The organism is Pantoea sp. ACRSB, from assembly GCF_022346905.1.
GTDB classification, from domain to species: Bacteria; Pseudomonadota; Gammaproteobacteria; order Enterobacterales; family Enterobacteriaceae; genus Pantoea; species Pantoea piersonii.
On sequence record NZ_JAKRNL010000005.1, the window covers coordinates 54,204 to 110,794 of the forward strand.

53 protein-coding genes, 1 pseudogene and 1 riboswitch (2 of these 55 cut by a window edge) are annotated in these 56,591 nt (G+C 58.5%); of the genes and pseudogenes, 27 read left to right on the forward strand and 27 right to left on the reverse strand.

What is annotated here, in order from left to right; genetic code table 11:
* The 3 genes from MHZ89_RS15530 to MHZ89_RS15540 all read left to right on the forward strand — a co-directional run.
* A protein-coding gene (locus MHZ89_RS15530; protein WP_311783771.1) for a TetR/AcrR family transcriptional regulator crosses the window boundary here: on the forward strand, positions 1–584 show its 3' portion. Its footprint begins 7 nt before the window's first position; only the last 584 of its 591 coding nucleotides appear in the window; its start codon lies off the left edge, out of view; it ends in the stop codon at positions 582–584.
* On the forward strand, positions 581–1,096 hold the full coding sequence (gene mug, locus MHZ89_RS15535; protein WP_311783772.1) for a G/U mismatch-specific DNA glycosylase: 516 nt from the start codon (positions 581–583) through the stop codon (positions 1,094–1,096). Before MHZ89_RS15530 ends, mug begins: the two co-directional genes overlap by 4 nt.
* 95 nt (positions 1,097–1,191) lie before the next feature.
* Complete coding sequence (locus MHZ89_RS15540) at positions 1,192–1,941, forward strand: substrate-binding domain-containing protein (RefSeq protein ID WP_311783773.1); 750 nt, start codon at positions 1,192–1,194, stop codon at positions 1,939–1,941.
* Between the two features lie 47 nt (positions 1,942–1,988).
* Here the strand turns inward: MHZ89_RS15540 and rpoD are convergent, their stop codons facing one another.
* The 3 genes from rpoD to rpsU all read right to left on the reverse strand — a co-directional run bounded on the left by rpoD (position 1,989) and on the right by rpsU (position 6,223).
* Positions 1,989–3,833: an RNA polymerase sigma factor RpoD gene (gene rpoD, locus MHZ89_RS15545; RefSeq protein ID WP_311783774.1), complete on the reverse strand. Its 1,845-nt coding sequence runs from the start codon at positions 3,831–3,833 to the stop codon at positions 1,989–1,991.
* A gap of 310 nt (positions 3,834–4,143) precedes the next feature.
* Positions 4,144–5,889, reverse strand: coding sequence for a DNA primase (gene dnaG, locus MHZ89_RS15550; RefSeq protein WP_311783775.1), 1,746 nt, complete (start codon positions 5,887–5,889; stop codon positions 4,144–4,146).
* Between the two features lie 118 nt (positions 5,890–6,007).
* Complete coding sequence (rpsU, locus tag MHZ89_RS15555) at positions 6,008–6,223, reverse strand: 30S ribosomal protein S21 (RefSeq protein ID WP_001144069.1); 216 nt, start codon at positions 6,221–6,223, stop codon at positions 6,008–6,010.
* A 281-nt stretch (positions 6,224–6,504) separates the two neighbouring features.
* Here rpsU and tsaD point away from each other — a divergent pair, with 281 nt between their 5' ends.
* Positions 6,505–7,518, forward strand: coding sequence for a tRNA (adenosine(37)-N6)-threonylcarbamoyltransferase complex transferase subunit TsaD (gene tsaD, locus MHZ89_RS15560; protein ID WP_311783776.1), 1,014 nt, complete (start codon positions 6,505–6,507; stop codon positions 7,516–7,518).
* 51 nt (positions 7,519–7,569) lie between these two features.
* Here the strand turns inward: tsaD and plsY are convergent, their stop codons facing one another.
* Positions 7,570–8,178, reverse strand: coding sequence for a glycerol-3-phosphate 1-O-acyltransferase PlsY (gene plsY, locus MHZ89_RS15565; protein WP_311783777.1), 609 nt, complete (start codon positions 8,176–8,178; stop codon positions 7,570–7,572).
* 108 nt (positions 8,179–8,286) lie between these two features.
* Here plsY and folB point away from each other — a divergent pair, with 108 nt between their 5' ends.
* Positions 8,287–8,646, forward strand: a complete 360-nt coding sequence (gene folB, locus MHZ89_RS15570) for a bifunctional dihydroneopterin aldolase/7,8-dihydroneopterin epimerase (RefSeq protein WP_120454810.1) — start codon at positions 8,287–8,289, stop codon at positions 8,644–8,646.
* A gap of 194 nt (positions 8,647–8,840) precedes the next feature.
* On the forward strand, positions 8,841–9,659 hold the full coding sequence (gene bacA, locus MHZ89_RS15575; RefSeq protein WP_126690330.1) for an undecaprenyl-diphosphate phosphatase: 819 nt from the start codon (positions 8,841–8,843) through the stop codon (positions 9,657–9,659).
* Positions 9,660–9,677: 18 nt separating this feature from the next.
* Here bacA and MHZ89_RS15580 read toward each other — a convergent pair whose 3' ends face one another.
* On the reverse strand, positions 9,678–10,910 hold the full coding sequence (locus MHZ89_RS15580) for a multifunctional CCA addition/repair protein (protein ID WP_311783778.1): 1,233 nt from the start codon (positions 10,908–10,910) through the stop codon (positions 9,678–9,680).
* Between the two features lie 238 nt (positions 10,911–11,148).
* On the reverse strand, positions 11,149–11,769 hold the full coding sequence (locus MHZ89_RS15585) for a TIGR04211 family SH3 domain-containing protein (protein ID WP_311783779.1): 621 nt from the start codon (positions 11,767–11,769) through the stop codon (positions 11,149–11,151).
* Between the two features lie 207 nt (positions 11,770–11,976).
* Between MHZ89_RS15585 and MHZ89_RS15590 the strand changes: the two genes are divergently transcribed.
* The 3 genes from MHZ89_RS15590 to hldE all read left to right on the forward strand — a co-directional run bounded on the left by MHZ89_RS15590 (position 11,977) and on the right by hldE (position 17,656).
* Positions 11,977–13,287, forward strand: coding sequence for an inorganic triphosphatase (locus MHZ89_RS15590; RefSeq protein WP_311783780.1), 1,311 nt, complete (start codon positions 11,977–11,979; stop codon positions 13,285–13,287).
* A gap of 22 nt (positions 13,288–13,309) precedes the next feature.
* Positions 13,310–16,156, forward strand: a complete 2,847-nt coding sequence (gene glnE, locus MHZ89_RS15595) for a bifunctional [glutamate--ammonia ligase]-adenylyl-L-tyrosine phosphorylase/[glutamate--ammonia-ligase] adenylyltransferase (protein ID WP_311783781.1) — start codon at positions 13,310–13,312, stop codon at positions 16,154–16,156.
* 75 nt (positions 16,157–16,231) lie between these two features.
* On the forward strand, positions 16,232–17,656 hold the full coding sequence (hldE, locus tag MHZ89_RS15600) for a bifunctional D-glycero-beta-D-manno-heptose-7-phosphate kinase/D-glycero-beta-D-manno-heptose 1-phosphate adenylyltransferase HldE (RefSeq protein WP_311783782.1): 1,425 nt from the start codon (positions 16,232–16,234) through the stop codon (positions 17,654–17,656).
* Between the two features lie 36 nt (positions 17,657–17,692).
* Here hldE and ubiK read toward each other — a convergent pair whose 3' ends face one another.
* Positions 17,693–17,998 carry a ubiquinone biosynthesis accessory factor UbiK gene (gene ubiK, locus MHZ89_RS15605; RefSeq protein WP_033752486.1) on the reverse strand — a complete coding sequence of 102 codons (306 nt, stop codon included), beginning with the start codon at positions 17,996–17,998 and terminating at the stop codon, positions 17,693–17,695.
* A 331-nt stretch (positions 17,999–18,329) separates the two neighbouring features.
* Positions 18,330–18,477, forward strand: a riboswitch (FMN riboswitch).
* 108 nt (positions 18,478–18,585) lie between these two features.
* On the opposite strand from ubiK, the gene ribB reads away from it, so the two are divergent.
* Positions 18,586–19,242, forward strand: a complete 657-nt coding sequence (gene ribB / locus MHZ89_RS15610; RefSeq protein ID WP_311783783.1) for a 3,4-dihydroxy-2-butanone-4-phosphate synthase — start codon at positions 18,586–18,588, stop codon at positions 19,240–19,242.
* 64 nt (positions 19,243–19,306) lie between these two features.
* On the opposite strand, the gene zupT is transcribed toward ribB, so the two are convergent.
* Positions 19,307–20,074, reverse strand: coding sequence for a zinc transporter ZupT (zupT, locus tag MHZ89_RS15615; RefSeq protein WP_311783784.1), 768 nt, complete (start codon positions 20,072–20,074; stop codon positions 19,307–19,309).
* A gap of 188 nt (positions 20,075–20,262) precedes the next feature.
* Here zupT and ygiD point away from each other — a divergent pair, with 188 nt between their 5' ends.
* Complete coding sequence (gene ygiD / locus MHZ89_RS15620) at positions 20,263–21,048, forward strand: 4,5-DOPA dioxygenase extradiol (RefSeq protein WP_311783785.1); 786 nt, start codon at positions 20,263–20,265, stop codon at positions 21,046–21,048.
* Between the two features lie 31 nt (positions 21,049–21,079).
* Here ygiD and MHZ89_RS15625 read toward each other — a convergent pair whose 3' ends face one another.
* From MHZ89_RS15625 to tolC, 3 genes are all read right to left on the reverse strand, one after another.
* On the reverse strand, positions 21,080–22,240 hold the full coding sequence (locus tag MHZ89_RS15625; protein WP_311783786.1) for a glutathionylspermidine synthase family protein: 1,161 nt from the start codon (positions 22,238–22,240) through the stop codon (positions 21,080–21,082).
* Between the two features lie 7 nt (positions 22,241–22,247).
* The gene (locus MHZ89_RS15630; RefSeq protein ID WP_311783787.1) at positions 22,248–22,919 is read right to left on the reverse strand and encodes a DUF1190 family protein; all 672 of its coding nucleotides are present in this window, start codon (positions 22,917–22,919) and stop codon (positions 22,248–22,250) included.
* Positions 22,920–23,060: 141 nt separating this feature from the next.
* Positions 23,061–24,527 (reverse strand): outer membrane channel protein TolC, encoded by a 1,467-nt coding sequence (tolC, locus tag MHZ89_RS15635; protein WP_311783788.1) that lies wholly within the window; start codon positions 24,525–24,527, stop codon positions 23,061–23,063.
* Positions 24,528–24,741: 214 nt separating this feature from the next.
* Between tolC and nudF the strand changes: the two genes are divergently transcribed.
* From nudF to MHZ89_RS15665, 6 genes are all read left to right on the forward strand, one after another.
* The gene (nudF, locus tag MHZ89_RS15640) at positions 24,742–25,377 is read left to right on the forward strand and encodes an ADP-ribose diphosphatase (protein ID WP_311783789.1); all 636 of its coding nucleotides are present in this window, start codon (positions 24,742–24,744) and stop codon (positions 25,375–25,377) included.
* The gene (locus MHZ89_RS15645; RefSeq protein WP_311783790.1) at positions 25,374–25,799 is read left to right on the forward strand and encodes a DUF1249 family protein; all 426 of its coding nucleotides are present in this window, start codon (positions 25,374–25,376) and stop codon (positions 25,797–25,799) included. Before nudF ends, MHZ89_RS15645 begins: the two co-directional genes overlap by 4 nt.
* Positions 25,800–25,844: 45 nt before the next feature.
* A complete protein-coding gene (gene cpdA, locus MHZ89_RS15650; RefSeq protein ID WP_311783791.1) occupies positions 25,845–26,672 on the forward strand; it encodes a 3',5'-cyclic-AMP phosphodiesterase in 828 nt (275 codons plus the stop codon).
* 3 nt (positions 26,673–26,675) lie between these two features.
* Positions 26,676–27,257: an esterase YqiA gene (gene yqiA / locus MHZ89_RS15655; RefSeq protein WP_311783792.1), complete on the forward strand. Its 582-nt coding sequence runs from the start codon at positions 26,676–26,678 to the stop codon at positions 27,255–27,257.
* A gap of 47 nt (positions 27,258–27,304) precedes the next feature.
* Positions 27,305–29,200, forward strand: coding sequence for a DNA topoisomerase IV subunit B (parE, locus tag MHZ89_RS15660; protein WP_311783793.1), 1,896 nt, complete (start codon positions 27,305–27,307; stop codon positions 29,198–29,200).
* Between the two features lie 76 nt (positions 29,201–29,276).
* Positions 29,277–30,176, forward strand: coding sequence for a LysR substrate-binding domain-containing protein (locus MHZ89_RS15665; RefSeq protein WP_311783958.1), 900 nt, complete (start codon positions 29,277–29,279; stop codon positions 30,174–30,176).
* A gap of 51 nt (positions 30,177–30,227) precedes the next feature.
* On the opposite strand, the gene MHZ89_RS15670 is transcribed toward MHZ89_RS15665, so the two are convergent.
* Entirely contained in the window at positions 30,228–30,536 is a 309-nt protein-coding gene (locus MHZ89_RS15670) for a putative quinol monooxygenase (protein ID WP_120454774.1), read from the reverse strand.
* Positions 30,537–30,567: 31 nt separating this feature from the next.
* Positions 30,568–31,149 (reverse strand): NAD(P)H-dependent oxidoreductase, encoded by a 582-nt coding sequence (locus MHZ89_RS15675; RefSeq protein WP_120454772.1) that lies wholly within the window; start codon positions 31,147–31,149, stop codon positions 30,568–30,570.
* Positions 31,150–31,308: 159 nt separating this feature from the next.
* Here MHZ89_RS15675 and MHZ89_RS15680 point away from each other — a divergent pair, with 159 nt between their 5' ends.
* Positions 31,309–32,073, forward strand: a complete 765-nt coding sequence (locus tag MHZ89_RS15680; RefSeq protein ID WP_311783794.1) for a transporter substrate-binding domain-containing protein — start codon at positions 31,309–31,311, stop codon at positions 32,071–32,073.
* Positions 32,074–32,192: 119 nt separating this feature from the next.
* On the opposite strand, the gene nadS is transcribed toward MHZ89_RS15680, so the two are convergent.
* From nadS to MHZ89_RS15695, 3 genes are all read right to left on the reverse strand, one after another.
* Positions 32,193–32,483, reverse strand: a complete 291-nt coding sequence (gene nadS, locus MHZ89_RS15685) for a NadS family protein (RefSeq protein ID WP_311783795.1) — start codon at positions 32,481–32,483, stop codon at positions 32,193–32,195.
* A gap of 4 nt (positions 32,484–32,487) precedes the next feature.
* The gene (locus MHZ89_RS15690) at positions 32,488–32,823 is read right to left on the reverse strand and encodes a type II toxin-antitoxin system RelE/ParE family toxin (protein WP_311783796.1); all 336 of its coding nucleotides are present in this window, start codon (positions 32,821–32,823) and stop codon (positions 32,488–32,490) included.
* A gap of 267 nt (positions 32,824–33,090) precedes the next feature.
* Positions 33,091–33,282, reverse strand: coding sequence for a PRD domain-containing protein (locus MHZ89_RS15695; RefSeq protein ID WP_311783959.1), 192 nt, complete (start codon positions 33,280–33,282; stop codon positions 33,091–33,093).
* A gap of 562 nt (positions 33,283–33,844) precedes the next feature.
* Here MHZ89_RS15695 and parC point away from each other — a divergent pair.
* The 3 genes from parC (at position 33,845) to ftsP (ending at position 38,465) form a co-directional block, all read left to right on the forward strand.
* Positions 33,845–36,118 (forward strand): DNA topoisomerase IV subunit A, encoded by a 2,274-nt coding sequence (gene parC, locus MHZ89_RS15700; RefSeq protein ID WP_311783797.1) that lies wholly within the window; start codon positions 33,845–33,847, stop codon positions 36,116–36,118.
* A 46-nt stretch (positions 36,119–36,164) separates the two neighbouring features.
* Entirely contained in the window at positions 36,165–36,902 is a 738-nt protein-coding gene (locus tag MHZ89_RS15705; protein ID WP_120454763.1) for a 1-acylglycerol-3-phosphate O-acyltransferase, read from the forward strand.
* Between the two features lie 132 nt (positions 36,903–37,034).
* Complete coding sequence (ftsP, locus tag MHZ89_RS15710; RefSeq protein WP_311783798.1) at positions 37,035–38,465, forward strand: cell division protein FtsP; 1,431 nt, start codon at positions 37,035–37,037, stop codon at positions 38,463–38,465.
* A gap of 50 nt (positions 38,466–38,515) precedes the next feature.
* On the opposite strand, the gene dkgA is transcribed toward ftsP, so the two are convergent.
* A complete protein-coding gene (gene dkgA / locus MHZ89_RS15715; RefSeq protein WP_311783799.1) occupies positions 38,516–39,343 on the reverse strand; it encodes a 2,5-didehydrogluconate reductase DkgA in 828 nt (275 codons plus the stop codon).
* Positions 39,344–39,537: 194 nt separating this feature from the next.
* On the opposite strand from dkgA, the pseudogene MHZ89_RS15720 reads away from it, so the two are divergent.
* Positions 39,538–40,446, forward strand: a pseudogene (locus MHZ89_RS15720) (AraC family transcriptional regulator N-terminal domain-containing protein).
* A 10-nt stretch (positions 40,447–40,456) separates the two neighbouring features.
* Here the strand turns inward: MHZ89_RS15720 and MHZ89_RS15725 are convergent.
* From MHZ89_RS15725 to MHZ89_RS15745, 5 genes are all read right to left on the reverse strand, one after another.
* Complete coding sequence (locus tag MHZ89_RS15725) at positions 40,457–41,119, reverse strand: DedA family protein (protein WP_311783800.1); 663 nt, start codon at positions 41,117–41,119, stop codon at positions 40,457–40,459.
* A gap of 105 nt (positions 41,120–41,224) precedes the next feature.
* Complete coding sequence (gene metC / locus MHZ89_RS15730) at positions 41,225–42,415, reverse strand: cystathionine beta-lyase (RefSeq protein ID WP_311783801.1); 1,191 nt, start codon at positions 42,413–42,415, stop codon at positions 41,225–41,227.
* Between the two features lie 157 nt (positions 42,416–42,572).
* Entirely contained in the window at positions 42,573–43,865 is a 1,293-nt protein-coding gene (locus tag MHZ89_RS15735; protein WP_311783802.1) for a TRAP transporter large permease, read from the reverse strand.
* A 9-nt stretch (positions 43,866–43,874) separates the two neighbouring features.
* Positions 43,875–44,381: a TRAP transporter small permease gene (locus MHZ89_RS15740; RefSeq protein ID WP_311783803.1), complete on the reverse strand. Its 507-nt coding sequence runs from the start codon at positions 44,379–44,381 to the stop codon at positions 43,875–43,877.
* Between the two features lie 46 nt (positions 44,382–44,427).
* On the reverse strand, positions 44,428–45,405 hold the full coding sequence (locus MHZ89_RS15745; RefSeq protein ID WP_311783804.1) for a TRAP transporter substrate-binding protein: 978 nt from the start codon (positions 45,403–45,405) through the stop codon (positions 44,428–44,430).
* A 349-nt stretch (positions 45,406–45,754) separates the two neighbouring features.
* On the opposite strand from MHZ89_RS15745, the gene exbB reads away from it, so the two are divergent.
* The 3 genes from exbB (at position 45,755) to MHZ89_RS15760 (ending at position 48,475) form a co-directional block, all read left to right on the forward strand.
* Positions 45,755–46,480: a tol-pal system-associated acyl-CoA thioesterase gene (gene exbB / locus MHZ89_RS15750; protein ID WP_311783960.1), complete on the forward strand. Its 726-nt coding sequence runs from the start codon at positions 45,755–45,757 to the stop codon at positions 46,478–46,480.
* Positions 46,481–46,483: 3 nt separating this feature from the next.
* Complete coding sequence (gene exbD, locus MHZ89_RS15755) at positions 46,484–46,906, forward strand: TonB system transport protein ExbD (RefSeq protein WP_311783805.1); 423 nt, start codon at positions 46,484–46,486, stop codon at positions 46,904–46,906.
* 246 nt (positions 46,907–47,152) lie between these two features.
* Positions 47,153–48,475: an MFS transporter gene (locus MHZ89_RS15760; RefSeq protein WP_311783806.1), complete on the forward strand. Its 1,323-nt coding sequence runs from the start codon at positions 47,153–47,155 to the stop codon at positions 48,473–48,475.
* On the opposite strand, the gene MHZ89_RS15765 is transcribed toward MHZ89_RS15760, so the two are convergent.
* Genes MHZ89_RS15765 through MHZ89_RS15785 form a run of 5 tightly spaced genes read right to left on the reverse strand, consistent with a single transcriptional unit; the run spans position 48,472 to position 53,715 of the window.
* The gene (locus MHZ89_RS15765; protein WP_311783807.1) at positions 48,472–49,446 is read right to left on the reverse strand and encodes a spore coat U domain-containing protein; all 975 of its coding nucleotides are present in this window, start codon (positions 49,444–49,446) and stop codon (positions 48,472–48,474) included. The two genes, MHZ89_RS15760 and MHZ89_RS15765, sit on opposite strands and share 4 nt — an antisense overlap.
* Entirely contained in the window at positions 49,443–51,893 is a 2,451-nt protein-coding gene (locus MHZ89_RS15770) for a fimbria/pilus outer membrane usher protein (protein WP_311783808.1), read from the reverse strand. Before MHZ89_RS15770 ends, MHZ89_RS15765 begins: the two co-directional genes overlap by 4 nt.
* Positions 51,894–52,586, reverse strand: coding sequence for a molecular chaperone (locus MHZ89_RS15775; protein ID WP_311783809.1), 693 nt, complete (start codon positions 52,584–52,586; stop codon positions 51,894–51,896). It abuts the gene before it with no gap.
* A gap of 21 nt (positions 52,587–52,607) precedes the next feature.
* Complete coding sequence (locus MHZ89_RS15780) at positions 52,608–53,096, reverse strand: spore coat U domain-containing protein (RefSeq protein ID WP_240629459.1); 489 nt, start codon at positions 53,094–53,096, stop codon at positions 52,608–52,610.
* 49 nt (positions 53,097–53,145) lie between these two features.
* A complete protein-coding gene (locus tag MHZ89_RS15785; RefSeq protein ID WP_120454733.1) occupies positions 53,146–53,715 on the reverse strand; it encodes a spore coat protein U domain-containing protein in 570 nt (189 codons plus the stop codon).
* A gap of 535 nt (positions 53,716–54,250) precedes the next feature.
* Here MHZ89_RS15785 and MHZ89_RS15790 point away from each other — a divergent pair.
* Entirely contained in the window at positions 54,251–56,296 is a 2,046-nt protein-coding gene (locus MHZ89_RS15790) for a bifunctional diguanylate cyclase/phosphodiesterase (RefSeq protein WP_311783810.1), read from the forward strand.
* A 155-nt stretch (positions 56,297–56,451) separates the two neighbouring features.
* Positions 56,452–56,591 carry the 5' end (the start) of an EAL domain-containing protein gene (locus tag MHZ89_RS15795; RefSeq protein WP_311783811.1) on the forward strand. 1,984 nt of this gene lie beyond the right edge of the window, so 140 of the gene's 2,124 nt are visible here — the first part of the coding sequence; it begins with the start codon at positions 56,452–56,454; its stop codon lies off the right edge, out of view.

Genomic DNA, 56,591 nt, shown 5'->3' on the forward strand with positions numbered 1-56,591 from the left:
AACTAAGCCATAAAGCGCGGACGCGGCAGCGTATTCTGGATGAAGCGGCGCGGGTAATGCGAGAGTGCGGTACTGAGAGCATCGGCGTAGCGTCACTGATGAAGCGCGTCGGGCTGACGCACGGCGGCTTCTATGCGCACTTCGACTCGCGTGAGGCGCTGGTGCAGGCGGTAATCGCCGAGATGTTCACTGACTCAACGCAGCGCATGCAGCCGTTGTGGCAACAGTCCGATCCGGCTGAACGGCTGAACACGCTTATCGACTACTACCTGTCAGAAACGCATCGCGACTCACCCGCCGAAGGCTGTCCCATGCCCGCGCTGGTCAGCGAAGTGGGCCATCTGCCGGAGGAGGCGAAAGCCATCTTTACCCAGGGCGTAGCGTCTATGCTGCAGCGGCTGAGTGAACTGCTCGCCGAGCTTGGGCTGCGCGAGGCTGAGGCGCTGGCCAGCAGCCTGCTGGCAGAAATGGTCGGCGCGCTGGCGCTGGCGCGCGCCTGCCCTGATAAGGCCCTCTCCGCAACAATGCTGGCGCGCAGCCGACAGGCGCTGAAACGTCGCACCGGGCTGGAGCGTGTAGCATGAGCGAGCACAACATAACTGATATTATCGCGCCCGGTCTCGACGTGCTGTTCTGCGGCATCAACCCAGGCCATTCGACGGCGCATACCGGCTATCACTTCGCCCATCCCGGCAACCGGTTCTGGAAAGTGATCTTTCTTGCTGGCTTTACTCGCCAGCAGCTTAAGCCCGAAGAAGAGCAGCGACTGCTGGAGACCGGCTGCGGCATCACTATGCTGGTCGAGCGTCCTACTGTGCAGGCGAATCAGCTGGCTGCTGAGGAGCTGCGCAACGGCGGCGCGCGTCTGACCGATAAGGTGCTTAACTACCAGCCGCGTGTGCTGGCTATCCTGGGCAAAGACGCTTTCAGGCGCGCCTTTAACCAGCGCAAGGTAGAGTGGGGCTTACAGGGGATCTTTATGGGCAAGACTCAGGTCTGGGTGCTGCCAAATCCCAGCGGGCTTAACCGCACCTCACTGGATGAGATCGTCGAGGCATACCGGCAACTTCATGATGCGTTACATAAAAGTCTCTAATAAAACGTGAGCAGGCTCGGCTTACCGCCGACTGGCAATTGTTCCCCGGCACCATCTTGGCTAAACCAGGTACTGGCTTATATAAGGGGAGTGGAATGAAAAAGTACCTGGTTATGCTGATGGCGCTGCTGTTTGCCGCGCCGGGCTGGAGCGAAACGCTGCGCGTGTTCTGTTCCGGCGGGATGTATCCCGTGGTGGAGAGCCTGAAAGCCGATTACGAAAAGCGCAGCGGCAATCAGCTGACGCTGGAAGCCGCGCCATCAATGGGCGACACGCCGCAGGCGATCCCGAATCGCCTGAAGCGGCACGACGACGCCGACGTGCTGGTCATGGTTGATTACGCCATCAAACCGCTGGCGCAGCAGGTGAAAAGTGACACGCACCAGGTGCTGGCGCACTCCTGGATTGCGATGGCGGTGAAGCAGGGCAGGCCAGCGCCCGATATCAGCAGCGTCGCGAAGTTCAAACAGGTGCTGACCGAAGCCTCAAGCATCGCTGTCTCAGACAGCGCCAGCGGGCGCTATATCCGCAGCGAAATGCTGAAAAAGCTGAACCTTGGCGAGCAGACGGCGAAAAAGGTGAAGGTGATCCCCGCGACGCCGGTTGGCGAAGCTGTTGCAGAGGGCAAAGCGCCAATCGGTTTTCAGCAGAACAGCGAGCTAAAGGCGGTGAAGGGCATTACCATCGTCGGTCTTATTCCACCTGCGGTGCAGCAGGATACTCTTTACGGGGCGGTTGTAACTGCCTCCAGCAAACAGCCGCAGGCGGCGGACGACTTTGTACACTATCTGCAAAGCGATCGGGCGAAAGCTGTGATGCGTGACAAGGGGCTGACGCCGTTTTAAAGGCAATAAAAAACCCCGGCGAGCCGGGGTTTTTAACGATGGAGCGATTAGTCGTCCAGGAAGCTGCGCAGCACTTCTGAACGGCTCGGGTGGCGCAGCTTACGCAGCGCTTTCGCTTCAATCTGACGAATACGCTCACGCGTTACGTCGAACTGTTTGCCCACCTCTTCCAGCGTATGGTCGGTGTTCATATCGATGCCGAAACGCATGCGCAGCACTTTGGCTTCACGCGCGGTCAGGCCCGCCAGCACGTCGTGGGTGGCTGAACGCAGGCTCTCGGAGGTAGCAGAGTCAAGCGGCAGCTCCAGCGTGGTGTCTTCGATAAAGTCGCCCAGATGCGAATCTTCGTCGTCGCCAATCGGCGTCTCCATAGAGATCGGCTCTTTGGCGATCTTCAACACTTTGCGGATCTTGTCTTCCGGCATCAGCATACGCTCGGCCAGCTCTTCCGGCGTCGGCTCGCGGCCCATCTCCTGCAGCATCTGGCGCGAAATACGGTTGAGCTTGTTGATGGTCTCAATCATATGCACCGGAATACGGATGGTACGCGCCTGGTCGGCGATAGAGCGGGTGATCGCCTGACGGATCCACCATGTGGCATAGGTAGAGAACTTATAACCACGACGGTATTCAAATTTATCAACCGCTTTCATCAGGCCGATGTTGCCTTCCTGAATCAGGTCGAGGAACTGCAGACCGCGGTTGGTGTATTTTTTCGCAATTGAAATCACCAGACGCAGGTTCGCCTCTACCATCTCTTTCTTCGCACGACGCGCTTTCGCTTCGCCGATAGACATGCGACGGTTGATATCTTTAACCTGCTCGATGGTCAGGCCGGTCTCTTCTTCGATCTGATGCAGTTTCTGCAGGCAGCGCATCACATCTTCTTCTACTTCTTTCAGCTTCTCTGACCAGGGTTTATTCATGGCCAGCGCGGCTTTGAACCAGCTCTCGCTGGTCTCGTTGCCGGTAAACAGCGTGATGAAGTTTTTCTTCGGCATTTTGCACAGTTCAACGCACAGCTTCATGATGATGCGCTCTTGCGTACGCACGCGCTCCATCATCTCGCGCATGTTGTTGACCAGGTAGTCGAACTGCTTCGGCACCAGGCGGAACTGCTTAAAGACGTCAGAAAGGTTCTGAATTTCTTTTACTGCGTCAGCATGACTGCGACCTTTGCTCTTGATGACGGTGCGGGTCGTTTCATACTGCGTGCGCAGCTCGACGAATTTCTCGCGCGCCAGCTCCGGATCGATAGAGTTATCGTCATCGGAATTGTCGTCTTCGCTCTCTTCGTCTTCATCTTCGTCGTCGTCGCGGTCTTCTTCAGACAGCTCGGAGCCGACGTGGGTGGCGGTAGGCGCCAGATCTTCTTCAGCGTTTGGATCCACGAAGCCGGTGATCAGGTCGGAGAGGCGAGACTCGCCCGCTTCGACTTTGTCGTACTGCTCCAGCAGATAGGTAATGGCTTCCGGGTATTCCGCAACCGAACATTGTACCTGGTTGATACCGTCTTCGATGCGCTTGGCAATGTCGATTTCGCCTTCGCGCGTCAGCAGCTCAACGGTACCCATTTCACGCATATACATGCGTACAGGGTCGGTGGTGCGGCCAATTTCAGATTCTACGCTGGATAACACCTGAGCGGCGGCTTCCGCGGCATCTTCGTCAGTATCGGCGCTGTTTTCGTTCAGCATCAGATCGTCGGCGTCAGGGGCTTCTTCCACCACCTGAATACCCATATCGTTAATCATCTGGATGATGTCTTCGATCTGATCGGAGTCGACGATATCTTCCGGCAGATGGTCATTGACCTCAGCATAGGTCAGATAGCCTTGCTCCTTACCACGGGTGACAAGCAGCTTAAGCTGTGACTGCGGGTTTTGCTCCATAAGACGGTATCCACACTTCTGTTAATTAGATTGGTGTCGGTCGGCAGCGAGCCAACTATAACAGTGAAGGCGTTGTATTATTGCCGCTGCCTTCGTCGCGGCCAGGGCTTTTGCCCATTGTATATCGGCACTTAAGCCGCTTTGAATATGTTCCGGGCCTGGCGTGTTCGCCCTTTCAGCCCTTACAGGTTAACGTCTCCGGCTTGGCTTATCGCGTCACTAAGCCTCGGCTTGCGGCGCTACGCCCCAGAAACGAATGGGTCAGACATGCGCCTTTGACTACGCGCAACAGTCTGACCCACTGTAAATTCTACTTTTTCGCCAGCGCCTGGCTTAACGTCCAGAATTCGCGGCGTTCTTCCGCGCTTAAACCCTGAGTGCGATCGCGGGCAATTAGCTCTTCCAGACGCTGCTCCAGCGCGGCGTCGTAAATGCTCGCCAGCGAGTCATGGAACACCGCTTCAACTTCCTCATCCACTATCATGTGGTTCCATGTGGCTAAGGTTTCAAGCGTCTGACTAAAATTTGTTCCGCGATATAACTCTAGTAGCTGTCCGGTAGTCAATCCAGGATTCTCATTGCAACGCCTGACTAATTCAGCAAACAGCGGTAAACCCGCCATTTTTACCTGGTCCAGTCCGTCAAGCGCCGGTACCAGCGTCGCCAGCTGCGGATTCTGTACCAGCAGCGCTACCAGCACACGCATCGTGGTGCGCTTCAGCGGCGGTGCCGTCGGCGCAGCGCCGCCAGGTGCCAGCTTCGGCATCAGCTTCTCTAGCTGGTTATCGTCAAGAATGCCGAGTTTATTACCCAGTTCCTGACGCATATAGATGCGCAGGGTCTCGCCTGGAATCTGCGTGATCAACGGCAGCGCCAGCGTACTCAGGCGCGCTTTACCGTCGCGCGTGCTCAGGTCCACCTGCGGCAACAGCGAGTCGAACAGGAAAGAGGAGAGCGGCATCGCCTGCTCCATACGCGCTTCAAACGCGTCTTTACCCTCTTTACGTACCAGCGTGTCCGGATCTTCGCCGTCAGGCAAAAACATAAAGCGTAGCTGACGTCCGTCATTCATGTAAGGCAATGCGGTTTCCAGCGCGCGCCACGCGGCTTCCCGACCCGCGCGATCGCCGTCGTAACAGCAGATCACGGTATCGGTGCTGCGGAACAGCAGCTGGATATGCTCCGCCGTCGTGGAGGTGCCCAGCGAGGCTACCGCGTAATCAATGCCAAACTGCGCCAGCGCCACCACATCCATATAGCCTTCTACTACAAGCAGGCGAGCAGGCTGCGGATGATTCTTCTGCGCTTCATACAGACCGTAAAGCTGACGGCCCTTGTGAAAAATGGGCGTTTCCGGCGAGTTCAGGTACTTCGGCGTATCGTTGCCCAGTACGCGGCCGCCGAAGCCAATCACGCGTCCGCGCTTATCGCGGATGGGAAACATGACGCGCTCGCGGAAGCGGTCGTAGGTGCGGCCCTTGTCGTTGGAGACCAGCATGCCGGCTTCCATCAGGGACTCGCGATCGTCCTTATTGCTGCCGAAACGTTTTAACACGTTGTCCCAGCCCGCCGGCGCGAAGCCGATGGCGAAATGCTCGATGACCTCGGCGCTTAAGCCGCGGTTGCTGAGATAGTCGCGCGCCGCTTGTGCGTGAGACTGCGTCAGGCTTTGCTGATAAAAACCGTTGAGGTTCTCCATCAGCTGATACAGGCTCTGGCGCTGATGGCGTTCCATCTGGCTCGGTCCGCTGCCCGCTTCATAGGGCACTTCCAGACCGTGTTGCGTCGCCAGCTCTTCGATGCTCTCGACAAATTCCAGTCGATCGTAATTCATCAAAAAGTCGATGGCGTTGCCGTGAGCGCCGCAGCCAAAGCAGTGATAAAACTGCTTCTCGCCGTTTACGGTGAAAGAGGGGGTTTTCTCATTGTGGAAAGGACAACACGCGTGGAAGTTCTTACCCTGCTTTTTCAGCTTAACGCGGGCATCGATCAGATCCACGATATCCGTGCGGGCAAGCAGATCATTGATAAAAACGCGTGGGATTCTTCCAGCCATAAGCCCCAGATTTTCAGCTCATAAACGGCAACAAGCCGCGCTTCCTTTCGGAAAGCACGGCCTCTTACGTGACTCTGTCTGCGTTTAACACGCGGTGGAGGCGAACCTCCGGAAGAACTTAGTACAGACGAGTGCGGCGTGCGTTTTCGCGAGCCAGTTTTTTGGCGTGACGCTTAACTGCTGACGCTTTAGCGCGCTTACGTTCTGTGGTCGGTTTTTCATAGAACTCACGACGACGAACTTCAGCCAGAACGCCTGCTTTCTCGCAGGAACGCTTGAAGCGACGCAGTGCTACGTCGAATGGCTCGTTTTCACGTACTTTAATTACCGGCATGTAACTCTCACCTCGATAAAATTCGGTTTTTGCTGCTGACTGCGGCGCCAGCACTTTTCAAAATGGTGCAGCATTTTACTCCAACGTGAGTCGGTTTGTAAAGCACCATGGACAATTAAGAACCAACAGGAGCGTTTGCCGATGCGGCTGCCGGTTTTTTTCAAGGGTGCGGAGTATAGCGCACTCTTTGCGCGCCACGGAATCACTTTTTGCAGCGAAAGCGTCGACGAACGAAGGCGTTGCTATGCTACACTGCGCGCCGCAAGTAAGAGGTAAGCGCTATGCGAATTTTGGGTATTGAAACATCCTGCGATGAAACCGGCATCGCAATCTATGATGACGAAGCGGGTCTGCTCGCCAATCAGCTTTACAGCCAGGTGAAACTGCACGCCGATTATGGCGGCGTGGTGCCGGAACTGGCGTCGCGCGATCACGTGCGCAAAACCGTCCCGCTGATTCAGGCGGCGCTGAAACAGGCGAACCTGCAGCCGCAACAGATCGACGCCGTCGCCTATACGGCGGGGCCGGGTCTGGTCGGCGCGCTGCTGGTCGGCGCCACCATCGGACGCGCGCTGGCCTTTGCGTGGAAGGTGCCTGCGGTGCCGGTACATCATATGGAAGGCCATCTGCTGGCGCCGATGCTGGAAGAGAATCCGCCGCAGTTTCCGTTCGTGGCGCTGCTGGTATCGGGCGGTCACACCCAGCTGATTAGCGTAACCGGCATCGGCGAATATGCGCTGCTGGGCGAATCCATCGACGATGCCGCAGGCGAAGCTTTTGATAAAACCGCCAAGCTGCTGGGGCTGGACTATCCCGGCGGCCCGATGCTGTCGAAAATAGCGCAGCAGGGCGTCGCGGGACGCTTTACCTTTCCGCGCCCGATGACCGATCGGCCCGGACTGGACTTCAGTTTCTCCGGTCTGAAGACCTTTGCCGCCAACACCATTCGCGAAAATGCGGACGATGCGCAAACCCATGCCGACATCGCGCGCGCTTTCGAGGATGCGGTGGTCGATACCCTGATGATCAAATGCAAACGCGCGCTGGAGCAAACCGGCTTTAAGCGGCTGGTGATTGCGGGAGGCGTCAGCGCCAACCGCACGCTGCGCGATCGCATGGCGCAGATGATGCAGGGACGCGGCGGCGAAGTTTTCTATGCGCGTCCGGAGTTCTGCACCGACAACGGCGCGATGATCGCCTATGCGGGCATGGTACGGCTGAAAGGCGGCACGCGCGGCGGGCTGGGAGTCAGCGTACGGCCTCGCTGGCCGCTGGCGGAGCTGCCCGCTATCTGATGTAAAGATGGGGTTTTCTAATCCCTGACAGAGCCGACAGCCTCGGCTCTGTTATTCCTCTTTGCGCGTTTTTTTGCGCTTCCAGATTTTACTCTCCTGACCGCGCCACAAACGCTGAATATTGTCGTGATGACGCAGCAGAATCAGGCATGACAGCATCGACACCGGAAAGGTGAACTGCGGCTTAAACCACCAGACGTAGAAGGGCGCAATCAGCGCGCTGACAATTGCCCCCAGCGACGAGTAGCCGCTCAGCAGCACCGTCAGCAGCCAGGTGCCGGTCATCAGCCCGGTTAAATCCCAGCCGATCGGCGCGATGGCGCCCAGCGCGGTCGCAACGCCTTTGCCGCCGCGAAAGCGGAAAAAGACCGGATAGATATGGCCAAGACAGGCCGCAATAGCGGTAAGGCCAAGATAAAGCGGGGCGAGATGCAGCAGGTACGCCAGCCAGACCGGCACCATGCCTTTGAGGATATCGAAAACCAAAACGCAGGCCGCTGCGGCTTTGCCGCCGATGCGCAACACGTTGGTCGCGCCAGGATTACCTGAACCCTGAGTGCGCGGATCGGGCAGTCCGGCGATTTTGCAGACCAGAATGGCGCTCGAAATCGAACCGCAAAGATACGCGAAAAAAATCATACCAGGCGCGATAGCACTCATATTACCGTACCGTTTCCTTTAGGGTCGTTTTGTCTTCGTTAACCGTGGATAATACGCATTATACGCCGGAAGTGGTATCCGGCTTAGCCAAAAACAGAGAGTGTCATCATGGATATCGTTTTTATCGAACAACTTACGGTGTTCACCACCATTGGCGTTTACGACTGGGAACAGGGCATTCAGCAGAAGCTGGTGCTCGATGTCGAAATGGCGTGGGACAACCGCCAGGCGGCGCGCAGCGACGATGTAAACCACTGTTTAAGCTATGCCGACGTCTCTGAGGCGATCCTGACGCACCTCAGCGGTACGCGCTTCGCGCTGGTTGAGCGCGTAGCGGAGGAAATTGCGGATCTGCTGATGACGCGTTTCGGTACGCCAGGCGTGCGTATCCGGGTCGCCAAACCGGGCGCGGTTGCGCAGGCAAATCAGGTCGGCGTGCGCATCGAGCGCGGGACTATTCCTAAATGAATACGTTGTGATTGCCATCACAGTGAAACCAAACCAAATTATTGTCTGCCATACGCTCTGCCGGTGCGTTGTTAAACGCTAAGGGCGCCGAAAGCCTTAAGGTTTCCCTCAGGCTGACGATGGCAGAATTTCAGGCGGAAGCAAAATCGCGACCGCCTTTTTAATGGGTTTGAAACGGACATAAGGAAAATTTGATGGCAGATATTCATCAGCTTTGGGTAGCTGCAATCCTGGGCGTCGTGGAGGGGCTAACGGAATTCCTGCCTGTCTCTTCCACGGGGCACATGATTATTGTCGGCCACCTGCTGGGCTTTGAGGGCGATAAAGCAGAAACCTTCGAAGTGGTGATCCAGCTTGGATCCATACTCGCCGTGGTGGTGATGTTCTGGCGTCGTCTCTTTGGATTAATCGGCATTCATTTTGGCGAAGTAAAGCATGAAGGCGTGGGCCGCGGGCATCTGACGCTGATCCATATCCTGCTGGGAATGGTTCCGGCGGTCGTCATCGGGCTGGTGCTGCACGACCAGATCAAAACGCTGTTCAACCCGATTAACGTCACCTACGCGCTGGTGGTCGGCGGCCTGCTGCTGCTGGCGGCGGAATACCTGAAGCCGAAACAGCCAAAAGCGGTGGGGATTGACGATATTACCTATCGCCAGGCCTTTATGATCGGCTGCTTCCAGTGCCTTGCGCTCTGGCCGGGCTTCTCTCGCTCCGGCGCTACCATTTCCGGCGGCATGCTGATGGGCGTTAGTCGTTACGCCGCGTCAGAGTTCTCTTTTATTCTCGCTGTGCCGATGATGATGGGTGCTACCGGCCTCGATCTCTATAAAAGCATCGGCTTCCTGACGATGAGCGATTTTCCGATGTTCGCCGTCGGTTTCGTGACCGCGTTTATCGTGGCGCTGATTGCGATTAAAGCCTTCCTTGAGCTGATTAAACGCATTTCGTTCGTCTCTTTCGCCATCTACCGCTTTATCGTAGCGGCAGCCGTCTACGCTATCTTTATGTAATGCCTGCGCGGCCAGCCATCAGGCTGGCCGCATCTCCGCAATTCCTTGCGCCACGGCGGCAATACGACGCCGCGTCAGCTCTTCTCTTACCTTAGCGCCTTTGAAACCCGCCTCGATGACCGCTTTGGTCGGCACCGATTGCGCCAGCGCAAACGCCTGACGCAGATAGTCGCCCTGCGGATAGGCCATGCTTTCGAGTCCGGCGCGGCCGCGCGCGTCCGCTTCGCTGGTCAGCGCTATCTGCTCTACCCGATGGGGTTTGCGCCAGGCGTCGATACGATCGAACAGCGCCACTAGGGCGTCGGCGGACTGGCGTTCAATGGTATGCACCACGTCGTGATATTCCGTAACGATCAGCGCCAGATCGCGAATAGCGTTCGGCACGCGCAGACGCTGACAGAGCGCCTCGACCAGCGGCACACCCGCCGCGCCGTGTCCGTGATGGCTCGGCCACTTCTCTGGCGGCGTCAGCGCTTTGCCGACGTCGTGGAACAGCGTAGCGAAACGCACATCGACTTCATCCGACAGCGATGCCGCCAGCGTCAGCGTCATCAGCGTATGCACGCCGGTGTCGATCTCCGGATGCCACTTCGCCGGCGCGGGAATGCCGAACAGCCTGTCAAGCTCCGGGAACAGCACTTCAAGCGCGCCGCAGTCGCGCAGCACCTGAAAATAGACCTGCGGATTGCGCGAGGTCAGCGCTTTCTCCGTCTCTTTCCAGACGCGCTCGGCGGTAAGATGACTTAGCTCGCCGCTCTCCGCCATCTGGCGCATCAGCGCCTGCGTCTCTTCGGCAATACGGAAATTAAGATGCGCGAAACGCGCGGCGAAGCGCGCCACGCGCAGTACACGCAGCGGATCTTCATTAAAGGCGTCAGAAACGTGGCGCAACAGACGCCTCTGTAGATCGCGTAGTCCATGAAAGGGATCGATCAGATCGCCGCTTTCCGTCTGCGCAATGGCATTGATGGTCAGATCGCGGCGTTGTAGATCCTGTTCCAGCGTTACATCGGGCGCGGACCAGGTGACAAAACCCGTATAGCCATTGCCGCTTTTCCGTTCGGTGCGCGCCAGCGCGTATTCTTCGCGGCTTTTCGGATGGAGAAATACCGGGAAATCGCGGCCGACCTGCTGGAAACCCTGTGCCAGCATCGCTTCAGGCGTCGCGCCGACTACCACCCAGTCCCGGTCCTTGACCGGCAGTTTTAACAGCGCATCGCGAACGGCGCCGCCTACTAAATAGGTCTTCACTCAACAACTCCAGAGATAATAAATAAGGCGCGCCGCAGGGCAAATTCGCCGCTGAACATTCAGCACGCTTGTTGCTCTATTGTTGCACACAATGGCCAGATTGCAGGCATGACAGAAAGGACATCAAAGGATGCCCTTAAAAGGACATCAAAGGATGCCCTTAAAATAGTGACCTTACAGCGGGCCTTGTCACCCGCGCCGACCCGGTCGCGTATGACAAGAAAGCGCGGAAGAAGGCTTAGTTCATCCAGCGATCTTTTTTCTTGCGGCGCGGCACCATATGCGGCAACACCAGCCCCAGCAGCAGGCCGACGCCCAGCACGCCGCCGCCATACATAAACCACTGCATGATGATGGTGCGCTGTTTGTCATCCAGCTGAACGTTGGCGGCGCTGACCTTTTTCTGCGCCACGATCAGCTCATTTTTCAGCTTCTGGTTTTCTTCTTTCAGCCCGTTGATCACGCTGTCGCTGTTGGCGACTTTATTCTGCATTTCCGAGGTGCGCTGGTTCCAGCTGTTATCGATATTGCCCAGCTTAGCGGTAAGATCTTTTACCTGCTGCTCCAGCTGCGGCACGCGCGTGCGCAGGCTGGGTTCGGCGCTGAGCTGCGAAAGCGGGATCCAGACGGTACGGCCTTCCGAGTCGCGGATCTGGCCGTAATTCGTGTCGGTGTTAGTTTGCACCAGCTGCACTTCTTCACCCGCGTTCAGCTTGCCGAGCAGGCGAAACTGGTCGCCCGGTCCGCTGCGAACCCAGGTGGATAATTCGTCGGAGATGTAGCGTTTTTCGTCTGCATGGGCTGGCGTGAGCGTACTAATAGCCAACAAGGTAAGGCCTGCGATTACAATTTTTTTCATTCGATGTCGTTTTAGCTTGGGGGTCTGTAAATTTACCGGCACAGTCTGGAACCGCCTCGCATAAATCTGAATGAGAACTATCCTGGTCTCATTTCCCTGCGAAAAGGGTAGCGAAAGCGCAAAGAAAGCAGAGACAGCACGCCTTCAGTGCATTAATCTTCGCCAGATAACCCTCGTAAGTGCCAGCAGCGTATTGAATAAAAAATTATGACCATCGAAATCGAGCTAAAGTTCATTGCCACCCCTGACGCCGCCAGCAAGCTGGCGCAAACCCTCGCCGGTTTTCCCCACCAGCACCATGCCGCGCGCGCGTTAAGCAACGTCTATTTTGAGACGGATGACAACCAGCTGCGTCGTTGGGATATGGGCCTGCGTATTCGCGGCGTTGACGGTCATCACGAGATGACGCTCAAAACCGCCGGAAAAACCCTCGGCGGCCTGCATCAGCGTGCGGAATACAATATCGACCTGCCCGAAGCGAAACTGGATATCGCGCGACTGCCCGCTGAGGTCTGGCCGCAGGGCACCGACATCGCCGCGCTGCAGCAGCGGCTGCAGCCGCTCTTCAGCACCCATTTCCAGCGTGAAACCTGGCTGGTTCAGGTGGGCGAAAGCGAAGTGGAAGTGGCGTTCGATCGCGGCGCAGTCGCCACAGAGACGCTGAGCGAAGATCTCTTTGAGGTGGAGCTGGAGCTGAAAAGCGGTCAGCGCAACGACATGATGACCTTCGCCCGGCAGCTTATCGCAAACGGCGGCCTGCGTCTGGGGAGCCTGAGCAAAGCGGCGCGGGGCTACCAGCTGGCGCAGGGCAATCCGCCGCGTCCGCTGCGTCCGTTCCCGCTGTTAAAGGCCGCGCCGAAAGCGACGGTAGAAGAGGGGATGGTCACCGCCATGTCCAGCGCCCTCAGCCACTGGCAGTATCATGAAGAGGTCTGGCTGCGCGGCAATCCCGAGGCGCAGCACAGCGTCGTCGAGGCGCTGGAAGCGCTGCGTCAGGCCTTTTCTCTGTTCGGCGCGCTGGTGCCGCGCAAGGCGAGCAGCGAGCTGCGCCAGAAACTCACCACGCTGGAAGAGATCCTCGCCGAACCGGTAAAAGATGCGCAGGCGCTGAGCTTTTCAGCGCTCTCCGTCGAAACCCAGTTAGCGCTTACTCACTGGCTGGTGGAGTCGCAGTGGCAGCCCTGGATCGATGCAAAGAATCAGGCGAAGCTCGACGGCTCCTTTAAGCGCTTCAGCGACATTATGTTGAGCCGTATCGCGGCGGATCTGAAAGAGACCTTCAGCGATGTGCAGCAGGCGAACGAATATCACGACAAAGCGACGCGCCTGTCGCGCCAACTGCTGGCGGTGCATCTGCTGGCGGGCGCCTATGCGCCGGAAGCCGTTGCCGTCTGGCTGTCGCCGTGGGAGCAGCTGCAGCAGTCTATAGCGCAAAATCAGGATCGCTGGCTGAAATCGCTGGCGGCTCAGGCGATTCGCCAGCCCGCCTTCTGGCTGAACAGCAGCGCGCCACGATGATCTAATCCATCAGGGAGAGAAGATGTTGCCGCAGTTACCCGCAGAGTTACAGGCGCAGGCGGCCAGCGTGGCTGAGCGCCTCGGCCTTGCCGCTGATGTCCTGACCGACGCGCAGCGCGCCGCGCTGGCCTTCAGTGATTTCATTGCTGAAAACCTGCAGCGTCAGCCGGAGTGGTGGCTGGCGCTCCAGCAGCAACCGCCGCAGCCGGATGAATGGCAGCACTACGCGCGCTGGCTGGATGACGACATCGCCGCGGTCGACAGCGAGGCAGCGCTGATGCGCGCGCTGCGGCTGTTCCGCCGCCGCATGCTGGTGCGCATCGCCTGGATGCAGTGCCTGCACGACGCGAGCACCGAACAGAGCCTGCAACAGCTTAGCGTACTGGCGGAAGTGCTGATTGGCCGCGCGCGTGACTGGGTGTATCAGGCGTGCTGCCGGGATTTCGGCACGCCCTGCAACAGCGCGGGCGAGCCGCAGCCGATGCTTATCCTCGGCATGGGCAAGCTGGGCGGCGGCGAGCTTAACTTCTCTTCCGATATCGACCTTATCTTTGCCTGGCCGGAAAACGGCGCGACGCGCGGCGGCCGACGCGAGCTGGATAATGCGCAGTTTTTTACGCGCATGGGACAGCGGCTTATTAAGGTACTGGATCAGCCCACCATGGACGGCTTCGTCTACCGCGTCGATATGCGGCTGCGTCCTTTCGGCGACAGCGGCCCGCTGGTGCTGAGCTTCGCCGCGCTGGAGGATTACTATCAGGAGCAGGGCCGCGACTGGGAGCGCTATGCGATGGTTAAGGCGCGCCTGATGGGCGACGATCAGGATCGCTGGAGCCAGGAGCTGCAGCAGATGCTGCGCCCGTTTATCTATCGCCGCTATATCGACTTCAGCGTGATTCAGTCGCTGCGCAATATGAAGAGCATGATCACGCGCGAAGTGCGGCGGCGCGGTCTGACCAACAATATTAAGCTGGGCGCGGGCGGCATCCGCGAAACCGAATTTATCGTGCAGGTGTTTCAGCTGATACGTGGCGGACGTGAGCGCTCGCTACAGCAGCGCTCCCTGCTGCCGACGCTCTCAGCCATTGGCGAGCTGGCGCTGCTGACAGCAGAGCAGGTCGCTACGCTGCGCGAGGCTTACCTTTTCCTGCGTCGTCTGGAGAACCTGCTGCAAAGCATTGCCGACGAACAGACCCAGACGCTGCCGACCGATCCGCTCAATCGCGCGCGGCTCGCCTGGGCGATAGGCGCAGAGAGCTGGCCCGCCCTGACGGCGCAGCTTGAAACGCATATGGCGGCGGTGCGCGCTATCTTCGACGAACTGATCGGCGAAGATATCCCTGAAATCAGCGATCAGCCTGAGCTGCAGGAGTTCAGCAGCATGTGGCAGGATTCGCTGGAGGATGCGGAGCTGGCGCCACTGGTACCGCAGTTAGGCGATGACCAGCGACGTTCGCTGCATCGTGCGCTGGAGGATTTTCGTCAGGACATTAGCCGTCGCACTATCGGTCCACGCGGGCGGCTGGCGATCGATCAGCTTATGCCGCGCCTGTTGAGCGAAGTGTGTCCGCGCGACGACGCCGCCGTGACCTTCAGCCGCCTTGTTCCGCTGCTGCTGGGCGTGCTGACGCGCAGCACCTATCTTGAACTCCTGACCGAATATCACGGCGCCCTGCGGCATTTAATCCGCCTCTGCGCGGCATCGCCGATGATCGCCAGCCAGCTGGCGCGCTATCCGCTGCTGCTGGATGAGCTGCTCGATCCCGCAACGCTCTATCAGCCGACCGCCACCGACGCCTACCGCGACGAGCTGCGCCAGTATCTGATGCGTATTCCCGTTGATGATGAAGAGCAGCAGCTTGAGGCGGTGCGCCAGTTTAAACAGGCGCAGCTGCTGCGCATTGCGGCGGCGGATATCGCAGGAACGCTGCCGGTGATGAAAGTGAGCGATCACTTAACATGGCTGGCGGAAGCGATTATCGAATCGGTGGTGCAACAGGCGTGGCTGATGATGGTGCAGCGCTACGGGCGGCCGGGACATCTGAAAAGCGAGAGCGAGCGCGGCTTCGCGGTGCTGGGCTACGGCAAGCTGGGCGGCTGGGAGCTGGGCTACAGCTCCGATCTCGATCTGGTATTCCTCCATGACTGTCCGGCAGAGACGGTCACGGACGGAGAACGCAGCATTGATGGCCGCCAGTTCTATCTGCGGCTGGCGCAGCGCATTATGCATCTCTTTAGCACTCGCACCGCCTCAGGCATTCTCTACGAGGTGGACGCGCGGCTGCGGCCTTCCGGCGCCGCGGGCATGCTGGTCAGCACCTTTGACGCCTTTGACGACTATCAGCGCCACGAGGCATGGACCTGGGAGCATCAGGCGCTGGTGCGCGCCCGCGTGGTATTTGGCGATGACGCGCTGGCCGGACGCTTTAATGCGATTCGCCGCGCTATTCTCTGCCTGCCGCGCGCGCCTGAAGCGCTGCAAAAAGAGGTACGGGAAATGCGCGAAAAAATGCGCGCGTACCTCAGCAACAAACATAAAGGACGCTGGGAGATTAAAACCGACCAGGGCGGCATTACCGATATTGAATTCATCGCGCAATATCTGGTCTTAGCCTGGGCCGCCGAACAGCCTGAACTGACGCGCTGGTCCGACAATGTGCGTATCTTCGAGCTGGCGGCGCGCTATAACAAAATGCCGGAAGAGGAAGCGCAGGCGCTGACGCATGCCTATGTCACGCTGCGTGACGCGCTGCATCATCTGGCGTTGCAGGAGCTGCCCGCCCATGTCGAGCCGGACGCCTTTGCCGCCGAGCGGCAAACCGTAATGGCAAGCTGGCAGCGCTGGCTGGCGTCGCCGCTAACACCTTAAGCGCCTGTTGATAGCGCGGATCGCATCTGTGCTATCATCCGCGCACTATTTTTACTGCAGTCTGGAGTGTCTGGAATGAAAGTTACTTTGCCCGCGTTCGACCGTGCTTCGGTGCTGGTCGTAGGCGATGTGATGTTGGATCGCTACTGGTATGGCCCAACCAGCCGTATCTCTCCTGAAGCGCCGGTGCCGGTGGTGAAAGTGGACGCTATCGAAGAGCGTCCCGGCGGCGCGGCAAACGTGGCGATGAACATTGCAGCGCTGGGCGCCGCTTCGCAGCTGATCGGCTTAACCGGCGAAGATGATGCGGCGCGCGTGCTGAGCGAAACGCTGAAAAACGTCAACGTGCGCTGTGACTTCGTTGCGGTCAAAACCCATCCTACCATCACCAAACTGCGCGTATTGTCACGCAATCAGCAGCTGCTCCGTCTCGATTTCGAAGAGGGTTTTGAGCAGGTCGACCCGGAACCTATTCATCAGCGGCTGCGTCAGTCGCTGGCGGCCGCCGGCGCGCTGGTGCTCTCCGACTATGCGAAAGGCGCGCTCTCCAGCGTGCAGACCATGATCCAGCTGGCGCGCGAGGCGAATGTGCCGGTGCTGATCGATCCTAAAGGCACCGACTTTGAGCGCTATCGCGGCGCGACGCTGCTTACGCCGAACCTGTCGGAGTTTGAGGCGGTAGTCGGCAAATGCAAAAGCGAAGAAGAGATTGTCAGCCGCGGCATGCAGCTGGTGGCGGATTACGAACTCTCCGCGCTGCTGGTGACGCGCTCTGAAAACGGCATGACGCTGCTCCAGCCTGGCAAAGCGCCGCTGCATCTGCCGACGCAGGCGCAGGAGGTCTTTGACGTAACCGGCGCGGGCGATACCGTTATCGGCGTGCTGGCGGCAACGCTGGCGGCGGGCGATTCCCTTGAAGAGGCGTGCTTTATGGCGAACGCGGCGGCGGGCGTCGTGGTCGGCAAGCTGGGTACCTCTACGGTCAGCCCGGTCGAGCTGGAAAACGCCATTCATGCGCGTCCGGACGAAGGCTTCGGCATCATGAACGAAGCGCAGCTTAAAATCGCGGTAGAGCAGGCACGCAAGCGCGGCGAGAAAGTGGTGATGACTAACGGCGTGTTCGATATTCTGCACGCGGGCCATGTCTCTTACCTGGCCAATGCGCGCAAGCTGGGCGATCGCCTGATCGTGGCGGTCAACAGCGATGCCTCGACGAAACGCCTGAAAGGCGACAGCCGTCCGGTGAACCCGCTGGTCAATCGTATGATTGTGCTCGGCGCGCTGGAAGCGGTGGACTGGGTAGTGGCGTTTGAAGAAGATACGCCGCAGCGTCTGATCGCAGGCGTTTTGCCCGATCTGCTGGTAAAAGGCGGTGATTACAAGCCGGAAGATATCGCGGGCAGCAAAGAGGTGTGGGCAAACGGCGGCGACGTGCGCGTGCTTAACTTTGAGGACGGCATCTCTACCACAAACATCATTAAAACCATTCGCGGCGAGTAATGATGCGGGCGGGCGCGTCGCGCCCGCCATAAATGCTTACTGCGGCGTGTCGATTTTACCTGCCGGATCGGGCGTAACGACTGCCGGAGCTGGCGCGGAAGGCTGATGGCTTTCCAGCTGCGCCAGGCGCTGTTCCAGCGCGGCCAGCTTTTCACGCGTGCGCAGCAGCACCTGCGTCTGCACGTCGAACTCTTCACGATTAACCAAATCCATACGTGTCAGCTGCGCCTGCAGAACCTGGCGGATTTTCTTTTCGACATCGTCGCCAAATTCACGAATCCCTTTGGGCATCGCCTCGTGCACCTGACGCGCAAGTTGTTCAATTTTTTTCGTGTCGATCATGATGATTTCCTGGTTTCGTGTTGCTGGTGACAGCAGGGGTTGGATCCTGATAAGGGTTAAGTGTAATGCCTGAAACGAAAAGGTTAAACCCGAAATCGATACGGCGGGAAGGGCAAAACGCTCCCGGTGATGATTAACCTGTCTGTGCGCCAGAGAGCGTCCGATCGCAAAAGCGTAAAACCCGGCCTCCTTGCCTGCTCGCCCCGCCATTTTCCTGACGCGCGGCTTGCACTCTCTTTGCCGCTGATGAGCACTCTATACAGCCTGAAATGCAAAAGCATTTGCGGTTTTGTCGATTGCCCGGTCTGTGGATTGGCGCTATAGTAATTTTGCTTATTCTCAGGGCGGGGCGAAATTCCCCACCGGCGGTAAATCAGCAGTAGCTGAAAGCCCGCGAGCGCTTCCCGGCAACGGGAAGGTCAGCAGATCCGGTGTAATTCCGGGGCCGACGGTTAAAGTCCGGATGGGAGAGGGTAACGACATCTGCCGGGCTACGCCCGCTTCGCGTTATTGCCATGTCTTAATGACATCACTCCTAAGCTCGCCCTGATTCTGGTAACTCATATATTTTATAAGGCTTTATTACCATGAATCAGACGCTTCTTTCTGAATTTGGCACGCCGGAACAGCGTGTAGAACGTGCAGTGGCTGCGCTCCGTGAAGGACGCGGCGTGATGGTGCTTGACGACGAAGACCGCGAGAACGAAGGCGATATGATCTTCGCAGCGGAAACCATGACCGTTGAGCAGATGGCGCTGACCATCCGCCACGGCAGCGGCATTGTTTGCCTCTGCCTGACCGAAGAGCGTCGTCAGCAGCTTGAGCTGCCGATGATGGTGGAGAACAACACTAGCTCTTACGGCACCGGTTTTACGGTTACCATTGAAGCTGCTGAAGGCGTAACCACCGGCGTTTCAGCTAAAGATCGCATCACGACTATTCGCGCGGCGATTGCTGATAACGCGAAGCCGAGCGATCTCAATCGTCCTGGCCATGTTTTCCCATTGCGCGCGCGCGACGGCGGCGTTCTGGCACGCGGCGGCCATACCGAAGCGACTATCGATCTGGTGACGCTGGCGGGCTTTAAGCCAGCAGGCGTGCTATGTGAACTGACCAACGACGACGGCACTATGGCGCACGCGCCGGAAGCTATTGTCTTCGCTAAAGCGAACAATATGCCGGTGGTCACCATTGAAGATCTGGTCGCTTACCGCCGCGCGCGCGAAACGCGCCAGGCCAGCTAAGCTGAGCCGCTAATGAAGAAGAAACGGGCCCGTTAGCGGCCCGTTTTTTTTTAGCTGCTGGCGCTTAGCTTAAGTCGCTTACCTGCAGCAGCGCGAGACTTGCGCCCATCACCGTCATGCCGCACAGCACGCCATAGCTCGGATTGTTATGGGGATCGATCTCGCGCGCCAGCGGCATAAGCTCATCCACCGACAGTGCCACCATAATTCCCGCGACAGCCGCCATCACCGCAGCGATAACCACTGGCGACAGCACTGGACCGAGTAGCAAAAACGCCAGAAGTCCACCGAGGATCTCCGCCATTCCAGAGACGCACGCCCAGAACAGCGCTTTGCTTTTCGAGCCGGTGGCGGCGTACATAGGCCCGGCTACTGCCAGACCTTCAGGAATATTGTGTATAGCCACCGCCAGCGCGATGCCCAGTCCCAGTTCCATATCGCTGCTGGCGGTGACATAGGTCGCGACGCCTTCGGGAAAATTATGCAGGCTGATGCCCAGCGTCAACAGGATAGCTGTGCGGCGCAGTTTCGCCGGTTGACGCTGCGCCGCCATCAAATCCTGCGGATGCTGATGCGGCAGCAGGCGATCGAGCGCGAAATAACCGAGCAGGCCCAGCATAAACATGCCGTAACCGAGTATGGGCGATATGCCTTCGGTGCGCAGCGCGGTCGGCAGCATCTCCATTAGCGAAATCAGCAGCATAATCCCCGCCGCAAAGCCGAGCGCAAAGGCCAGCATACGGTTGGACGGCTTCTGTCCCAGCACGCCGAATATCGCGCCGATAAAGGTGGCGCCGCCAGCCAGCACGGTAAGCAGCAGAGGTACCGACATCGCATTCTCCTTAATGATAATCATTCGCATAAAATTAGCGATAACCCTACGAAACGTCGAGTTAATTTTGGTAAAGATGTGTCGGCCTTTTTTTATTCAAAATCACTGATGGACTTCATCACGTTTATGCGCGTTTCCGCCGCAGTTAAAGGGCGTATCGTTACCCGACAGAGAATAGGTGAGGATAAATGATGCAAACACGTATGCCCGCGCTGTTTCTGGGACACGGCAGCCCGATGAACGTGCTGGAAGAGAACCGCTATACGCAGGCCTGGCGTCAGGCGGGTGATACGTTGCCGCGTCCGCGCGCGATTGTCGCGGTATCGGCGCACTGGTACACGCGCGGCACGGCGGTCACGGCGATGAAAGATCCGCGCACGATCCATGACTTCGGCGGTTTCCCGCAGGCGCTGTTCGATACGCGCTATCCCGCGCCAGGTTCGCCTGCGCTGGCGCAGGAGATCGCAGATACGCTCGCGCCGGTAGAGGTGCGCCTCGACCATGAGTGGGGATTCGATCACGGCAGCTGGGGTGTGCTGATCAAGATGTATCCTGACGCCGATATTCCAGTAGTTCAGCTCAGCGTGGATGCGACGCAGCCGCCTGCCTGGCACTTTGAGCAGGGCAAAAAGCTGGCAGCGCTGCGCGACAGCGGCGTGATGATCGTCGCCAGCGGCAACGTGGTGCACAACCTGCGCAAGGTGCGCTGGGACGAAACGGCGGAGGCCTGGCCCTGGGCGCAGCGCTTTAATCAATTCGTGCAGGATAATCTGACCTTTCAGGGCAACGCCGCCGCGCATCCGCTGGTGAACTTTATGCAGCATCCGGACGCAGCGCTGTCGAATCCGACGCCGGAGCACTATCTGCCGCTGCTCTATGTACTGGGTACGCGTCAGTCTGACGAGCCGGTAACTGTGCCGGTAAACGGCATTGAGATGGGTGCTATCAGCATGCTGTCGGTACAGGTGGGCTAAAAGAAAAGCGGGCCAGCGCGGCCCGCCTTGTTTACTCGATAAAGGCGTGAGGATAGAAGCGCGACAGATCCTGCGTGATCAGGTCGCGATCCTCGCGCAGACCTATGCCAGCTGGCTGATCGTCAATCAGCCAGCTGCCGATCAGCGTATAGCTGTCGCCGAACTTCGGCAGCGGGTAGAACTGCTGCACAATCATGCCTTCTTCGCCATACGGCCCGTCGACGCGCGCAACCTCCTGACCGTTTTCCACGATGCGAATATTGGCGCCTTCGCGTGAGAACAGCGGCTTAACCACATATTTATCCATGTGCGGCACGCTGTCTTCAGCGAAATAAGCGGGCAGCAGATTGGGGTGGTTGGGAAACATCTGCCACAGCAGGGGCAGCAGCGCCTTGTTGGAGACGATGCTCTTCCAGGCGGGTTCCAGCCAGCGTACGCCCGCATCTGCCAGCTTGGTGGAGAAGATCTCGCGCAGCATAAACTCCCACGGATAGAGCTTGAACAGGTTGCTGATTACCTGATCCTGCACGTCGGTGAACTGTCCTTTATCACCGAGGCCGATGTCGTCAATGTAGAGAAATTCGTTCGGCAATCCAGCTTCGTTAGCGCAGTCCTGCAGATACTGCACCGTACCGCGATCCTCTTCGGTATCGCGGCAGCAGGCGAAGTGCAGCCACTGAAAGCCATGCTGCTGATGCAGCGCAGCGAAACGCTCGATAATCTTCTCCTGCAGACTGTTGAACTGATCGCTGCCCGCGGGCAGTTGCCCGGCGTTAAGCTGATCCTCCAGCCAGATCCACTGAAAAAAAGCTGCTTCATAAAGCGAGGTCGGCGTGTCCGCATTGTTCTCCAGCAGCTTTGCGTCGCCCTTGCCGTCCCAGGCGAGATCCAGACGCGAGTAGAGTGACGGCTGACGCAGCTTCCAGGAATCACGTACGAAATCCCAGGTGTGTTTCGGAATGCGGAATTTCTCCAGCAGCTGTTCGCTGCTGACCACTTTTTCCACCACCTGCAGACACATCTGGTGCAGTTCCGCCGTGGTCGCTTCCAGTTTCTCTATTTGCGCCAGGGTGAACTGGTAGTAGGCATCCTCGCACCAGTACGGCTCGCCGTGCATGGTGTGAAAATTAAAGCCATATTCCGTCGCTTTTGCGCGCCAGTCAGGACGCTCGTTAATCGCAATGCGTTGCATATCGGCCTTAGCCTCCCAGCGAGCGGCTGGAAGTGCCAGTGGCGCTGCTGCGCGCCATGCTGTTCTGCTTCGCGACCGTTTCGCCGAAGCCGCCGCGCGCAGTGGTAGTAGTGGTGGCCGGTTTCGGTGCCAGCGCGGTTTTCGGCACGTTCATGGTGCGGCCGGACGTGGCGGGGCCGTAATTTTTACCCGACGCGTCAACAAACTGACCGTTCGCCGGGCTGTTCGGCGTACGCGGAGAAAAGAGCGGCTGCTGAGCGACGCCTGCGCCGCCGCCCATCAGACGGCCCATCATGTAGCCCGCCATCAGCGGCATCCAGAAACTGCCGCTCTGCTGCGCTTCAGCGTTCTGCGTCGTGCCCGTACCTGCCTGCGCTGGCGCCTGCTGGCACTGATTCTCGCCGAACTCCGCTACGCAGTCTTCGCGCGAGGCGTATTTCGGCGCGGTGCGTTCCGCTTCTTTCCGCGCGTTGTTATAAGCCGCGGTGCACTGCGCGCTCTGGCCTGGATTGGCCTTGCTGCAGTCATCTGCGTTTTGATACATGGAGACCGTTTCATCGCTCTGCTCGCAGCCCGCCAGGGCAAATACCGCGGCAATGGCCAGTGCGACAGGCGTTAAATGTCGAGCCTGCCAGCTTTTACGAAAAGCGGCATGGCGAATATTTTTTGTCCGTTTCATATCTTTCATCCTGTGCCCAAAGGTGATGCTCAGGATAGGGGATCGCTGGTGGAAAATGAAGCTGAGGGCCTGATGAGGAAAGGATCTTTACGTTGTTATACGTTTAACGGCGAGACGGGCCGCAAAGCGGCCCGTAGAGGATTAATTGCGGAACGGATTCGCGCTGCTGCGTCTGGCGGCAGGGCGCGCCGCAGGGGTCGCAGGCTCTGCCGACGGGCCGTTATCGACGCGTGCGGTCTGCTGCGGATTTTCAGGCGCGACGCTTTCCGGCGACGTAGAGATCTCTTTGCCGAGCTGGCTGTTAAGCTGCTGCAGATCCTGCTCGTTCAGCGTACCCAGCGCATATTTGATATTCAGCTGGTTAATCAGATAGCTGTAACGCGCGTCCGAGAGCTGCTGCTTGGCGTTGTAGAGCGTCGTTGTCGCGTCCAGCACGTCAACAATGGTGCGCGTACCAACCTGATAGCCCGCTTCCATCGCATCCAGCGAGCTTTGCGCGGACACTACCGCCTGTTTGTAAGCCTCAATGCTGCTCACAGAAGCGTTCACGTTGTTATAAGAAGAACGCACTGTCTGCACGGCAGAACGATGCGCGCTCTCCAGCTGCTCGCTGGCGCTGACGTAGTTATACTGCGCCTGTTTCACCTGCGAGGTGACCGCGCCGCCGCTGTAGAGCGGCAGAGAGAAGCTCAGGCCCACCTGGTTGGTACCGCTGATAGAGTCGGTGCTGCCTGCGCTCTGGTTAGCGCGGCTGCCGCCATATTTGCTGTTCGACAGGCCGGTTGAAGCCGTCAGATCCAGCGTCGGCATATGGCCGGTTTCAGCGGAGCGGATCTGCTCGCGCGCCAGATCCTGGTTCAGACGCGCCGACAGCAGGTTCAGGTTACGGCTCTCTGCCTGCTTCAGCAGCGCGCTGACCGCATCAGGTTTGGTAGTTTTAAAACGATCGATATTGAGCGACGCCAGCGAAAGGTACTCATTGCCGGTAATCTGACGCAGCGACTCGATCATATTGTCGAGGTTGTTGCGCGCGGTCACTTCGTTCGCCAGTACGCTGTCATACTGCGCGCGGGCGTTCTGGACATCGGTAATCGCCACCAGGCCGACGTTAAAACGCTGGGTGGTTTGATCCAGCTCGCGATAAATCGACTGTTTTTGCGCTTCGGTGTATGAAAGGGTGTCGATCGCCTTTAATACATTGAAGTAGGCGGTAGCGGTATTCAGGATTAAATCCTGCTGCGCGACCTGATAGGTCACGTCCTGAATGCCGGCAGCTTTTTCCTGCAGCGTCAGCGCGCGCCATTTTGACATATCAAAAATGGTCTGGGTTAATTGCAGCGATCCGCTGGTCGTGTTGGAATGAAGACCACTACTGTCGCGATAACCATTGCTGTAGGTGTAATCCGCGCCTAAACCTAACTGAGGCAACAAAGGACTGCGCGCTTCATTGATCTTTTCAAAGGCGGCGTCACGGGTGGCTGCGGAGCTACGTAAATCCGGGTTGCTCAGACGCGCTTGTTGATAGACCTGCAGCAGGTCCTCTGCCTGGCTGGCAAGGCTGAAACCGGCCAGGCTCAGCCCAATGAGAAGTGGGAGCAGTTTTTTCATTTGCATTCCTTTTGTTGCAGCAAATAACAGGGGTAGCGCTGCCGGATAAGCCAAAAAATAATCGCAGATTCTAGCAGAGTGCGACTGTGAGATAAGTTGGCTGAACGTGCCTTCTCTCCCTAATTTACGTAAATAATTCAGAAAGAACCACTCGGATGGAGCCTGTGGGTTGGCTTTTTGCCGCTCCGTCCCAATCTGCATAAGGAGTCCGACGATGAGCGGCGAAAAAAAATCCCCAGTGACTTTTACAAAAAACGATGTAGAAATTATTGCACGCGAAACCGCCTGGAAAGGTTTTTTTTCCATTGTTCGTTACCGGTTTCGCCATCGCCGTTTTAATGGCGAAATGAGCAACGAAGTGGTGCGCGAAGTTTTCGAGCGTGGACACGCCGCCGTACTGCTACCCTATGATCCCTTACGTGACGAAGTGGTGCTGATCGAACAGATCCGCATTCCCGCCTTTGACGTCAGCAAAACGCCCTGGCTGCTGGAAATGGTGGCGGGCATTATCGAGCCCAACGAAAGCGCCAAAGATGTGGTGCGACGTGAAGCCGTAGAAGAAGCGGGGCTGACCGTCGGTCGCGTTAAACCCGTGTTAAACTATCTCGCCAGCCCTGGCGGCACCAGTGAACGTTTATCGATCCTGGTGGGAGAAGTGGATGCCAGCCTGGCAAAAGGATGCCACGGCCTGGAGGAAGAGAATGAGGATATTCTTGTGCATGTGGTGAGCCGCGAACAGGCTTACCGCTGGGTGGAAGAGGGGATTATCGATAACGCGGCGTCCGTCATCGCCCTGCAATGGCTGGCGTTGCACTATGAAAAACTACGAGAAGAGTGGAAGCTAAAATGAAACAGCGCTATATCCCTGATTTCCCCGAAATGATGCGGCTCTGCGAAACCAATTTCGCCCAGCTGCGTCGTTTACTGCCGCGCAGCGACGAGGCTGGCGCGTCGGTGGTCTATCAGGTAAACGGCGCCCGCTATCAGTTGACCATAGAAGAGTCCACGCGCTATACCACGCTGGTGGAGATCCGCCAGGTGGCGCCTACCGTCAGCTACTGGAGTCTGCCGTCGATGTCGGTGCGGCTCTATCACGATGCGCTGGTCGCCGAAGTGTGTTCAACACAGCAGATCTATCGCTTTAAAGCGCGCTATGATTATCCCAATAAAAAATTGCATCAGCGCGACGAAAAACATCAGATTAACCAGTTTCTGGCAGACTGGTTGCGCTACTGCCTGGCGCAGGGCGCGATGGCGACGCCGGTCTGCTGATCGCACAGATAATGCATTATGCGGCGTGGAGACGAAGGAAACGCTTTGGATAGCCTGCTAACACTTCCTGCGGCGAATGGGGCCGGGATCAGGATTTTGCAAATCACGGACACCCACCTTTTCGCTGGAAAAAATGAATCGCTGTTGGGGGTTAATACCTGGGCGAGTTATGACGCGGTGCTGGACGCCATAGCGGCGCAGCAGCGCGACTATGATCTGATTATCGCCACCGGCGATCTCGCTCAGGATCACTCCGTCGAAGCCTATCAGCACTTCGCTGAGGGCATCACACGTCTGCCAAAACCCTGCGTCTGGCTGCCAGGCAATCACGATTTCCAGCCGGCCATGGTCGATACCCTGGCCGAGGCGAAGATCGCTGCGTATAAGCACGTGCTGCTCGGCGAACACTGGCAGCTGGTAATGCTCGACAGTCAGGTATTCGGCGTGCCACACGGCATGCTGAGCGACTACCAGCTGGAGTGGCTGGAGAAGACGCTGGCAGCCAGGCCGCAGCGTCACACGCTGGTGGTGCTGCACCATCATCCGCAGGCCAGCGGCTGCACCTGGCTCGATCAGCACAGCCTGCGCAACTCCCATCAGCTGGACGCGGTGCTGCAAAACTATCCTTTAGCTCGCACCCTGGTGTGCGGCCATATCCATCAGGAGATGGATCTTGTCTGGCGTGACCGCCGCGTGCTGGCGACGCCTTCTACCTGCGTGCAGTTCAAACCGCACTGCACCAGCTTCACCATTGATACCGTCGCGCCCGGCTGGCGCTGGTTTACGCTCTACCCCGATGGCTCTTTCGATACCGAAGTGGAGCGGCTGCAAACCGACGCTTTTCGGCCGGATCTAGATTCGGACGGATACTGACGCATGGCGGCGCTGCTCTATCTGCATGGTTTTAACAGCTCGCCGCGCTCCGCCAAGGCGACGCAGCTGCAGCAGTGGCTGGCGGCGACGCATCCGCATATTGACGTTATTGTGCCGCAGCTGCCCGCTTTTCCCGCTGACGCCGCCGCGCTGCTGGAAGAGAAAGTGATGGCGCTGAGCGGCCAGCCGCTCGGATTAATCGGCTCTTCGCTGGGCGGCTATTTCGCCACCTGGCTATCTCAATGCTTTATGCTGCCCGCCGTGGTGGTCAATCCCGCGGTGCGCCCCTTTGAGCTGCTGACGGATTATCTGGGAGTGAACCGGAATCCCTACACGGGCCAGCAATATGTGTTAGAGTCACGCCACATTTACGATCTGAAAGTCATGCAGATTGACCCGCTGGAAGCGCCCGATTTACTCTGGCTGCTGCAGCAAACGGGCGACGAAGTGCTGGATTACCGCCAGGCGCTTGACTACTACAGCGCGTGCCGACAAACGGTGGAGCAGGGCGGTAATCATGCGTTTATCGGATTCGAGCGCTATTTCCCGCAGATTCTGGACTTTCTGGGTCTGAATCACGACTAACTCGCGGAAATTGCACATAATTTCACGCTTCTGATTAGAAATTTATCATGAGTCAATCAAGCTATAACGCGGATGCTATTGAGGTTCTGACCGGCCTTGAGCCTGTTCGCCGTCGTCCCGGCATGTACACCGATACGACGCGTCCTAACCATCTCGGTCAGGAAGTCATTGATAACAGCGTCGATGAGGCGCTGGCGGGCCATGCGAAACGGGTCGAAGTGATTCTGCACGCCGATCAGTCGCTGGAAGTAATCGACGACGGACGCGGCATGCCGGTGGATATCCATCCGGAAGAGGGCGTTCCCGCCGTTGAGCTGATCCTGTGTCGCCTGCATGCGGGCGGCAAGTTCTCCAGCAAAAACTACCAGTTCTCGGGCGGCCTGCACGGCGTCGGCATCTCCGTGGTCAACGCCCTGTCAAAGCGGGTGGAAGTTACGGTGCGCCGCAATGGCGAAGTGTATGACATCGCGTTCGAAAACGGCGAAAAGGTGCAGGAGCTGACCAAAACCGGCACTGTAGCGAAGCGCAACACCGGCACCAGCGTTCACTTCTGGCCTGACGAAAGCTTCTTTGATAGCCCGCGCTTCTCTGTGTCTCGCCTGACCCATCTGCTGAAGGCAAAAGCGGTGCTCTGTCCCGGCGTTGAGATTGTCTTTAAAGACAAGGTAAACAATACCGAACAGCGCTGGTGCTATGAAGATGGCCTGACCGACTACCTGTGCGAAGCGGTTAACGGTTTGCCGACGCTGCCGGAAAAACCCTTCGTCGGCAGCTTCTCCGGCGAGACGGAAGCGGTGGACTGGGCGCTGTTATGGCTGCCGGAAGGCGGCGAGCTGCTGACCGAAAGCTACGTCAACCTGATCCCGACCATGCAGGGCGGCACGCACGTCAACGGCCTGCGTCAGGGCCTGCTCGACGCCATGCGCGAGTTTTGCGAATACCGCAATATTCTGCCGCGCGGCGTGAAGCTGTCGGCGGAAGATATCTGGGATCGCTGCGCTTACGTGCTTTCGGTGAAGATGCAGGATCCGCAGTTCGCCGGACAGACCAAAGAGCGTCTGTCGTCGCGTCAGTGCGCCGCCTTCGTTTCGGCGGTGGTGAAAGATGCCTTCAGCCTGTGGCTCAATCAGAACGTGCAGGCGGCGGAACAGCTGGCGGAGCTGGCGATCTCCAGCGCGCAGCGCCGTATGCGCGCGGCGAAAAAAGTGGTGCGTAAAAAGCTTACCAGCGGACCGGCGCTGCCGGGCAAGCTGGCCGACTGCACCGCGCAGGACCTGAATAAAACCGAACTCTTCCTGGTGGAAGGGGACTCCGCAGGCGGATCCGCCAAGCAGGCGCGCGATCGCGAATATCAGGCGATCATGCCGCTGAAGGGCAAGATCCTAAACACCTGGGAGGTCTCCTCCGACGAAGTGCTGGCGTCGCAGGAGGTACATGACATCTCCGTGGCGATCGGCATCGATCCCGACAGCGAAGATCTCAGCCAGCTGCGCTACGGCAAGATCTGCATCCTCGCCGATGCGGACTCGGACGGCCTGCATATCGCCACGCTGCTGTGCGCGCTGTTTGTAAAACATTTCCGTTCGCTGGTGAAAGGCGGCCACGTTTACGTCGCGATGCCGCCGCTCTACCGTATCGATCTCGGCAAAGAGGTCTATTACGCTCTCGACGAAGATGAGAAAGAGGGCGTGCTGGAGCAGCTCAAGCGCAAGAAGGGCAAGCCGAACGTGCAGCGCTTTAAAGGGCTGGGCGAGATGAACCCGCTGCAGCTGCGCGAAACCACGCTCGACCCCAACACGCGCCGCCTGGTGCAGTTAACGGTGGATGAAAGCGACGTCGAGCAGACGCTGCGGGTAATGGATATGCTGCTGGCCAAGAAGCGCTCGGAAGATCGTCGCAACTGGCTGCAGGAAAAAGGCGATATGGCCGATATCGAAGTGTAATCATCGCGCTGTGGCGTCGCGCATCACTCAGGGCTGCGGCCCTGTTTAGCGCGTCCGCCGCGCAACGGAGTAGATGATGAAAGTCACGCTGGAAGAGCTGCGCGTGCTGGTGGCGGTGGCGGACTGCGGTTCAATCACCTCGGCGGCGGAGCTGCTGGATCAAACCAGTTCAGGCGTGAGCCGCGCCCTGAGCCGCCTCGAAGCTAAACTCAACAGCACCCTGCTGCACCGCACCACGCGGCGGCTGGCCTTAACCGAAGAGGGCCAGCTTTTCCTTACCCACGCGCGTCAGATACTGCTCTCCGTCGAGCAGGCTGAAGAACAGATCGCCCGGCGGCGAGAAACGCCGTCAGGCCGCCTGCGTATCAACGCTGCGGCCCCTTTTATGCAGCACGTTATCGTGCCGCTGATCGGCGCGTTCCGGCAGCGCTATCCGCTGATCCAGCTGGAACTCAATACCGACGATATCGTTATCGATCTGCTGGAGCAGCAGACCGATATCGCCATTCGCATCGGCGAGCTGCGGGATTCGACCATGCGCGCCCGGATGCTCGGCAGCAGTAAGGTGCGGCTGCTGGCCAGCCCAGACTATCTGCAGAAATATGGCGAGCCGCAGAGCGTCGAGGCGCTGGCACAGCATCAGCTTATTGGCTTCAGCCAGCTGGAGATGCACAACGTCTGGCCCGTCTGGCAGCGCGAAGGCGAGCTGCTGCGCATTCAGCCGACTATCGCTGCATCCAGCGGCGAAATCATCCGGCAGCTCACCCTGGCGGGCCAGGGCATTGCGCGCATATCTGACTTCGTCAGCCATCAGGATCTCGCCGAGGGCCGGTTAAAAGAGGTGCTGGTGCAGCATACGCACGACATCAGGCTGCCGGTGCATGCCGTTTACTACCGCAACGCGGAGCTGGCGTCGCGCATCACCTGCTTTCTTGACTTTCTCCATGAGGAGATCGCTTCGCAGGCGCGTTTCTGACAAAAAAAAGCCGCGGGCCCGGAGGCGCGCGGCGCGTGTCAGCGCGTTAAATCAGGCCGTAGGCTCCAGCACCAGAATCTTCACGTCCAGCACGTCATCTTTGATCTTTTCGCGATGCGCTTCCATATGCGGCATCTGCTGATGCTGCTCCAGGTGGCGCAGCGACTCCCACTGCTCCAGCATAAAAATGGAGTCGGGCGAATTATGCTTCCACGGCACCTGCGCCTGGTGATCGACCAGCGCGTCATACTGATGGCAGCCCTCTTCAGCCAGCACCATTGGGATAAGCGAAGAGATCGCCTCCAGCACCTTATTACGATGCCCTGGTTTAATACAAATCTCGGCAACTACCGTTAGCATTTACGTCTCCTGTTTACGGGCCCGCTTTCAGTTAAGCAAAGATCTCGCTGAGATGTGTCCGATAACGTGCGATATCGCGCGGCACGTCCGGCATCTTGATAACGTCGTTACAGATAAAGGTCGGCAGCGCCTCCATTCCCAGGAACTGGTTCGCTTTATGGAAGTGCAGATAGAGACCGTCGACGCCGACGCCTTCAAAGAACTGATCCGGATCGGTAAAGGCTTCCAGCGGCGCGTTCCAGGTGAGCGACAGCATATATTTTTTGCCCTGCAGCAGACCGCCCGAACCATATTTTTTGCTGGCGTCGGCGCGCGAGCGGCCATCGCTGGCGTAGAGCACGCCGTGGCCTTCGGTAAAGATTTCGTCGATATAGCGTTTTACCGTCCAGGGCTCGCCCATCCACCAGCCCGGCATCTGGTAAATAACCACGTCGCTGTCGCGATACTTTTGTACTTCTTCCGCAATCACGTAGTCGCTGTCGGCAACAGTGACGCTGACCTGATGCCCCAGGTCGCGCAGCTGGCTGGCCGCTACCTCGGTCAGGGTGTGGTTCAGCTCGCCTTTGGAGTGAGCGAAGGTTTTACCGCCGTCGATAATAAGAATGTTGCTCATTCGATAATCTCATCTGTGTTGCAATAGACGGCTACTTTACGCGCTCAGCGGCGGCGGAAAAATGGGATTCGGATCACAAGACTTTTGCGCTGGAAGCAATAATCGGGCGGGTTATGACACACTCTGTCCACACTCATCACGCCATACAGAAGAACAACAATGCGTAAATATCTTTTCAGCGCGCTGCTGCTGGCCAGCGGCATTGCGCAGGCGGACTCCCGTCTGGATCAAATCCTCGCCAGCAAAACCCTGAAGGTCTGCACCACCGGCGACTACAAGCCCTACACTTATCTGCGCCCGGATGGCCAGTATGAGGGGCTGGATATCGCCATGGCGCAGTCGCTGGCCGCCAGCCTTGACGCGAAAATCAGCTGGGTGCCGACCACCTGGAAAACCCTGTCGCAGGATTTCAAAGAGAAGCAGTGCGATATCGCGCTGGGTGGCGTGTCGGTGACGCTCAAGCGCCAGCAGACCGCCTGGTTTGCCCAGCCGCTCGGTGTTGATGGCAAAATCCCGCTGGTGCGCTGCGCCGATAAAGCGAAGTATCAGCGGGTTGAGCAAATCAACAAGCCGGAGGTACGGGTGATAGAACCAGCCGGCGGCACCAACGAAGCCTTTGTACACAGGCATCTGCCGCAGGCCAGCCTGCAGCTGGCGGAAAATACCACCATTTTCCAGCAGCTGGTGGATAAGAAAGCTGACGTAATGATCACCGACGCCTCCGAAGCGCTGTTCCAGCAGCAGCACTATCCGTCGCTGTGCGCCATTAATCCGCAGCAGCCGATGCAGTACGGCGAGAAGGCTTACATGATCCCGCGTGATGATATGAGCTGGAAGCTGTATGTCGATCAGTGGCTGCATCTCAGCACCGCCACCGGCGAATATGCGCAGATCGCACAGCAGTGGCTGGGCGTGATGAAGTAACAGCGCGCACGACATATCCCTACCGTAGCGGCGTGGTTTATTGCGACGCCGCTACGGATGGAGCAGCCCCTTACCTGAGCGCACCAATCAGTAAGTCCCGTAAGGGGCTTTTGGAAGGCTTAAGCTTCACGCAGTTCCTGAATGAATTCAGGCTTACGTTCTATCACTCTTAGTATTTTTAGAGCCAAACCTGACGGGCTTCTACGGCCCTGTTCCCACGCCTGAACTAACGCCGAGCTAACACCCATAACCGAAGCAAAATCATCCTGCTTCATGTGAGTGCTCGCACGTATAGCTTTAACATCAGGCAGCTCGAAGCGGGTCACACGCGCTGGCTCACGTTTACCCTGATGTATTTCTACAGCCTCTTTTGCGGAGGCCATCAGATCATCAAAAAGCTCTTTACGCATTGTCTTACTCCTCGTCGCCCTGGAAGCCAGCGATAACGGCTTTAAGCTGTGCTTTCTCAGAAGCGGTTAAACTGTCTTTCTCACTTTTCGGATAGATGAGCAACATGTAGAGCCTTCCAGCCGAATTGTAGAAGTAATATATAGCCCGGACCCCAGAACTCTTACCTGTTCCCTGTCTTGACCATCGAACTTTACGACAGCCGCCAGTGCCTACGATCAGATTCCCGGCTTCCGGGTTTTCGATGAGGAATGCCTGAAACTCTTTGTATTCATCATCTGACAGAAGAGACTTCAGCTCTCTCGTAAAGATCGACGTTTCAACGAACTCATAGTATTCCATGTCTGAACTCATCCCTTTCGCTGATGGTTGGATTTTACTCCTACGGGGTAGGACTTTCAACTACAGCCAGACGATCGGCAATCGAGTAACTCATGGCCGCAACGATCAGCGCAATCATCGGCGAGATCCCGGTATGCAGTTGGCCTTAAATCCGCTGGCCGTACTGATTTTGTGGGCAATTTGCCGCTCCAGCGCCGCCTGGAAATAGACTCACAGATAACCCATTTAATTGTCGGCCTCCGGCGAAAGGGCCAATGTCTGTGCGGTCTACTGCGTCAGAGAAAATATCTTTTCCATCTCCTGCTTAATAGCATCCAGCAGTAGGTTGCGAATATAAATATGGTATTTGATCCGGTTTAATAAAGGCTTTATATGTACGACTAAGACGTCAAATAATAAACGGTCGTGCGCTAATTTTTGCTGAATAGAATCGAAGGAAAGATCGATTAATTTGCAGATGACTTTAACCGGCTCAGCGGTGAAAAATGATTATGTAGCAATATCTGAACGCCACGCTCCTCCACCACAAGGTAGGAGGAAACGATAGCTCGATAAATAAGTAGTGCAACAGCAATTTCATTAACCGGTGTTGTCGCGAAGTCAGTATTTGCATTCGGTCACCCTTTATTTTGGTAAAACGTCTCGGGATTATTCCTCGTTCTGTTTATTCTGGTGCCAGCAAGCCGTCGCTAAAAAAGTCGTCTCTTATGGAGTATCAATTTAGAAAAGGAGGGCGGCAGCAACAATACTAAATGTTGTCTCTGGAGGCGGACAGAATTAATACGCCAGGCGGAAGGGAATTAAATGCGAGTTTGCTCACACAATAATTCAGGAAATAATTGTGATGGCGCTCCCAATCCGTTTTATTTTTCCAGCCAATGTCACGTTATTTATTGCCAGACGATTCTCATCATCCCCAACGGCTTCCCTGTGACTAAATCCTGCGAATAAGGTACTATTCTCGCCAAATGACCGCCGGATGACTCGCCGTTGCGGGCCACGAAGTGAGGATGCCAGCTTAATGAGCGAAATGACACAGGATGGGGCAGAGCGTCTTGCCCTGCACAAATTTACCGAAAACGCGTATCTGAACTACTCGATGTACGTGATTATGGACCGCGCCTTGCCTTATATCGGCGACGGTCTTAAGCCGGTACAGCGCCGTATCGTTTACGCCATGTCGGAACTCGGTCTGAGCGCCAGCGCCAAATTCAAGAAATCAGCGCGTACCGTGGGCGACGTGCTGGGTAAATATCATCCACACGGCGACAGCGCCTGTTATGAAGCGATGGTGCTGATGGCGCAGCCGTTCTCCTATCGCTATCCGCTGGTGGATGGCCAGGGCAACTGGGGCGCGCCTGACGATCCGAAATCCTTCGCGGCGATGCGTTACACCGAGTCACGCCTCTCAAAATATGCGGAAGTACTGCTCGGCGAGCTGGGCCAGGGCACCGTGGATTTCGTGCCCAATTTCGACGGCACGATGCAGGAACCGAAAATGCTGCCCGCGCGGCTGCCGAATATCCTGCTGAACGGCACCACCGGCATCGCCGTCGGCATGGCGACCGACATCCCGCCGCACAACCTGCGCGAAGTGGCGCAGGCGGCGATCGCCCTGATTGATAAGCCGAACACCAGCCTCGACGCGCTGCTGGATATCGTGCAGGGGCCGGATTACCCCACCGAAGCGGAGATCATTACGCCGCGCGACGAAATCCGTAAAATTTACCAGAACGGCCGCGGCTCCATCCGCCAGCGCGCCGTCTGGAAAAAAGAGGACGGCGAAGTCGTGATCACCGCGCTGCCGCATCAGGTTTCCGGCGCGCGCGTGCTGGAGCAGATCGCTGCGCAGATGCGCAATAAAAAGCTGCCGATGGTAGAGGATCTGCGCGATGAATCGGATCACGAAAACCCGACGCGGCTGGTGATTGTGCCGCGTTCAAATCGCGTGGATCTCGATCAGGTTATGCATCACCTGTTCGCCACCACCGATCTTGAAAAGAGCTATCGCGTTAACCTCAATATGATCGGCCTCGACAACCGTCCGGCGGTAAAAAACCTGCTGGAAATCCTGTCGGAATGGCTGGTATTCCGTCGCGATACCGTCAAGCGCCGTCTTAACCACCGCCTTGAGCGCGTGCTGCGTCGTCTGCATATTCTTGAGGGCTTGCTGGTTGCTTTCCTCAATATCGACGAGGTGATCCATATCATCCGCAGCGAGGATGAGCCTAAGCCGGTGCTGATGTCGCGCTTCGGCATCAGCGAAACCCAGGCGGAAGCGATCCTTGAGCTGAAGCTGCGCCACCTGGCGAAGCTGGAAGAGATGAAGATTCGCGGCGAGCAGAGCGAGCTGGAAAAAGAGCGCGATCAGATTCAGGCGATCCTCGCCTCTGAGCGCAAGATGAATACCCTGCTGAAGAAAGAGCTGCAGACCGACGCCGCCGCCTACGGCGACGACCGCCGTTCGCCGCTGAATGAACGCGAAGAGGCCAAAGCGCTGAGCGAGAACGAGCTGGTGCCGTCCGAGCCGGTCACCATCGTGCTCTCACAGATGGGCTGGGTGCGCAGCGCCAAAGGCCATGATATCGACCCGTCAGGCCTGAGCTATAAAGCGGGTGACAGCTATCTGGCTTCGGCGCGCGGCAAGAGCAACCAGCCGGTCGCCTTTATCGACTCCACCGGACGCAGCTATACGCTCGATCCTACCTCGCTGCCGTCGGCGCGCGGGCAGGGCGAGCCGCTGACCGGCAAGCTGACGCCGCCGCCGGGCGCGGTGGTAGAGCAGGTGTTGATGGAAGCGGAAGAGCAGAAGCTGCTGATGGCGTCTGATGCGGGCTACGGCTTTATCTGCACCTTCGCCGATCTGGTCTCGCGCAATCGCGCCGGTAAAGCGCTGCTGACGCTGCCGGACAACGCGCGCGTGATGACGCCGATGGCGGTGCATCATGAAGATGACATGCTGCTGGCGATTACCCAGGCGGGACGTATGCTGATGTTCCCGGTCGGCGAGCTGCCGCAGATGTCGAAAGGCAAGGGCAACAAGATTATCTCTATTCCTGCGGCGGACGCCGCGGCGGGCAACGACAAACTGGCATGGCTGCTGATTCTGCCGCCGGGCAGCGCCGTCACGCTCTATGTCGGCAAGCGTAAGCTGGTGCTGCGCAGCGAGGAGCTGCAAAAATTCCGCGCCGACCGCGGACGCCGCGGCACGCTGCTGCCGCGCGGCCTGCAGCGTATTGACAAGGTAGAGCTGGATACCCCAGCGCGTGCCGTCAGCGAAGACGGCGAAGCCTGAGCAACGCGGCGGACGCTTTGCTCCGCCGCGCCATAATGAGGGATTTATGTTACTCGTACTGCGTACTATTTTTGTGGTGATCTACTCGATTCTGGTCTGTGTTTTCGGCTGCATCTGGTGCCTGTTTTCGCCGCGTAACCCGCGCCACGTCGCTACCTTTGGCCACCTGTTCGGTCGTCTTTCCGGCGTGTTCGGCGTTAAGGTCGAGCTGCGTAAACCCGCCGGCGCGGAAAACTACGGCAATGCCATCTATATTGCCAACCACCAGAACAACTTTGACATGATTACGGCGGCGAAGATTGTGCAGCCGACGACGGTTACGGTGGGCAAAAAAAGCCTGCTGTGGGTGCCGTTCTTTGGCCTGCTCTACTGGCTGACCGGCAACCTGCTGATCGACCGGGATAACCGCACTAAGGCGCACAGCACCATCGGCCAGCTGGTCGATCAGTTTAAAAAGAAGCGCATCTCGTTCTGGATGTTCCCGGAGGGCACGCGCAGTCGTGGCCGCGGTCTGCTACCTTTTAAAACCGGCGCGTTCCATGCGGCCGTAGCGGCAGGCGTGCCGGTGATCCCGGTGGTGGTTTCCAACACCCACGGCAAGATCAAGCTTAACCGCCTGAATAACGGCCTGGTGATCGTCGAGATGCTGCCGCCTATCGATACCAGCGGCTACACCACGCAGTCAGTGCGCAAGCTGGCCACCCATTGTCGAGAAGTGATGATGGAAAAACTGGAAGCGCTTAACGCCGAAGTCGAGGCGCGCGAAAAAAGCGGTAAACTCTGACCGGCCTGCGTCTCGCCGGCACCTGCATGGATGCACGCGGCGCGCTCTGCCCGCCGCGACGCAACACAGCAATAAATCAAGAATAACAATCGACTGGCGCGCAGGCGCCACGCGTAAAGGGTTTGACGTTCTATGTCTTTCAGCAGACGACAGTTTATCCAGCTTTCTGCTGGCGCGGCGCTTAGCGCAGGTCTCTTGCCTTCAGCGGCGCGCGCCGCCTCCGCGCCCGGCGGCGATACGCCGCTGCCGGTTCCTCCGCTTATCGAATCGCGCCGCGGTCAGCCGCTCTTTCTGACGCTGATGCGCAGCCACTGGTCCTTCCGCGGCGATAATAACAAAGTGCCGGTATGGGGCGTAAACGGCCTCTACCTCGGCCCGACGGTGCGCGTTTACAACGGCGACGACGTCAAGCTGATTTACAGCAACCGTCTTAACGAGCCGGTGGCGATGACCGTCAGCGGCCTGCAGGTGCCGGGCGCGCTAATGGGCGGCGCGCCGCGCATGATGTCCGCTGGCGTTGACTGGGCGCCGGTGCTGCCGATCCGCCAGAACGCCGCTACCTGCTGGTACCACGCCAGCACGCCGAACCGCATGGCGCCGCACATCTATAACGGGCTGGCGGGCATGTGGCTGATTGAGGATGAGGTGAGCAAGCAGCTGCCGCTGCCGCGTCACTACGGCGTGGATGACTTCCCGCTGATTATTCAGGACAAGCGTCTCGATAACTTCGGCACGCCTACCTACGATCCGCCGCATGACGGCGGCTTTCTTGGCGACGTCCTGCTGGTCAACGGCGTGCAGAACCCCTTCGTCGAGGTATCGCGCGGCTGGGTGCGCCTGCGTCTGCTTAACGCCTCCAACTCGCGCCGCTATCAGATGGCGCTAAGCGATAACCGGCCCTTTACCGTTATTGCCAGCGATCAGGGCTTTCTGCCCGCGCCGGTGGCGGTGCAGCAGCTTTCGCTGGCGCCGGGCGAGCGTCGTGAAGTGCTGGTGGATATGTCGCAGGGCGATGAGGTATCAATTACCGCAGGCACCGCTGCAGGCATTATGGACCGGCTGCGCGGGCTGTTCGAACCCTCTTCCATTCTGACCAATACGCTGGTGCTGACGCTGCGTCCGACCGGCCTGCTGCCGCTGGTGACCGATAACCTGCCGATGCGCCTGCTGGCGGATCAGATCCTCGACGGCATGGCGACGCGCACGCGCGAATTCCGCATCGGCGACGATATACCGGGCATCAACGGCGCGCGATGGGATATGAACCGCATCGATACCACTGTGCAGCAGGGAACCTTTGAGCGCTGGATCCTGCGCGCCGATCGGCCGCAGGCGATACATATTCAGGGCGCGATGTTCCTGATTAAGAGCGTTAACGGCGCGCAGCCGATGGGCGAAGATCGCGGCTGGAAAGATACCGTCTGGGTAGATGGCGAGGTTGAGCTGCTGGTGAGTTTCCCGCAAAGCTCGTCCGATCATTTCCCCTTTGTCTACTACAGCCAGACGCTGGAGCTGGCCGATCTCGGCACCGCGGGGCAGCTGCTGGTGCAGCCAACGGCGTAAAGCGGTAACAGGGAAGGGCGCGCTGCCCGTCAGGACAGCGCGCGTAGTGGTTAGCCGTTGAAGGTTTCTGGATCTGGCCCCAGACGTTTGCCGCTGTCCAGCTTCGTGATTTCGCTCAGTTCGGTTTTCTCCAGGCGGAAATCAAATACCGCGAAGTTTTCGGCGATACGCTCAGGCGTTACCGATTTCGGGATCACTACCAGCCCGCTGTCGAGATGCCAGCGGATCACGATCTGCGCCGGGGTTTTGCCATATTTCTTCGCCAGCTGACGAATAATGTCCTGATCGAAAACGCCTTCACCACCCTGCGCCAGCGGGCTCCATGACTCGGTCTGGATTTGATGCATGGCGTTCCAGGCGTGCAGCGTGCGCTGCTGCAGCATCGGGTGCAGCTCGATCTGGTTCACTACCGGCGAAACGCCAGTCTCGTCCAGCAGGCGTTTCAGGTGCGCTTCATGGAAGTTACAGACGCCGATGCTTTTGGTCAGCCCCTGCTGCTGCAGTTCAATCATCGCTTTCCAGGCGTCAACGTAGTGATCTTTCTCCGGGCACGGCCAGTGCATCAGATAGAGATCAACCTGCTCCAGCTGCAGTTTTTTCAGGCTGGTTTCCATCGCCTGCTGCACATTCTGCTGATCGTCGTTCCACAGCTTGGTGGTAACGAAAATATCCTCGCGCGGCACATCGGTATCCTGTAACGCCCGGCCGATCGCCTCTTCGTTTTTGTAGGCGGCGGCGGTGTCGATCGAGCGGTAGCCGACCTCCAGCGCCTTAAGCACAGCGCGGTGGGCGTCTTCATTGCTCGCCTGCCACACGCCAAGCCCCAGCTGCGGCATCATATTGCCGTCGTGCAGTTTGATAATCGGTTGATCTGCCATAAGTGCTCCTTTCTGTTGCAGTGAACCTGTGAGGCTTAAGTCTAGTCAACAAACCTGACCCTGTTTTTATTGTGGTCGGCAATTCCGTTTCCCGCCCTGCCTGATCCTGCGGAAGTCTTGCCTGTTTCTCCATTTCAGTGGCGAATTTCGCAGCAGCCTGGCAGACTGGTTTCTTTACCCTGCGAGAGAAATGCATGGCGCACGAAGCTCTGTGTCAGCACCTGGCAAACCAGGTTGTGACCCTAATGACCCATGGACGCAACCGCCTTTGCCCGGTGGAAAACGTTAACCTGATTTACCTAAATCATTATCAGCCGCGCACGCCGGTGATGTATCAGCCCGGTATCGTTATTCTGTTTCAGGGCAGCAAAACCGGTTATCTCGGCAGCACCGTTTTTACCTACGACGCCACCAAATATCTGATGCTGACGGTACCGCTGCCGGTGGAATGCGAAACCTGGGCGTCGCCGGAGGAGCCGGTCGCGGGGATGTGCCTGACGGTCGATACCGCCAGCCTGCAGGATCTGCTGATTGAGATAGGCGACGATGAAGATTTTCAGCCACAGCCGCAGACCTCGGGCATTCACTCAGCCTCGCTGACCGAACCGATGCTCTGTGCGGCGGAGCGCCTGCTGGACGTGATGGCAAATCCGCGCGACGCGCGCGTGCTGGGGCCGCAAATCGTGCGCGAGATTATCTATTACGTCCTGACCGGGCCGACGGGCGGTGCGCTGCTGTCGCTGGTGAGCCGTCACACCCAGTTCAGCTAGATCGCCCGCGCGCTGCGCCGTATTGAAAACCACTATGCGGATAACCTCAGCGTCGATGCGCTGGCGGCGGAAGTGAATATGAGCGTCTCGGCGTTTCACCATAATTTCAAAGCGGTAACGCAAACCTCGCCGCTGCAGTATCTGAAGCGCTACCGGCTGCATCAGGCGCGGCTGCTGATGTTGCATGACGGGTTAAAAGCGAGCGCGGCGGCAGTACGCGTGGGCTACGAAAGCCCATCGCAATTTTCACGGGAGTTTAAGCGCTATTTCGGCGTGACGCCGGGCGAGGAAGTGAGCCGCGTGCGTCAGACAGTGGCGGAGCCGCAGGCCTGACGCAGCGCGATCACGCCTGTTTCTGTCGACGTTTTTTCCAGATCACCACAATGCTGCCTGCCAGGCCAACAAACAGCAGAACCACCGGCAGCACCATCAGGATCGCCATTACCTGATCTTCATGGCGTTTGATAAAGGGCACCTGGCTGATGCCGTAGCCAAACGTCACGACAATCGCCACCCACAGCAGCCCGCTGAGCCAGTTAAAGAGCTGAAACCGGCCGTTCTGCAGGCCGGAGATGCCCGCCATGGTAGGCAGAATGGTGCGGACGAACGCCAGAAAGCGTCCTACCAGCAGCGCCATCAGGCCGTGTCGGTTAAACAGCTGCCACGCGCGCTGATGATATTGCGCCGGCAGATGCATCAGCCAGCTTTTCACCAGGCGCGTATTGCCGAGCCAGCGTCCCTGTAAATAGCTGAGCCAGCAGCCGAGGCTGGCGGCGGTGGTCAGGATCACCATGGTCGGGAAAAAATCCATTACCCCTTTGGCAACCATCGCGCCCGCCAGCAGCAGCAAACTGTCACCCGGCAAAAAAGAGGCGGGAAGCAGGCCATTTTCCAGAAACAGCGTCAGAAACATGACGCCATAAACTACCCAAACCACATTTGGATCGGCCAGCGCGGCAAAATCCTGATGCCAGAGCGCGTGAACAATCTCGTGTAAAACACTCATCTGCTATCCCATCGAGTCACAAGGAATCTATTTTAGCGGCAATCCGGTAAAGAGATTTGATCTGCGGCCGGTCGCCATTCTGTGGTTGAGGTTATGTTTAAGTTATTACTGCGTCAGGCGATTAAAGCCTGCCGTTAAATCATCAATCAGGTCTTCAACGTGTTCCAGACCAATATGCAGACGCACCAGGGTTCCGTCAAAGTCGACGCCGCCCGCCGGTCGGATTGCCGCCAGCTCTTCCGGCTGGTTCGCCAGAATAAGCGACTCGTAACCGCCCCATGAATAGGCCATGCTGAAATGGTGGAAGCGATCGAGGTATTGCGCCAGTTTTTCGTCGCTGAGTTTTTCATGCAGCACGAACGAAAACAGGCCGCTGCTGCCGCTGAAATCGCGTTTCCAGAAGGCGTGGCCTTTGCTCTGCGGCAGCGCCGGATGGTTGACGCGCGCCACTTCCGGACGCGTCGTCAGCCACTCAGCCACCTGCAGCGCGCTCGCCTCATGCTGACGCAGGCGCGTAGCGAGGGTGCGCAGGCCGCGGCTCGCCATATAGGCGCTGTCGGCGTCCACCGTCTGGCCCATCAGGTAGGAGTTCTCGCGCAGCTGTTCCCAGCAGCGCGCGTTCGCCACCGCGGTACCGATCATCGCGTCGCTGTGGCCAATCAGATATTTGGTACCCGCCTGAATTGAAATATCCACGCCATGCGCCAGCGCGTTAAAGAAAAAGCCCGCCGCCCAGGTATTATCCATCATGATCACCGCGTCAGGCGCCTTTGCGCGCACCGCTGCGACAATCGCCGGAATATCCTGTATTTCCATGGTGACAGAGGCGGGTGACTCCAGGAACACCACGCGCGTTTCCGCACGCACCAGCGCGCCGATTTCGCTGCCGATAGTGTGGTCGTAGAAGGTAGTTGTAACGCCGAGTTTGCTGAGGATTTTGGTGCAGAAGTCCTGCGTCGGCTCATAGACCGCGCCGCACATCAGAACGTGATCGCCTGCGTCAACAAAAGAGAGAATGGCGTTCGCCACCGCTGCCGCGCCGCAGGGGTAGAGCACGCAGCCCGCGCCGCCTTCCAGCTCGGTCATCGCTTCCTGCAGCGAGAAGTGAGTCAGGGTGCCGCGACGGCCATAAAAGAGTTCCCCGGTAGCGCGTCCCGCCGTGGCGCGTTTTTTATCGGCGACGGTGTCAAAAACCAGGGAAGAGGCGCGCTGGATTACGCTGTTGACCGCGCCCTGAGTGTAACGTTTGCTGCGTCCCGCGCTGACTAAGGTGGTATCTATTTTTTTGGTCGTCATTCGTGTCTGCTCTGCCGCCTGCTACAAAGCCTTCACGTTACCACGAATTGCCGTTCAGGGTTGACCCCAAATCCTGATATTCAGAACCTGTCCGACAGCGGACAGGGCGCGGCAGCGCGGCGCGTGAGAAGGCCGGGCCGCCGCGCCTTTCAGCGCGTTACATCACTCCCATCAAATGTGGCAGCCACAGCGAGAGGGCGGGAATATAGGTGATCAGCATCAGCATCAGCACCAGAAACAACATGGCGTAGAAAGGCAGCATCGCGCCTACCACCTGTTCAATCTTCTGCTTGCTTACCGCGCTGGCGACAAACAGCACCGTCCCCACCGGCGGAGTAATCAGCCCAATGCCGAGGTTGGTCATCATGATCATGCCGAAGTGCACCGGATCGATGCCCAGCGTGGTCGCCACTGGCAGCAGCACTGGCGTCAGGATAAGGATAATCGGCGCCATATCCATCAGCGTGCCGATAACCAGCAGCAGCAGGTTGATGCACATCAGAATGACGTATTTGTTATCCGACAGGCTGGTAAAGGCGTCGGTGATAATGGTCGGCAGCTGCATAAAGGTCATCACCGCGCCGAAGCCCGCCGCAAAAGCGATCAGCACCATCACGATAGTCACCGTCTTGATGGTGCGGAACAGCAGGATATGCAGCTGGGTCCACTTAAAGTCGCGGTAAATAAACATGGTGACGAAAAAGGCCCAGAGACAGGCGATGGCGGCCGATTCCGACGCGGTAAAGATGCCGGAAAGGATGCCGCCCAGGATGATCACGATGGTAAAGAGGCCCCAGAAGGCGTCAAAGAAAATCTTCACCGCCTGGCGAAACGGAATGTGTTCCCCTTTGGGATAACCCCGCTTGCGCGCGAAAGCGAGGCACATCACCATCAGGCAGAAACCCAGCAGCAGACCGGGAAAGATGCCGGCGACGAACAGCGAGGAGATGGTCACCACGCCGCCAGTCGCCAGCGAATAGATCACCGAGTTATGACTGGGCGGCGTCAGCACCGCCTGCACCGAGCCGCTGGCGGTAACCGCCGCGGCAAAGTCGCGCGGATACCCCTTCTGCTCCATTTGCGGAATCATCACCGAGCCAATCGAGGCGGTATCCGCTACCGACGAGCCGGAAATCGCACCGAAAAAGGTTGAGGCGACAATATTCACCAGCGACAGCCCGCCGCGAATAAAGCCGACAAAGATATAGGCGAAATTAACCAGCCGTCGTGCAATGCCGCCTTCCGCCATAATCGCGCCCGCCAGAATAAAGAAGGGAATGGTAAGCAGCGAAAACTTATTAACGCCGTTGGTGATCTGAATCACCACCGCCTCCAGCGGCAGATCGATCCACCATGCGCCGATAAAGGCGCTGAGGCCCACAGCGAAGGCGACGGGAAAGCCCAACAGCAGCAGCACAACCAGGCTGCCGATCAACATCAATGCGTCCATGGTCGCTCCTTAATGGGTGCCGCCTAAAACCACCACTGGCCGCTGGCTTTGATCGCCGTTCAGCAGCCGCTCAATCACGAACAACAGGGTAAACAGCGCGCCGATGGGGATCGGCAAATACATCTCGCCGTAGGTCACCGCTGGCAGCGAGGCGAGCGGCTGGATCCACATCGCCAGGCAGAGGTTATAGCTCGCCTGAAAGATCACCAGGCAGGTCGCGACCATCAGCAGATCGCACAGGCGCAGCATCAGCCGCTGCGCGGCGGGCGGCAGGCGATCCGTTACCATCGAGACGCAGATATGCGTACCGGCGCGGAAACCCACCGGCGCGCCGATAAAGGTAAAAATAATCATGCAGACAATGGCGACCGGCTCGGGCCACGCCAGCGCGCCGTTTAATACATAGCGGGCGAAAATGCCGATGGGGATCACCGTCACCATCACCAGCAGCGCGACGGCGGCGATGCCCATGCACAGCAGATAGAGCCCATCCATCAGACGAGAGTATCGGGTCATATGCGTTACCTGAATAACGCCGCGTCGAATGCGCGGCGGTGAGGGGTTATTTAACGTCGGCTATTTGCTTCATCAGCTCGCTGTATGCGCCGCCAAACCGATCGCGAACCGGCTGCGTGGCTTTCATAAAGTAGTCCCGGTCGGTCTCCTGAAAGGTGACGCCGCCCGCTTTCATCTTCTCGATCGACTGTTGGGTGTAGGTTGCCCACAGCTGGCGCTCCTCATCCTGCGCCTCTTTGCCGAGCTTCTTCAGCAGCGTCTGATCCTCCGGCGACAGGCGCGCCCATGAGGTTTTTGAGAAGAGGATCATCTCCGGCTGGATAAAGTGGCCGGTCAGGGTGTAGAACTTCGCTACCGGCAGGTAGTTATGCGCGACGAAGGTGGGCGGATTGTTCTCCGTACCGTCCACTACGCCGGTCTGCATGGCGCTAAATACTTCGCTGACCCCCATCGCCACCGGGTTCGCACCCATCGCCTTCAGCGTCGCCAGCGAAATGGCGCTGTTCTGCACGCGGATCTTCATCCCTTTGAGATCCTCTGGTTTGCTGAGCGGCTTTTTGGTGATCATGTTGCGCTCGCCCGCGTCGGTCCAGCCGAGGAACACCATACGCGCGTTGGCATCGGCGTCGAACTTGTCGACGATCTGTTTGCCGACCTCGCCGTCCAGCACCTTATGCATATGCTCGACGTCGCGAAAGACGTAGGGCAGCGTCAGCACGCTGGTTTCGGGCGCGATGGTGGTGACCGGCGCCAGCGAGACGCGGATCATATCGATCGCGCCGAGCTGCACCTGCTGCAGCGTTTGATCTTCATCGCCCAGCACCCCGCCCGCATAGACTTTCATCTCCAGGCGTCCGCTGGTGGCCTGTTTTAGCTTGTCGCCCATATGCTGCAGCGCCACGACGGTGGGGTAGCCGGCGGGCTGAACCTCCGCCACTTTTAATACCTTCGCCGACGCCGACGTCGCGCTCAGAGCAAGCGCAGCGGAGACGGAAGCGGCAAGGATCCATTTATTCATTCTCATTATTTTCTCCAGGCAGGTAGAGGAGGGCACAGGTATTGCGCGGCAGAGGAGGCGGCCCGCGTGTTGCCAGAATAGGCAAAAAGAGCTGTCTGAAAATGCGGCAATGTGAATTGAATGAACAAGCTCACATTTTGAAACGATGTTTTAATAAAATTATACAGGAAATCACATTTCTGAAATTGGCCTGAAAAGCGTCATAAAAAAGCAGTAACGATCGGGTAAAACCGGGCTGAGATTTGTAAATAGTAATGAGAACTACTATCAATTCGCTCGTTTTTTGCTATTATTCGCGCTTATCCATTATTCCTGCATATGAAGTTGGAGACGCAGCGTGGTAGCCAGTGACTTGATGCAAACGGATCTCTCTGTTTGGGGCATGTATCAACATGCTGATATCGTGGTAAAAGTGGTAATGATCGGCCTGTTGCTGGCGTCGGTCGTGACCTGGGCGATTTTTTTTGGAAAGTATGCCGAGCTTAGCGCGGCAAAACGCCGATTAAAAAGCGAGCAGCTGGCGCTGGGCGAAGCCCGTAACTTAGGCGACGCCGCCCGTGTCGCCGCGCAGTTCAAAAGCCACAGCCACAGCGCCGTCCTGCTTAATGACGCGCAAAACGAGATTGAACTCTCTGCGGGCGCTGAGGATACCGACGGTATCAAAGAGCGCACCAGCTTCCGCCTTGAGCGCCGCGTCGCCGCCTTCAGCCGCCACGCCGGACGCGGTAACGGCTTCCTCGCCACTATCGGTTCCGTCGCACCCTTTATCGGCCTGTTCGGTACGGTGTGGGGCATTATGAACAGCTTTATCGGCATCGCGCAGACGCAGACCACCAACCTGGCGGTCGTCGCTCCCGGCATTGCCGAAGCGCTGCTGGCGACCGCCATCGGTCTGGTCGCGGCGATCCCTGCGGTGGTGATCTACAACGTCTTTGCACGCATGATTGCGGGCTATAAAGCGTCGCTGGGCGACGTGGCTGCGCAGATCCTGCTGTTGCAGAGCCGTGATATCGACCTGGGCAACCTTAACGCGAAAAGCGCTGACGCCCGTCCGACCGCTCAGAAATTACGCGTAGGTTAAGTCATGGCGATGCGATTAAACGACGACCTGGAAAGCGATGGCGAAATGCATGAAATCAACGTAACGCCGTTTATCGACGTTATGCTGGTTCTGCTGATCATCTTTATGGTGGCCGCGCCGCTGGCGACCGTGGATGTTCGCGTTAATTTGCCCGCCTCGACCAGCGCGCCGCAGCCGCGGCCGGAGAAGCCGGTCTACCTGTCGATCAAGGCCGATAAGCAGCTCTTTATCGGCAACGATCAGGTCACGCCGGAAACGCTGGTCAACGCGCTGAACAGCCAGACTGAAGGCAATAAAGAGACCACCATCTTCTTCCAGGCTGACAAGTCAGTGGATTATGAAACCCTGATGAGCGTGATGGATAAGCTGCGCGCCGCGGGGTATCTCAAGATTGGCCTGATGGGCATGGAAACCGCCGCGAAATAAGCGGGCACGCATCTAAAAATGAAAAGGGCAGCCAGACGGCTGCCCTTTTTGTTTGAAGCCGCGAGGGCCAGCCCGGCAGTGAGGAGAAAGGGATACCGCGACGTTTAATGGTGAATTATGCTGCATAATTGCGAGGTTAATTATTTGTTACTTTTGGTTTCATGATTGTAAAGTGCAATGGTGAGGCTGGTCACATTATTCCCGGCTCAGGCAGGCTAAAAGGGGAAAAAAACGCAGGAAGCCACTATGAGCCACACTTCGCCTTTACAAAAGCCTCAGGGCAGCGCCCGAACCATCTTTAACGTTACCAGCGGTAACTTCCTTGAAATGTATGACTTTATGGTGTTTGGCTACTACGCCACCGCCATATCGAAAACCTTCTTCCCCGGCGACGATCCATTCGCCTCCCTGATGTTAACCCTGATGACCTTCGGCGCTGGCTTCTTAATGCGGCCGCTGGGCGCCATCGTACTTGGCGCCTATATCGACCATCACGGGCGGCGTAAAGGGCTGCTGTTGACGCTGGGGCTGATGGCGATAGGCACGCTCACCATCGCAGTGGTGCCGGGCTACGCTACGCTGGGTGCCGCCGCGCCGATCCTCATCCTGCTTGGCCGTCTGCTACAGGGATTCTCTGCCGGGGTAGAGCTGGGCGGCGTCTCTGTCTATCTGGCGGAGGTCGCGCCGAAAGGGCGTAAGGGCTTTTTCGTTAGCTGGCAGTCAGGCAGTCAGCAGATTGCGGTGATTTTCGCCGCGCTGCTCGGCCTGCTGCTTAACCACCTGCTGGCAAAAGAGGCGGTGACGGACTGGGGCTGGCGTATTCCTTTCTTTATCGGCTGTATGATCGTGCCGTTTCTGTTCTGGATCCGCCGTATGCTGGAAGAGACCGAAGCCTTTAGCCAGCGCAAGCATCATCCCAGCATGCGGGAGATTATGCGCTCGCTGGCGAGCAACTGGGCGCTGGTGCTGGCAGGAATGCTGATGGTGGTCACCACCACCGTGATGTTCTATATGATTACCGCCTTTACGCCTACCTTCGGCAAAACCGTACTGATGATGAGCGACAAAGAGAGCTTTCTGGTTACGCTGTGCGTCGGCATCTCTAATCTGTTCTGGCTGCCGGTAATGGGCGCGCTGTCGGACCGTATCGGCCGCCGCCCGCTGTTGATTGCCTTTACGCTGCTGATGATCGTCACTACCTGGCCGGTGCTGCACTGGCTGGTGGGATCGCCGACCTTTGCCCATCTGATGGAAGCTGAGCTGTGGCTCTCGTTCCTCTACGCCAGCTACAACGGTGCGATGGTGGTCTATCTGGCGGAGATTATGCCTGCTGAAGTGCGTGCCTCCGGCTTCTCGCTCGCCTATAGCCTGGCGACCGCGCTGTTCGGCGGCTTTACGCCCGCTATCTCCAGCTATCTGATCCACGCCACCGGCGATAAAGCGATGCCCGGCGTATGGCTCACTTTCGCCGCCGTTTGCGGTCTGATCGGCACGCTGCTGATTGGCCGCATGGTCAAACAGTATCGCGCGCGCCGCAGCACCACTACTGCCGCTGGCGCCTCAATCTAAAACGACACATCCACCACCACGCTGTCCGTGTAGTTTCCTGCGGGCGGCGTGGTCTGCGTGGTAAGTATGCGCGCGGTGTAGTTATAGCCGCGCGTCAGTCCATCCGTACTGACGCTGGTGGCGCTGGCGCTGCTGTAGCGCTCGGTGCCGCTCGGCCCCCAGCGGTTGCTGCTGGTCCCCTTGTAAATCTCATAGCTCAAACGGTTAGCGCCGCTCGCCATCTGGCGCTGCGTACCGTTGACGTAGCTGCCGTTGCTTAATCCCACCGTGTAGGTGCTGCCTTTGCTGCATACCACGTTAATCGTCTGCGAGACGGCGGAAAAACTGCCGACCAGCGGCGCGCTGCCAAAGCTGATGTTGGGCGCGGTAATGGTGGTGCAGTCATTGGTGACGACCATGGTGACGGTAATAGGGATCACGCCGCTGCCGCTCTGCGGCGACAGGCAGATATTGCCGACGCCGATGCTGGTGCAGACGTTATAGGTTACTGCCACGTTAAGCGTAACGGTATAGGTGCCGGCGGCGACTGTCTGACCCGGTACGGTACGCAGATAGACTGGAATAGCGAAGTTAAGGCTGCCCAGCAGCCCGGCGAGATTCGCCAGCACCGACTGGCTGAAAACATGGGCAGCACCGCCGATAGTCAGCTCAGTTGCGCAGGTGCTGTCGACGCAGAGCTGGACGGGAATATTATCCGTACCGGTATCGCCGCTGCGCTTAAGGGTGCCGCGCGTGCCGCTGACGTTGGTGGCGCCGGTAAGCTGAAAGGTGATCTGGTTATTGCCCAGCAGAGAAAGCGACGAGCCGGCTCCGCAGTTAACGTTGGCGTTGGTTGAGGTCGCCTCTGCCGTACTGTTCACCACGAAGGTGGAGACCGAGCCAAAGCTGGCGGTCGAGCTGGGCAGAGTACAGGCGGCGCGCGACAGTATCGGGAAAAGCATCAGCAGCGTCAGCAGCAGCATTTTTTTCATGGGGTAATCCCTGAGGTGGCGTTATCGGGGCTGGGAGTCGGCGCGCCCGCCGGTCGCAGCGGCAGCGGGCAGGTGATCGGGCCATAGGTTTTCAGCGCCTGCGGCTGGCCGCTGGCGATAGTCAGCTCGGCGCTACAGGTGCGGCCGTCCGGCGTGGCGACGCGAAGCGGATTGCTGGCGCGCAGATTTTCCAGCCAGGCGATACCGTCCCAGCCGACATACTCGGTCGCCTGTCCCTCGCGCAGCACCTGGCTGGAGACCGGCAGCGGCTGGCCGTCCGCATCTTGCAGGATCACGCTGGCGGAGCGCAGCTTCTCTACCGGAAAATGCAGCAGGTAGCCGCTCTGTCGTTTTACCGCGAAACGCTGTTCGACCTTCGGCGTCGTCATATCGGCGGGTAGATCGAGCGTATCGATATCGTACTTCGCCGGATAATAGCTGCTGACCGAAGGCACCAGCAGGTAGCCGTTGCGGTCAGTACGCCCCATCGACTGATTTTCATAGCGCACATTGACGTCGGGATAGCTGGTTTTCACCACCACAAAGGCGTCGTTGATACCGTTGGCGGCAAATACCTGGCTGTCCATCACCACCAGCGAGCCGGTGAGATCCGCCCACTGGGTGCTGTAGCCGTCGTCGCCATAGAAGCCTGCGGAGGTGTCGATTTTATTATTACGCCAGCGCAGGCTCGCCTGGCGATAGTCGCCGCTGTCGCCGCCCTGATTGGCCCAGGAGGCGTCCCAGGCGAAGCCGCCGTCGCTTGGCATTGAGCGCGACAGGTAGAGGCGCTGATTGTTTTCGCCCTGCTGGTCGCGCTCCATGCTGACCGAGGCGCTGCCGTGTTCGCCGAACGGGATCACCAGCGACATCGCGCCGCTCCAGGCGCCCTGCTGCTGGTCACGACTGGCGGAGAGATAGAGGCTGGCGTTGCCCCACAGCGTTTTGCTCCACGAAAGGTTGAGCAGCCGCGTGTGCTGGCCGTCACCGCCGCTGATATCGATATAGGCCGCGCCGAGGCTGCCGTACTGGCTCAGCGACACGCTGGCGTTGTACTGGGCGCTGCGACGCGCCAGGCTGTAAGTAGTATTGCTGGTGTTGCCGTTGCCGGTACGGCTGCTGAGCAGCGCCAGATTGCCGAATTCGCGACTGCGCAACGTATGCTGCGTGCCGATGCTGAACCAGCTGTTGTTGTACTGGTAGCCCCAGCTGTACTGTGTTCCGGCCGCGCCGTTCATCTGGCTCTGCGCCAGCGCGCCGTTCAGCACGCCCAGGCTGCCGATGCGAAACATCGCGCCCGCGCCGCCCATCGCCAGAGCGTCGCCGCCTTCAGCATGGGTTTCCAGCGTCAGCCAGTCGGTCGCGCCGTAGCGCAGCGAGCCGCTGGCCGCCGCATTTCCGTAATCGACGTTCTTAATGCCGTAGTTGTTGCGGAACGCGCCGGCGGAAAAAGAGTAGTCGCTCAGGCCCGCTTTCAGCAGCGAGCTGGAAACATAGAACGGCAGCGTCGTCGTTACCCGGCGTCCCACTGCGTCGGTGGTGGTAATAACCGCATCGCCTGCGCCGTTGACAAAGGGCACGTTGGTCAGCGACCAGGGGCCAGGCTGTACGTTCGCCTGGCTGGACTGATAGCCGTTGATAAAGAGATCGACGGTAGAGGGCACCGCCGCCTGGCCGGAAAACGCCGGCAGCGGATAGGTTACGAGATCGGGCCGCACGCTAAAATCGCGGCCGACCTGTATCCCGCCGAGACGCACGCTGTTGCTCCAGCTCAGCGCATCGGTAGTGAGATCGCCGACGCGCCAGCTAATCACATTGTTCTCATCCTCGTTGCTCCACCAGGTGTCGTAGCGGATATAGCCGTCCTCCTGCGCGGGAGCGCGGCCTTCCATCTGCTGCTGCCAGACGCCGTTGCTGGAAAACTGGCCTGCGGAACCGAAGAGGCGCAGTTCGTTCCAGGCTGACAGTCGCGTGCCAGCTTTGGTGGTGCGCGTGGCGTAGAGGTCGTAATTAAACAGCGCCCCGGTGGAGGTGCGGCCAGGGTAGCGCGGCCCGTTTTGCGCTTCGCCGATCACCTGGCCCGGCAGCCACGCGGGCGGCACCGTTAACAGCAGGCGCTGACGCCGATCGTCGTAGTCCGCTTTTACCTCATTCCAGCGGCTGACGTCGACCAGCTGCGGGTCCGGCAGCTTTTCGGCCGGGATGCCGGCGCGCTGCAAATCGCCCGCGCGCACCAGCAAGCGGCCCTCGCGTCGCTCTACCGGCACGATAGCGCCGTTTTCGCGCTGATTGACCACCAGTTCCAGCATATAGCGCTGCTGTTCGCCGCTGCTCTCCAGCGACGGCGGCGGCGGCAGAGACGAAAAAGTCTCTGCCAGCGCGGCGGCAGGCGTCAGGCAGGCGCAGACGCTAACCACCGCCAGCGCGCAGGGGTGAAGAGTCCTCTGCATTTAGCGGCTGGACGCGCTGCGCCATTCACCGGCATTGGTATCCGCCGTCAGCTGGCCGCTGACGGCATTTTTCAGCGGCCAGCGGTTTTCGCTGTGCGCCAGCACGTAGCCGAACAGGCCGTCGCCCAGTTTGCGTCCGCCGAGGGTGACGTTGCTAAGGCGCGCGTGGCCGCTGCCCCGGTTGGTGAGCAGCAGCCAGGACTTTCCGCCCTCGCTGACCTGCCGCCAGCTCAGCACCGGCTTCGCCGCGTCGCGCGTCAGCCCGTCGCCATACACAAACAGCGGTACCGAGTAGCGCATCTGAAAATTAAGGCCCGCCTGGTTTTCGCCCGGCGTGCGCGGCGTCGGGATCTCGTCGAGCACTACGCGGTACGCCAGCTCCTGGCCCGCGCCAGGCGGCGTCTGTTTAATCAGGCGCACCAGCTGCTTTTGCCCAGGCTCAATGCGCACCAGCGGCGGGCTGGCAACGACGCTCTGCTGCGTGGCGTACTGCTCTTTGCCGCCGACCTGCTGCCAGCTAAAGATGCGTATCTGCATCAGCGTGGTGGTGTTGCCGCGATTCTCCAGCCACAGCTCGCTGGCTTTTTCATCCGGGTTGATGCTGGGATCGATAGGCCAAATCATCAGCGAATTCGCTGCCTGGGCGCTGGTCGCCAGCAGGGAAACAAGGAACAACAGGGCGCGCATCATCATCTTTCTCCTTTAAGCATGCGGCTACCAGCTCAGCGTCACGGTCAGCGTGTCGGTATAGACGCCAGCGCGCGTCGGGCCGGGCAGCCGCAGCAGGCCATAAATCGGCAACGTAATGTTGCTGGCGTTGCTGTAGCTCAGCGCGACGGCGCTGTTTACCGGAATGGCGGTGGTATGGCTGGCGTTGGTATAGAGGGCATAGGCCACGGTATTGGTATTGCTGGTGTGTTTCAGGTTGCGCGTCGTGGTGTAGTTGCTGCCGCCGTTAATGCTCATGCTCAGCGTCGTGCCGGGGGTACAGGCGAGCGTAATGGCAGTGCTCTGCACGAAGCTGGCGCTGACGCTGCTGCTGGCGACGCCTGACTGCGAGCCGAAATCAAGCGTGCCGAAAACGCCGGTATTCGTACCGGAGACGACGCAGCCCGCCACAATGGAAGCAGAGACTTGAAACGTGCTGGTAGGCAGGCTCCAGGCGCTAAGACTTCCTGTCAGCAGGGGCAGCGTGCAGATCAGCCTGCGCAAAGCGCGCGTCGCAGCCACCCGAATGCTCCTGAAAGCGCGATCAGTAGTTCACGGCGACGTTAATGGTATCGGTATAGGTACCTGCCGGAATAAGCGGGTTGAAGCCGCCGCCCACGACGCGACCGTAGATGGCGTAGTTGGTGCCAAGCGTAGGATCGGTGGTATCAGTGGCGGGGATATTGGTGTTGTTGGCAATAGCGGTGGTAAAGGCCGCGTCGCTGTAGAGCGTGTAGGCGATCCCTTGCGTATTGTTGGAGCCGAGGATCAGGTAGCGCGGCTGGCCGGAAACCGTCCCGAAGACAGTAGCGGGCGCGGCGTTGCTGCTGGTCACCTGCACGTTGTAGGTCTGGCCGGTGGTGCAGCGCACGTAAATACCGTTGCCGGCCGCGCCGACCAGCGTGGCGTTCAGGGTATCGAAGGTCGCCGCGCTGCTGCCGAAGTTCAGGGTACCGAAGTTAACGCCGCTGGTGGCGGACTGGCCGTTCACCAGGCAGCCCGTGGTCAGCGTCAGGGTAGCGTTAATGGTCCCTGTCGTGGTGGCGGCAAAAGTAACAGAGGATAATGCCGAGGTCAGGCCCGCAGCGGCAAACAGAAAAAGCTTGAATTTCATAATTAATCCTTACCGATTATGTAGAGTCAGTGCTTTTTCGCCCGGTGATTAATTAGTAAAACAAGCAAGATCTGGCGATGGCGGCCCCGGCCAGGCCAGAAATCGCGCCTCATCCTGAGGAAAATCTTAGCTTTAAGCTAAGTGTTTTTTATAAATTTTACTTAATATAGAACACTGCACAAGCTCCGGTGAAGCGATACCGCAAATTTTCATTAATCAATTAATTTATCCGGTCGATAAACCTGTAATACCAAGGCGTTGGGCGACCCCTAAAAAAAGCAAAGCGGGGAACATTTTGCCCTCTACCGTCGCTTCGCTAACAGTGATATGTTCATACATTAATCAGAACCAGTTACGCTTTAACAGGCTATGCCAGGAAAAACCTTAATCGCATGTCGACCTGACCGGTACAGCGTTATACGGCCCTGAAAATAATAAAACTGCACGGCTGACCGCTATTTATCCGTCTGTTTTTTGAAATCTTTGTTGATTACAACACAGCGCCTGCTTATGGGCGGGTTGTGAGGAGTTGCACATGCTGCTGGTCACCTGGGATAGCGTTCTGGTTGGCGTATCGCTGATCGTCGCTTTTATTGCCGCGTTTACCGCGCTGGATACGGCAGGGCGCGTCGCGGTGTCCCACGGCTGGATGGCGCGCGTGTGGCTGATGGCCGGCGGCATGGCGATGGGCATCGGCATCTGGGCAATGCACTTTATCGGCATGCTGGCGATGATGATGCCGATGCGCTACGACACCGGCCTGACGGTGTTCTCCCTGCTGGCGGCCTGCGTCGCCTGTATGCTGGCGTTCGCGCAGACGCAGGGCGGGCAGTTTAGCCGTCGCCGCTGGCTGATCGGCAGCGCCATGCTCGGCAGCGGCGTGGTGGCGATGCACTATACCGGGATGCTTGCGCTGCTTATCACCCCTGCGCCGCACTGGCGTCTTTCGCTGGTTGTGCTCTCCGTCGCTATCGCTTACTGCGCCTCCGCCGCCGCGCTCTGGCTGGCTTTTCATCTGCGTCAGGGCGAAAAAAATCTGCTGACGATGCGCGCGCTCGGCGCGCTGGTAATGGGCGTTGCCATCGCCGGTATGCACTACACCGGCATGGCGGCGGCGCAGTTCGATAGCCACAGTATGATGCTGGCGCAGGGCGTCAGCGGGCAGGGGCTGGCGGTATGGGTCGCGCTGGTGACGCTCTCTATCCTCGGCTTTACGCTGCTCGCCTCTATGCTGGACGCCCAGCTGCGCGCCGCGCGTCTGGCGCAGCGCCTGAAGCAGGCGAATCAGGAGCTGCATCAGCTGGCGATGCACGACAATCTCACCGCGCTGCCCAATCGCGTGATGCTGGAACAGCGGCTGGAAGCGGCGCTTGGCCAGGCGACGGGCGGCGATAGCGGATTTACCCTGATGTATATGGATCTCGACGGCTTTAAGGCGGTCAACGACACCTGGGGTCACTACGTCGGCGATCGATTGCTGATTGCCGTCGCCGAGCGCCTGCGCAGCCAGCTCAGCGAAGACGGGATGCTGCTGGCGCGGCTCGGCGGCGATGAGTTCGTGCTGCTGAGCCAGGGCAACGACATTCGTCACGCCGTGGCGCTGGCGCAGCGGCTGGTCAGGGCGATTGATGCGTCGTTTGAGCTGGATCGCTATCTGCTGCGCGTCTCGCTCAGCGTGGGCATCGCCCTTTATCCGCAGCATGGGCGCAGCAAGCAGGAGCTGATGTTCAACGCCGACTCGGCGATGTACCACACCAAACACAGCGGGCGTAACGGCTACTGTCTGTTTGAACCGGCGATGAGCGCCAGCGCGCAGCATCAGCTGGCGCTGGCCAACGATCTGTGGCTGGCGCTGGAGCGTCAGGAGATGCGGCTGTTCTATCAGCCGAAGTTTCGCTCCAGCAGCAGCGAGCTGATCGGCTTTGAAGCCCTGCTGCGCTGGCAGCATCCGACGCGCGGCCTGCTGATGCCCGATATTTTTCTGCCGCGCGCGGAGAAAACCGGGCAGATCGTCGCGCTTGGCAACTGGGTGATCAACGAAGCCTGCCGCCAGCTTAAACAGTGGCACAGCGACGGGCATACGCGCTGGACGGTTTCCGTTAACCTGTCGGCGCTGCAGTTTCACCAGCGCGATCTGCTGGAGACGGTGCGTCAGGCGCTGCTGCGCCATCAGCTGCCGGGCGGGTCGCTGACGCTGGAGATCACAGAGAGTATCGCCATGCGCGATCCGCAATTCAGCCAGCAGCGCATCAGCGAGCTGCAAAAAATTCAGGTCAGGGTGGCGATCGATAAGTTCGGTATCGGCTACGCTAACCTGCTGCATCTGAAAAACCTGGACGCCAGCGAGCTGAAGATTGACCGCAGCTTTATCAACAGCCTGCGCGCCGACAGCCAGGACGCCACCGTGGTAAGCGCAATGCTGGCGCTGGCGCAGACGCTCAACCTGCAAATGGTGGCGGAAGGGGTCGAAACCGAAGAGCAGCAGACGCTGCTGACCCGGCTCGGCTTTGACGCGCTGCAGGGCTATTTGCTGGGTAAACCGACGCCCGCCGATCGCATTGCCGACTTCGCCGCCGTTTGACGATAGATTTTAACGCTCACAGGCATCGGAAGCTTTCATCGACGTGGGCTAATTACCCTTTGCCTTTTGCCGATAACCTGAGCAAATAATTCATCCTCGTGACTTTTTCATTACAACTCCATGGCTGCGTTTTTGCGCTTTAACGGGACTTCACTATGTTAGTGACCTCATACGATTCGTTTACCGTCATCGTTTCCATACTTGTTGCGATGCTGGCGTCCTTTACCGCGCTGGATATGGCGGGCCGCGTGGCCACCTCGACAGGAAAAGTCGCGTTGATATGGCTGTTTGGCGG

Bases quoted from the DNA above. Each gene is read 5' to 3' on its own strand.
- mug (WP_311783772.1), top strand. From the start codon at position 581: ATGAGCGAGCACAACATAACTGATATTATCGCGCCCGGTCTCGACGTG.
- MHZ89_RS15540 (WP_311783773.1), top strand. From the start codon at position 1,192: ATGAAAAAGTACCTGGTTATGCTGATGGCGCTGCTGTTTGCCGCGCCG.
- rpoD (WP_311783774.1), bottom strand. From the start codon at position 3,833: ATGGAGCAAAACCCGCAGTCACAGCTTAAGCTGCTTGTCACCCGTGGT.
- dnaG (WP_311783775.1), bottom strand. From the start codon at position 5,889: ATGGCTGGAAGAATCCCACGCGTTTTTATCAATGATCTGCTTGCCCGC.
- rpsU (WP_001144069.1), bottom strand. From the start codon at position 6,223: ATGCCGGTAATTAAAGTACGTGAAAACGAGCCATTCGACGTAGCACTG.
- tsaD (WP_311783776.1), top strand. From the start codon at position 6,505: ATGCGAATTTTGGGTATTGAAACATCCTGCGATGAAACCGGCATCGCA.
- plsY (WP_311783777.1), bottom strand. From the start codon at position 8,178: ATGAGTGCTATCGCGCCTGGTATGATTTTTTTCGCGTATCTTTGCGGT.
- folB (WP_120454810.1), top strand. From the start codon at position 8,287: ATGGATATCGTTTTTATCGAACAACTTACGGTGTTCACCACCATTGGC.
- bacA (WP_126690330.1), top strand. From the start codon at position 8,841: ATGGCAGATATTCATCAGCTTTGGGTAGCTGCAATCCTGGGCGTCGTG.
- MHZ89_RS15585 (WP_311783779.1), bottom strand. From the start codon at position 11,769: ATGAAAAAAATTGTAATCGCAGGCCTTACCTTGTTGGCTATTAGTACG.
- MHZ89_RS15590 (WP_311783780.1), top strand. From the start codon at position 11,977: ATGACCATCGAAATCGAGCTAAAGTTCATTGCCACCCCTGACGCCGCC.
- glnE (WP_311783781.1), top strand. From the start codon at position 13,310: ATGTTGCCGCAGTTACCCGCAGAGTTACAGGCGCAGGCGGCCAGCGTG.
- hldE (WP_311783782.1), top strand. From the start codon at position 16,232: ATGAAAGTTACTTTGCCCGCGTTCGACCGTGCTTCGGTGCTGGTCGTA.
- ubiK (WP_033752486.1), bottom strand. From the start codon at position 17,998: ATGATCGACACGAAAAAAATTGAACAACTTGCGCGTCAGGTGCACGAG.
- ribB (WP_311783783.1), top strand. From the start codon at position 18,586: ATGAATCAGACGCTTCTTTCTGAATTTGGCACGCCGGAACAGCGTGTA.
- zupT (WP_311783784.1), bottom strand. From the start codon at position 20,074: ATGTCGGTACCTCTGCTGCTTACCGTGCTGGCTGGCGGCGCCACCTTT.
- ygiD (WP_311783785.1), top strand. From the start codon at position 20,263: ATGATGCAAACACGTATGCCCGCGCTGTTTCTGGGACACGGCAGCCCG.
- MHZ89_RS15625 (WP_311783786.1), bottom strand. From the start codon at position 22,240: ATGCAACGCATTGCGATTAACGAGCGTCCTGACTGGCGCGCAAAAGCG.
- MHZ89_RS15630 (WP_311783787.1), bottom strand. From the start codon at position 22,919: ATGAAACGGACAAAAAATATTCGCCATGCCGCTTTTCGTAAAAGCTGG.
- tolC (WP_311783788.1), bottom strand. From the start codon at position 24,527: ATGAAAAAACTGCTCCCACTTCTCATTGGGCTGAGCCTGGCCGGTTTC.
- nudF (WP_311783789.1), top strand. From the start codon at position 24,742: ATGAGCGGCGAAAAAAAATCCCCAGTGACTTTTACAAAAAACGATGTA.
- MHZ89_RS15645 (WP_311783790.1), top strand. From the start codon at position 25,374: ATGAAACAGCGCTATATCCCTGATTTCCCCGAAATGATGCGGCTCTGC.
- yqiA (WP_311783792.1), top strand. From the start codon at position 26,676: ATGGCGGCGCTGCTCTATCTGCATGGTTTTAACAGCTCGCCGCGCTCC.
- parE (WP_311783793.1), top strand. From the start codon at position 27,305: ATGAGTCAATCAAGCTATAACGCGGATGCTATTGAGGTTCTGACCGGC.
- MHZ89_RS15665 (WP_311783958.1), top strand. From the start codon at position 29,277: ATGAAAGTCACGCTGGAAGAGCTGCGCGTGCTGGTGGCGGTGGCGGAC.
- MHZ89_RS15670 (WP_120454774.1), bottom strand. From the start codon at position 30,536: ATGCTAACGGTAGTTGCCGAGATTTGTATTAAACCAGGGCATCGTAAT.
- MHZ89_RS15675 (WP_120454772.1), bottom strand. From the start codon at position 31,149: ATGAGCAACATTCTTATTATCGACGGCGGTAAAACCTTCGCTCACTCC.
- MHZ89_RS15680 (WP_311783794.1), top strand. From the start codon at position 31,309: ATGCGTAAATATCTTTTCAGCGCGCTGCTGCTGGCCAGCGGCATTGCG.
- nadS (WP_311783795.1), bottom strand. From the start codon at position 32,483: ATGCGTAAAGAGCTTTTTGATGATCTGATGGCCTCCGCAAAAGAGGCT.
- MHZ89_RS15690 (WP_311783796.1), bottom strand. From the start codon at position 32,823: ATGGAATACTATGAGTTCGTTGAAACGTCGATCTTTACGAGAGAGCTG.
- parC (WP_311783797.1), top strand. From the start codon at position 33,845: ATGAGCGAAATGACACAGGATGGGGCAGAGCGTCTTGCCCTGCACAAA.
- MHZ89_RS15705 (WP_120454763.1), top strand. From the start codon at position 36,165: ATGTTACTCGTACTGCGTACTATTTTTGTGGTGATCTACTCGATTCTG.
- ftsP (WP_311783798.1), top strand. From the start codon at position 37,035: ATGTCTTTCAGCAGACGACAGTTTATCCAGCTTTCTGCTGGCGCGGCG.
- dkgA (WP_311783799.1), bottom strand. From the start codon at position 39,343: ATGGCAGATCAACCGATTATCAAACTGCACGACGGCAATATGATGCCG.
- MHZ89_RS15725 (WP_311783800.1), bottom strand. From the start codon at position 41,119: ATGAGTGTTTTACACGAGATTGTTCACGCGCTCTGGCATCAGGATTTT.
- metC (WP_311783801.1), bottom strand. From the start codon at position 42,415: ATGACGACCAAAAAAATAGATACCACCTTAGTCAGCGCGGGACGCAGC.
- MHZ89_RS15735 (WP_311783802.1), bottom strand. From the start codon at position 43,865: ATGGACGCATTGATGTTGATCGGCAGCCTGGTTGTGCTGCTGCTGTTG.
- MHZ89_RS15740 (WP_311783803.1), bottom strand. From the start codon at position 44,381: ATGACCCGATACTCTCGTCTGATGGATGGGCTCTATCTGCTGTGCATG.
- MHZ89_RS15745 (WP_311783804.1), bottom strand. From the start codon at position 45,405: ATGAGAATGAATAAATGGATCCTTGCCGCTTCCGTCTCCGCTGCGCTT.
- exbB (WP_311783960.1), top strand. From the start codon at position 45,755: ATGCAAACGGATCTCTCTGTTTGGGGCATGTATCAACATGCTGATATC.
- exbD (WP_311783805.1), top strand. From the start codon at position 46,484: ATGGCGATGCGATTAAACGACGACCTGGAAAGCGATGGCGAAATGCAT.
- MHZ89_RS15760 (WP_311783806.1), top strand. From the start codon at position 47,153: ATGAGCCACACTTCGCCTTTACAAAAGCCTCAGGGCAGCGCCCGAACC.
- MHZ89_RS15765 (WP_311783807.1), bottom strand. From the start codon at position 49,446: ATGAAAAAAATGCTGCTGCTGACGCTGCTGATGCTTTTCCCGATACTG.
- MHZ89_RS15770 (WP_311783808.1), bottom strand. From the start codon at position 51,893: ATGCAGAGGACTCTTCACCCCTGCGCGCTGGCGGTGGTTAGCGTCTGC.
- MHZ89_RS15775 (WP_311783809.1), bottom strand. From the start codon at position 52,586: ATGATGATGCGCGCCCTGTTGTTCCTTGTTTCCCTGCTGGCGACCAGC.
- MHZ89_RS15785 (WP_120454733.1), bottom strand. From the start codon at position 53,715: ATGAAATTCAAGCTTTTTCTGTTTGCCGCTGCGGGCCTGACCTCGGCA.
- MHZ89_RS15790 (WP_311783810.1), top strand. From the start codon at position 54,251: ATGCTGCTGGTCACCTGGGATAGCGTTCTGGTTGGCGTATCGCTGATC.